Source organism: Comamonas sp. Z1 (genome assembly GCF_008121555.1).
Lineage (GTDB): Bacteria > Pseudomonadota > Gammaproteobacteria > Burkholderiales > Burkholderiaceae_C > Comamonas > Comamonas thiooxydans.
On record NZ_VOQT01000022.1, the window covers coordinates 1 to 57,671 of the forward strand.

46 protein-coding genes and 3 pseudogenes are annotated in these 57,671 nt (G+C 53.6%); 12 read left to right on the forward strand and 37 right to left on the reverse strand.

Features of this window, described 5'->3' with window-relative positions:
* Positions 1–128: 128 nt before the first annotated feature.
* Positions 129–587 (forward strand): annotated as a pseudogene (locus FSY45_RS24055) (IS3 family transposase); the annotation flags it as partial.
* A gap of 58 nt (positions 588–645) precedes the next feature.
* Complete coding sequence (locus tag FSY45_RS24060; RefSeq protein WP_081007781.1) at positions 646–924, forward strand: transposase; 279 nt, start codon at positions 646–648, stop codon at positions 922–924.
* A 1-nt stretch (position 925) separates the two neighbouring features.
* Here the strand turns inward: FSY45_RS24060 and FSY45_RS24065 are convergent.
* The 23 genes and pseudogenes from FSY45_RS24065 to FSY45_RS24175 form a co-directional block, all read right to left on the reverse strand.
* Positions 926–1,359 (reverse strand): annotated as a pseudogene (locus FSY45_RS24065) (transposase); the annotation flags it as partial.
* 46 nt (positions 1,360–1,405) lie between these two features.
* Positions 1,406–2,470: an XdhC family protein gene (locus FSY45_RS24070; RefSeq protein ID WP_148728348.1), complete on the reverse strand. Its 1,065-nt coding sequence runs from the start codon at positions 2,468–2,470 to the stop codon at positions 1,406–1,408.
* A 56-nt stretch (positions 2,471–2,526) separates the two neighbouring features.
* Positions 2,527–4,827, reverse strand: coding sequence for an NADP-dependent malic enzyme (locus FSY45_RS24075; RefSeq protein ID WP_054075396.1), 2,301 nt, complete (start codon positions 4,825–4,827; stop codon positions 2,527–2,529).
* A 192-nt stretch (positions 4,828–5,019) separates the two neighbouring features.
* Positions 5,020–5,823 carry an SDR family NAD(P)-dependent oxidoreductase gene (locus FSY45_RS24080; RefSeq protein ID WP_054075395.1) on the reverse strand — a complete coding sequence of 268 codons (804 nt, stop codon included), beginning with the start codon at positions 5,821–5,823 and terminating at the stop codon, positions 5,020–5,022.
* A 20-nt stretch (positions 5,824–5,843) separates the two neighbouring features.
* Complete coding sequence (locus FSY45_RS24085; protein ID WP_054075394.1) at positions 5,844–6,587, reverse strand: aspartate/glutamate racemase family protein; 744 nt, start codon at positions 6,585–6,587, stop codon at positions 5,844–5,846.
* 24 nt (positions 6,588–6,611) lie between these two features.
* Positions 6,612–7,421 (reverse strand): GntR family transcriptional regulator, encoded by an 810-nt coding sequence (locus FSY45_RS24090; protein WP_081007780.1) that lies wholly within the window; start codon positions 7,419–7,421, stop codon positions 6,612–6,614.
* Positions 7,422–7,439: 18 nt separating this feature from the next.
* Positions 7,440–7,709 (reverse strand): hypothetical protein, encoded by a 270-nt coding sequence (locus FSY45_RS24095; protein WP_054075392.1) that lies wholly within the window; start codon positions 7,707–7,709, stop codon positions 7,440–7,442.
* Positions 7,710–7,717: 8 nt separating this feature from the next.
* Positions 7,718–8,593, reverse strand: coding sequence for a carbon-nitrogen hydrolase family protein (locus FSY45_RS24100; protein WP_054075391.1), 876 nt, complete (start codon positions 8,591–8,593; stop codon positions 7,718–7,720).
* An 11-nt stretch (positions 8,594–8,604) separates the two neighbouring features.
* Positions 8,605–9,696 carry a protocatechuate 3,4-dioxygenase gene (locus FSY45_RS24105; RefSeq protein WP_054075390.1) on the reverse strand — a complete coding sequence of 364 codons (1,092 nt, stop codon included), beginning with the start codon at positions 9,694–9,696 and terminating at the stop codon, positions 8,605–8,607.
* A gap of 25 nt (positions 9,697–9,721) precedes the next feature.
* On the reverse strand, positions 9,722–10,738 hold the full coding sequence (locus FSY45_RS24110) for a hypothetical protein (RefSeq protein WP_054075389.1): 1,017 nt from the start codon (positions 10,736–10,738) through the stop codon (positions 9,722–9,724).
* Positions 10,739–10,761: 23 nt separating this feature from the next.
* Positions 10,762–11,541 carry an SDR family oxidoreductase gene (locus FSY45_RS24115; protein WP_148728346.1) on the reverse strand — a complete coding sequence of 260 codons (780 nt, stop codon included), beginning with the start codon at positions 11,539–11,541 and terminating at the stop codon, positions 10,762–10,764.
* A 41-nt stretch (positions 11,542–11,582) separates the two neighbouring features.
* Positions 11,583–11,801 carry a ferredoxin gene (locus FSY45_RS24120; protein ID WP_054075387.1) on the reverse strand — a complete coding sequence of 73 codons (219 nt, stop codon included), beginning with the start codon at positions 11,799–11,801 and terminating at the stop codon, positions 11,583–11,585.
* A 22-nt stretch (positions 11,802–11,823) separates the two neighbouring features.
* A complete protein-coding gene (locus FSY45_RS24125; RefSeq protein WP_187427608.1) occupies positions 11,824–12,993 on the reverse strand; it encodes an NADH-ubiquinone oxidoreductase-F iron-sulfur binding region domain-containing protein in 1,170 nt (389 codons plus the stop codon).
* Between the two features lie 126 nt (positions 12,994–13,119).
* Positions 13,120–13,767 carry an isochorismatase family protein gene (locus tag FSY45_RS24130; RefSeq protein ID WP_054075462.1) on the reverse strand — a complete coding sequence of 216 codons (648 nt, stop codon included), beginning with the start codon at positions 13,765–13,767 and terminating at the stop codon, positions 13,120–13,122.
* 28 nt (positions 13,768–13,795) lie between these two features.
* On the reverse strand, positions 13,796–15,199 hold the full coding sequence (locus FSY45_RS24135) for a Rieske 2Fe-2S domain-containing protein (RefSeq protein WP_054075385.1): 1,404 nt from the start codon (positions 15,197–15,199) through the stop codon (positions 13,796–13,798).
* A 12-nt stretch (positions 15,200–15,211) separates the two neighbouring features.
* On the reverse strand, positions 15,212–15,748 hold the full coding sequence (locus tag FSY45_RS24140) for an aromatic-ring-hydroxylating dioxygenase subunit beta (protein ID WP_054075384.1): 537 nt from the start codon (positions 15,746–15,748) through the stop codon (positions 15,212–15,214).
* Between the two features lie 363 nt (positions 15,749–16,111).
* Positions 16,112–17,005, reverse strand: coding sequence for a transporter (locus FSY45_RS24145; RefSeq protein WP_255443424.1), 894 nt, complete (start codon positions 17,003–17,005; stop codon positions 16,112–16,114).
* Between the two features lie 221 nt (positions 17,006–17,226).
* Positions 17,227–18,393, reverse strand: coding sequence for a VWA domain-containing protein (locus FSY45_RS24150; protein WP_081007882.1), 1,167 nt, complete (start codon positions 18,391–18,393; stop codon positions 17,227–17,229).
* Complete coding sequence (locus tag FSY45_RS24155) at positions 18,390–19,253, reverse strand: MoxR family ATPase (protein WP_054076083.1); 864 nt, start codon at positions 19,251–19,253, stop codon at positions 18,390–18,392. Before FSY45_RS24155 ends, FSY45_RS24150 begins: the two co-directional genes overlap by 4 nt.
* Positions 19,253–20,137, reverse strand: a complete 885-nt coding sequence (locus FSY45_RS24160) for an SRPBCC family protein (RefSeq protein WP_054076082.1) — start codon at positions 20,135–20,137, stop codon at positions 19,253–19,255. Before FSY45_RS24160 ends, FSY45_RS24155 begins: the two co-directional genes overlap by 1 nt.
* Positions 20,138–20,200: 63 nt before the next feature.
* A complete protein-coding gene (locus FSY45_RS24165) occupies positions 20,201–22,591 on the reverse strand; it encodes a xanthine dehydrogenase family protein molybdopterin-binding subunit (RefSeq protein ID WP_054076081.1) in 2,391 nt (796 codons plus the stop codon).
* Positions 22,578–23,105 carry a (2Fe-2S)-binding protein gene (locus FSY45_RS24170; RefSeq protein WP_054076080.1) on the reverse strand — a complete coding sequence of 176 codons (528 nt, stop codon included), beginning with the start codon at positions 23,103–23,105 and terminating at the stop codon, positions 22,578–22,580. The genes FSY45_RS24165 and FSY45_RS24170 overlap by 14 nt, the downstream gene beginning before the upstream one ends.
* Positions 23,102–23,965: a xanthine dehydrogenase family protein subunit M gene (locus tag FSY45_RS24175; RefSeq protein ID WP_054076079.1), complete on the reverse strand. Its 864-nt coding sequence runs from the start codon at positions 23,963–23,965 to the stop codon at positions 23,102–23,104. The genes FSY45_RS24170 and FSY45_RS24175 overlap by 4 nt, the downstream gene beginning before the upstream one ends.
* A gap of 275 nt (positions 23,966–24,240) precedes the next feature.
* Here FSY45_RS24175 and FSY45_RS24180 point away from each other — a divergent pair, with 275 nt between their 5' ends.
* The gene (locus FSY45_RS24180; protein WP_054076086.1) at positions 24,241–25,236 is read left to right on the forward strand and encodes an IS5 family transposase; all 996 of its coding nucleotides are present in this window, start codon (positions 24,241–24,243) and stop codon (positions 25,234–25,236) included.
* Positions 25,237–25,596: 360 nt separating this feature from the next.
* Here FSY45_RS24180 and FSY45_RS24185 read toward each other — a convergent pair.
* Positions 25,597–26,731 (reverse strand): annotated as a pseudogene (locus FSY45_RS24185) (IS3 family transposase).
* A gap of 172 nt (positions 26,732–26,903) precedes the next feature.
* Here FSY45_RS24185 and FSY45_RS24190 point away from each other — a divergent pair.
* A complete protein-coding gene (locus tag FSY45_RS24190; RefSeq protein WP_148728342.1) occupies positions 26,904–27,758 on the forward strand; it encodes a hypothetical protein in 855 nt (284 codons plus the stop codon).
* Here the strand turns inward: FSY45_RS24190 and FSY45_RS24195 are convergent.
* From FSY45_RS24195 to FSY45_RS24205, 3 genes are all read right to left on the reverse strand, one after another.
* Complete coding sequence (locus FSY45_RS24195) at positions 27,748–29,079, reverse strand: DUF3987 domain-containing protein (RefSeq protein ID WP_081007881.1); 1,332 nt, start codon at positions 29,077–29,079, stop codon at positions 27,748–27,750. The genes FSY45_RS24190 and FSY45_RS24195 overlap by 11 nt on opposite strands.
* A complete protein-coding gene (locus tag FSY45_RS24200) occupies positions 29,076–30,245 on the reverse strand; it encodes an inovirus-type Gp2 protein (protein WP_054076077.1) in 1,170 nt (389 codons plus the stop codon). Before FSY45_RS24200 ends, FSY45_RS24195 begins: the two co-directional genes overlap by 4 nt.
* A 147-nt stretch (positions 30,246–30,392) precedes the next feature.
* Positions 30,393–30,653 carry an AlpA family transcriptional regulator gene (locus FSY45_RS24205; RefSeq protein WP_202967643.1) on the reverse strand — a complete coding sequence of 87 codons (261 nt, stop codon included), beginning with the start codon at positions 30,651–30,653 and terminating at the stop codon, positions 30,393–30,395.
* A 921-nt stretch (positions 30,654–31,574) separates the two neighbouring features.
* Here FSY45_RS24205 and FSY45_RS24215 point away from each other — a divergent pair.
* From FSY45_RS24215 to FSY45_RS24235, 5 genes are all read left to right on the forward strand, one after another.
* The gene (locus tag FSY45_RS24215) at positions 31,575–32,567 is read left to right on the forward strand and encodes a DUF932 domain-containing protein (protein WP_054076076.1); all 993 of its coding nucleotides are present in this window, start codon (positions 31,575–31,577) and stop codon (positions 32,565–32,567) included.
* Positions 32,568–32,742: 175 nt separating this feature from the next.
* Positions 32,743–33,783: a YqaJ viral recombinase family protein gene (locus FSY45_RS24220; protein WP_054076075.1), complete on the forward strand. Its 1,041-nt coding sequence runs from the start codon at positions 32,743–32,745 to the stop codon at positions 33,781–33,783.
* A gap of 82 nt (positions 33,784–33,865) precedes the next feature.
* A complete protein-coding gene (locus FSY45_RS24225) occupies positions 33,866–35,017 on the forward strand; it encodes a hypothetical protein (RefSeq protein WP_054076085.1) in 1,152 nt (383 codons plus the stop codon).
* On the forward strand, positions 34,983–35,471 hold the full coding sequence (locus tag FSY45_RS28395) for a helix-turn-helix domain-containing protein (protein ID WP_254302942.1): 489 nt from the start codon (positions 34,983–34,985) through the stop codon (positions 35,469–35,471). The genes FSY45_RS24225 and FSY45_RS28395 overlap by 35 nt, the downstream gene beginning before the upstream one ends.
* 166 nt (positions 35,472–35,637) lie before the next feature.
* A complete protein-coding gene (locus FSY45_RS24235; protein WP_081007871.1) occupies positions 35,638–36,978 on the forward strand; it encodes a hypothetical protein in 1,341 nt (446 codons plus the stop codon).
* A gap of 240 nt (positions 36,979–37,218) precedes the next feature.
* On the opposite strand, the gene FSY45_RS24240 is transcribed toward FSY45_RS24235, so the two are convergent.
* The 7 genes from FSY45_RS24240 to FSY45_RS24270 all read right to left on the reverse strand — a co-directional run bounded on the left by FSY45_RS24240 (position 37,219) and on the right by FSY45_RS24270 (position 50,962).
* Positions 37,219–40,299 carry a type III restriction-modification system endonuclease gene (locus tag FSY45_RS24240; protein ID WP_054076039.1) on the reverse strand — a complete coding sequence of 1,027 codons (3,081 nt, stop codon included), beginning with the start codon at positions 40,297–40,299 and terminating at the stop codon, positions 37,219–37,221.
* Positions 40,296–41,279: a RhuM family protein gene (rhuM, locus tag FSY45_RS24245; protein WP_054076038.1), complete on the reverse strand. Its 984-nt coding sequence runs from the start codon at positions 41,277–41,279 to the stop codon at positions 40,296–40,298. Before rhuM ends, FSY45_RS24240 begins: the two co-directional genes overlap by 4 nt.
* Positions 41,279–43,180 (reverse strand): site-specific DNA-methyltransferase, encoded by a 1,902-nt coding sequence (locus tag FSY45_RS24250; protein WP_148748451.1) that lies wholly within the window; start codon positions 43,178–43,180, stop codon positions 41,279–41,281. The genes rhuM and FSY45_RS24250 overlap by 1 nt, the downstream gene beginning before the upstream one ends.
* Before the next feature lie 205 nt (positions 43,181–43,385).
* A complete protein-coding gene (locus FSY45_RS24255; RefSeq protein WP_054076036.1) occupies positions 43,386–45,524 on the reverse strand; it encodes a DUF262 and DUF1524 domain-containing protein in 2,139 nt (712 codons plus the stop codon).
* Positions 45,525–45,531: 7 nt separating this feature from the next.
* The gene (locus FSY45_RS24260; protein WP_081007870.1) at positions 45,532–46,353 is read right to left on the reverse strand and encodes a DUF4391 domain-containing protein; all 822 of its coding nucleotides are present in this window, start codon (positions 46,351–46,353) and stop codon (positions 45,532–45,534) included.
* On the reverse strand, positions 46,350–49,511 hold the full coding sequence (locus FSY45_RS24265; RefSeq protein WP_238592629.1) for a helicase-related protein: 3,162 nt from the start codon (positions 49,509–49,511) through the stop codon (positions 46,350–46,352). Before FSY45_RS24265 ends, FSY45_RS24260 begins: the two co-directional genes overlap by 4 nt.
* A gap of 203 nt (positions 49,512–49,714) precedes the next feature.
* Entirely contained in the window at positions 49,715–50,962 is a 1,248-nt protein-coding gene (locus tag FSY45_RS24270) for an integrase arm-type DNA-binding domain-containing protein (protein WP_054076035.1), read from the reverse strand.
* Positions 50,963–51,177: 215 nt separating this feature from the next.
* On the opposite strand from FSY45_RS24270, the gene FSY45_RS24275 reads away from it, so the two are divergent.
* Both FSY45_RS24275 and FSY45_RS24280 read left to right on the forward strand, forming a co-directional pair.
* Positions 51,178–52,230 (forward strand): protein NO VEIN domain-containing protein, encoded by a 1,053-nt coding sequence (locus tag FSY45_RS24275; protein ID WP_148748452.1) that lies wholly within the window; start codon positions 51,178–51,180, stop codon positions 52,228–52,230.
* Between the two features lie 157 nt (positions 52,231–52,387).
* Positions 52,388–53,308: a hypothetical protein gene (locus FSY45_RS24280; protein WP_131324705.1), complete on the forward strand. Its 921-nt coding sequence runs from the start codon at positions 52,388–52,390 to the stop codon at positions 53,306–53,308.
* Positions 53,309–53,489: 181 nt separating this feature from the next.
* Here FSY45_RS24280 and FSY45_RS24285 read toward each other — a convergent pair whose 3' ends face one another.
* The 3 genes from FSY45_RS24285 to FSY45_RS28400 form a co-directional block, all read right to left on the reverse strand.
* A complete protein-coding gene (locus FSY45_RS24285; RefSeq protein ID WP_034358032.1) occupies positions 53,490–54,851 on the reverse strand; it encodes a DUF3987 domain-containing protein in 1,362 nt (453 codons plus the stop codon).
* Complete coding sequence (locus tag FSY45_RS24290) at positions 54,848–56,065, reverse strand: inovirus-type Gp2 protein (protein ID WP_019043833.1); 1,218 nt, start codon at positions 56,063–56,065, stop codon at positions 54,848–54,850. Before FSY45_RS24290 ends, FSY45_RS24285 begins: the two co-directional genes overlap by 4 nt.
* A gap of 153 nt (positions 56,066–56,218) precedes the next feature.
* On the reverse strand, positions 56,219–56,623 hold the full coding sequence (locus tag FSY45_RS28400; protein WP_230630455.1) for an AlpA family transcriptional regulator: 405 nt from the start codon (positions 56,621–56,623) through the stop codon (positions 56,219–56,221).
* Between the two features lie 100 nt (positions 56,624–56,723).
* On the opposite strand from FSY45_RS28400, the gene FSY45_RS28405 reads away from it, so the two are divergent.
* Positions 56,724–57,491: a hypothetical protein gene (locus FSY45_RS28405; RefSeq protein WP_230630456.1), complete on the forward strand. Its 768-nt coding sequence runs from the start codon at positions 56,724–56,726 to the stop codon at positions 57,489–57,491.
* Positions 57,492–57,671 lie beyond the last annotated feature (180 nt).

Below are 57,671 nucleotides of genomic sequence, written 5' to 3' on the forward strand. Positions count from 1 at the left end.
AGTTGGCCAGCAGGCCAGACAGCAGTTCTTCGGGTACGTCGTGTTTCTTGGTGCTCATTGTGCTTACGGACAGTCCGGCTTGCGCCGGCGGTTGATTGTCCGTTTACACAAAATTCTGCACACCCTCGATTCCTGCTGGCAAGGTTTACCTGTCACCAGTCATTGATTGCTTTGACGGGCTGGTGGTGAGTTGGTCGATTGGGACTCATCCCAATGCAAATCTCGTCAACACAATGTTGGATGCGGCCATTGATGCTGTTCAAGGCAGCGAGAGCCGCCCTGTGATTCATTCTGATCGTGGAGCTCACTACCGCTGGCCAGGCTGGCTCTCGAGGGTCCATGATGCAAAGTTGGTTCGCTCGATGTCTCGTAAAGGGTGCTCGCCAGACAATGCTGCATGCGAAGGCTTCTTCGGAAGGCTGAAAATGGAGCTGTTCTATCCCGGCAATTGGCAATCAACGACGATTGAGCAGTTCATCGAAGCTGTCGATACGTACATTCGTTGGTACAACGAAAAACGTATCAAGGTATCTCTGGGACGTTTAAGTCCTGTGGAATACCGGCACAAACTTGGCCTAGCCGCATAAAACTAGTCCAAGTTTTTATCCGCACCTCCGGCGGGTCAGTTTTGCGTGGAAATCAACAATTCCTGCGGCTGCAGTTCTTGCGGATAAAGGTTACGACGCCCAAGAGCGGGTCGTAGACCCGCTCTTGAAGCAAGGTAAGCAAGTAGTCATCCCAAGTCGTAGGCACTGCAAAGAAAAGCGCTACTACGACAAGCACTTGTACAAAGCACGCCACCTTATTGAGAACTTCTTTGCACGCTTGAAGCAGTACCGTTGCATAGCAACGCGCTATGACAAAACTGCAGATGCGTTCTTGGGAGGCATCCACCTGGCCGCAGTCGTCATTTGGCTTAATTGATGACAAGCCCTAGCAAACGCCTATCCTCTTGCTCATGGGCAGAGATAGGGTCATGCAGCCAGGCGTAGAACCCTGCACGAGCGACTCGCAACAATCGGCACATCAGGCTGACTGCGTGCTCAGTACGATGCTCGTTGATAAAGCGGTACTTCACTCGGGCTCCCTGGCCAAGTACCGCACGGATTTTTTTAAGATATCCCGCTCTTCTACGATGCGACGCATCTGGCTGCGTAGTCGCAGGATCTCACTCTTGGCTTCAAACAGTTCTTGGGATTGCTGCTCATTGCGGTCTGGTGAGACGGCCTTGACCCATTTGTACAAGCTATGCGTTGAGACCCCTAAGCGGGCTGCCACCTCGGCCACCGAATAACCGCGTTCGGTGACTTGCTTGACCGCTTCTTCCTTGAATTCTGGCGTAAACCTCTGTGCGCTCATGGACTGCCTCCTATGCTCAAAAGATAGGCGGGGTTTGTCTACCTGCCTAGGGGCAGTCCAAAGATAGGCGGGGTTTGTCTACCTGCCTAGGGGCAGTCCACCTGACAATCTCACGTTTGTGTTTGGCTTTTTCTACGAGCACCTCTTGAGGCAGTTCCACCCCATTCTTGATGGCCAATATTTCTGCCATGATGCTGACCGCTATCTCTGCAGGTGTCTTGCTGCCGATGTAGATGCCGATGGGGCCACGCAAGTCGACCAATGACTTTTCGGTTTCACCAAAGTGTTCAATCATTCTCTGCCGACGTGCTTGATTGTTGCGCCGAGATCCGATAGCACCGACATAGAACGCTTTGCTATGAAGCGCTTCCAGCAACGCCAGGTCATCCAACTTTGGATCATGGGTGAGTGCCACGATACAGCTTCCTGAGTCTGGCTTGAAAGCCACAACAGCATCATCAGGCATCTCATTGATTGTTCGTGCTTGAGGGACCGACCACGCGCCCATGTATTCCTCACGAGGATCGCAGACAGTAACAGCGAATCCGTTGAACAGTGCCATTGTCGCGAGGTACTCGGACAAAGCTCCCGCACCGATGATGAGCATGCGAAACCCAGGCCCCATAGGATTGGAAAGTGTCTGTCCATCAAACGTCAAAGGCTGAAGCTGCTCATTGCGGTGAAGACGGACGGCTCCACTTTGGCAATCTACGATACGCTGCAACAGCGCTCCACACTCCAAATGGGTAACGAGTTCAGCCAGTTCATCCGTAGCCGGATTGAATTCGAGCAAGAGTTCAAGCGTTCCGCCGCAAGGCAGCCCAAATCGATGTGCTTCGTCGGCCTCAATGCCATAACGCACAAGTTCAGTGGCGTGCTCCGGAAAGCGTCCCGCGCCGATGGCACGGGTGTAAGTAGCAATGAGGTCATCCTCAATGCAACCGCCTGAGACCGATCCAACGCTGCGACCATCGTCACGCAAGGCCATCATCGACCCTACTGGTCGGGGTGACGAACCCCAAGTCCGAACCACCGTAGCAAGCAGTGCCTGCTGGCCCGACAATCGCCAGTCACGCAATGCTTTGAGAACCATGAGATCGATGTTGTCCATTTCCAGCTTCTCCTTATCGTTAAGCTCAAGCACTGCTCCATCTTCAGCGAAGAGAGTCAGGTCTTGCGGCTGCTTGCTGCGTTGGCTGCTGCCAGGGCTGTCATGTTCACCACGCGGCGCACGGTCGACGATGGGGTCAGCACGTCAGCTGCGCCGCCGCCGCCCAGCAGGATCGGGCCGATGGTGGTGCCGTGGCCGCCGGTTTGCTTGAGCACGTTGAACAGAATGTTCGCTGCGTCAAGGTTCGGGCAAATCAGCACGTTGGCGGAGCCGGAGAAGGTGGTTTCCAGTAGCGTGTTGTGGCGCACGGATTCGGACAGTGCCGCGTCGCCGTGCATTTCACCGTCGCATTCGATGTGCGGTGCCATCGTCTGGAACAGGTCGCGGGCCTTGCGCATCTTCAGGGCCGACGGGCGTGTGGACGAGCCGTAGTTGGAGTGCGAGAGGAACGCCACCTTGGGTGGCAGGCCGAAGCGCTGGACTACTTCAGTGGCCATCAGGGCGATGAAGGCCAGCTCTTCTGCGGTCGGGTCTTCATTGATGTAGGTGTCGGCGATGAACAGCGTGCCGGTATCCAGCATCACGGCGTTGACGGTGGCCAGTTGGTTGTAGCCTTCCTTCAAGCCCAGGATGTCGCGCACGTGGCCGACGTGGGCGTCGAACTTGCCGACCAGGCCGCACAGCATGGCGTCAGCGTCACCCAGGTGCACCATCAGCGCAGCGATGATGGTGTTGGAGCGGCGCACGGCAGCCTTGGCGGCTTCGGGTGTGACGCCGTCGCGGCCCATGAGCTTGTGGTAGGTTTCCCAGTACTGGCGGAAGCGGGGGTCATCTTCAGGGTTGCAGATTTCCACATCCTTGCCCAGTTGGAGGCGCAGTCCGGCCTTGGCAATACGGGCTTCGATGACGGCAGGGCGACCGATCAGAATCGGCTTGGCCAGACCGTCGTCGATGGCGACTTGCACGGCGCGCAGTACGCGCTCATCTTCACCTTCGGCGTAGGCCACGCGCTGCTGGTTGGCCTTGGCGGCGGCAAACACGGGGCGCATGAACATGCTGGTCTGGTAGACGAAGCGGGTCAGGCTTTCGCGGTAGGCCGCGATATCTTCGATGGGACGAGTGGCCACACCCGATTCAGCAGCGGCCTGGGCCACTGCGGGGGCAATGCGCAGAATGAGGCGCGTATCGAAGGGAGTGGGGATGAGGTAGTCGGGGCCGAAGGTCAGCTCTTTGCCTTGGTAGGCGGCGGCCACTTCATCGCTGACATCTTGTTTGGCCAGGGCGGCGATTTCGCGCACGCAGGCCAGCTTCATGGCTTCGGTGATCTTCGTCGCGCCGCAATCGAGCGCGCCACGGAAGATATAGGGGAAGCACAGCACGTTGTTCACCTGGTTCGGATAGTCCGAGCGGCCGGTGGCGATGATGCAGTCGGGGCGAACGGCCTTGGCCAGTTCGGGGCGGATTTCCGGCTCGGGGTTGGCCAGCGCCAGAATGATCGGCTTGTCGGCCATGGTGTTGACCATGTCGGCGGTCAGCACGCCAGGGGCGGAGCAGCCGAGGAACACGTCGGCACCGTTGACCACATCGGCCAGCGTGCGCGCGTCGGTCTTCTGGGCGTAGCGTTGCTTGGATTCGTCCAGACCCCCTGGGCGGCCGTCATAGATCACGCCCTTGGAGTCCACCATGTAGATGTTCTCGCGCTTGACGCCGAGGCCGACCATCACGTCGACGCAGGCAATCGCCGCAGCGCCCGCGCCGGAGACGGCGATCTTGACCTTGTCGATTTGCTTGCCCACGAGTTCGAGGCCGTTGAGCAGGGCGGCGCTGGAGATGATGGCCGTGCCGTGCTGGTCGTCGTGGAACACGGGGATCTGCATGCGCTTGGAGAGTTCACGCTCGATGTAGAAGCACTCGGGGGCCTTGATGTCCTCGAGGTTGATGCCGCCGAGCGTGGGTTCGAGCGCGGCGGCGATCTCGATGATCTTGTCGGGGTCACGGGCGTCGAGTTCGATGTCGAACACGTCCACGCCGGCGAACTTCTTGAACAGGCAGCCCTTGCCCTCCATGACCGGCTTGCTGGCCAGCGGGCCGATGTCGCCCAGCCCCAGCACGGCGGTGCCGTTGGTGATCACGCCGACGAGGTTGCCGCGCGAGGTGTATTCCGAAGCTTTGGAAGGATCGGCTTCGATGTCCAGGCAGGGATAGGCCACGCCTGGCGAGTAAGCGAGCGAGAGGTCACGCTGATTGGACAGCGGTTTGGTCGGCGTGACGGAAATCTTGCCGCGCGATGGGTTGCGGTGGTATTCGAGAGCGGCTTCGCGCAGTGCAGCTTCTGCTACGGACAGGTTTTGCGGCATTTTTCAATCTCAACAGGCACAGCAATGCAATCGGCGCAAGTAACTACTGCAGCCAATGCAAGCGAATGAATAAACAACTGAAATCGGATGGCCCTTGATGGAGCGGCCTCCTGAGAACGAAAGTCTCGAGGCCTCCATCCGTAACCTCTTCGCAGATCCCGGATGTTGCTCATCCGGGCTGCGAGAGATGTGTCATGGACGACCTATACGCCCACCTGGTTTACCAAACCCACGAATCGCGAGACCACTGTCCGCAGTGAGCATGGAGCCTGTAATGTGCGCAGACTCCATATCGGATGCGAGCATGGCGTACATTCCGCCGTACACGTCCGCATTGGGAATGGCCTGCAACGGGATGATGGCCTGCGCCCCGTCCAGAATGGAATCCTTAGGCGCTTGCCCCAATGACTTGACGCCCTTGAGAACCGTAGGCGCGATACCCGGAGCCACGCCATTGACACGGATGTCTGGCGCCAGCTCATAGGCCAACTGTTTGACCAATCCCAGCACCGCATGTTTGGAGGCCGTGTACAGAACACCTCCTCCAGCGGGTGAAGAGCTGGCAAAGGAACCGGTAAGCACCACGTTGCCGCGTGAGGCCAAAAGCGCGTCAAGGCTTGCGCGAACACCCAACACGTACCCCTTGACATTGATGGAGAAGAGCTCGTCAAACGCTGTCGACAGCGCATCTCCTTCCATATCCTCAAGGGCCACAGCGTGATCGTAAATACCCGCATTGCCTACGAATACGTCGAGTTGACCGAACGTATCAACGGCTGCGGCAACGGCCTGCTGGTTGTCACTCCAGTTGCTCACATCACCGACCACGGCAACGGAAGATGCGCCGAGTTCTTTCGTGAGCTCAGCCAGTGCTTGCGCTGACACATCCATCAGAACCACCCTGGCGCCTTCCTTGACGAAGCGACGCGCAATCCCTCGACCGATGCCACCGGCAGAGCCTGTGATCAGAGCAACTTTGTTTTCCAAGGTTCCCATATTGACGCTCCGTCAACCGGTCAGGCCAACAAACGGCCTGCGTTGGGCACATGCGTTGGAAGATTCAGCGACTTGAGAATTTTCCAGACGGTGGCAACGGAAGCGGACATGACTGGAATGTCAAAGCTGTCCTGAACCGGCTGAATCGCGGGCAGCGATGGCATCTGCACGCAGGCGCTCAGAATCAACGCGTCCACGTTCTTGGTGTTGACCTTTTTGGCATGCTCCTTAAGGTCCTGCGGATTGAGTCGCCCAACCGCGAGGTTGTCGGAGACCTCCAGGCTGAGCGCGTCCTGCACTTCAATGCCTTCTGCCTCAATGTAGTCACACACCAGTTTGGTCAGCGGTTTCATGTAGGGCGCAACCACCGAGACACGTTTGGCGCCAACGTGATGCAGTGCCTCAACCAGCGCCCCAGCGGAAGAAATGACAGGCGAATCACCGCCTTGATTTTCACGTACGGCCGCTTCCAGTTTGGTCTGGCTACGGCGGTGATAGCCAACGCCCTGCGCCATGATGGCGACCAGACAGGCATACGCCAAGACATCTACACGTGCATCGGCCAAATCAGCAGCGCATTGCACTGAGGCGTCATCCATCGATTTGAGCTCCTCCGGCGTGACGTGCTTCATACGCATGCGCGCAGAGTGAAATGTGAAGCTGTCGCCCAGACCCGGAATGGATCTCAGCATGGCGGGGATCTCCGTTTCCATCGTGGTGTTGGAGCTAGGGACGATCAGTCCGATACGACGTGAAGCATTCATAAAGTCAAATTCCTAGGTATTAGATTAATAACTTTTGGGGTCGTGGATCAGGTTGACGGTCTCGATGTACGGTATTTCCTCTGCTTTGCTGCGCATCCAGCGAATCCGTACGGGACTGTGTTTACCTGTCTTGACGACCTGTTCCAATTCAATGTCAACGCCAGTGGCACAGAGCCGGAGCGCATCCAGCTTCTGTGCGGTGTCGATGTCGTGCATCAACCCCAGAGCGGCGTCAATCAGATGGAACTCGTTCCAACGCCTTGCCATTTCGGGGTTGCGTGCTTCGATCGCATCAAGGAAAAAGCGATCGACTGCGGTGAAATCTTCTGGCACATGTGGGCGCGAGAAATGCACTCGCTGATGCCGGTGAATGCGCTGATACGCGTGTTCAACCGCCTCGCGCAGCATTTCGGGATAACGCGACAGCAGTACCTCGTGAAACGCCAGATGGCTCTCTTGGAAAGCGCGTGTGGAATAGTGGTTGGACTCCATCTCCGCAAGCGCCTTGCGCATGGCAGCAATTTCTGCATTGGAAACCACTGGCACCAGCGCAGCAATCAAAGGCGGCTCAACCAGAAGACGCAGTGCATAGAGTTGCTCCGTGTGTTCAAACTTGATGGGCCCAACCTCCACGCCGCGGTTGTTCGTCGCGACGACCAGTCCGCTGATCTGCAAACGGTTGAATGCCTCACGCAATGGTGTACGGCTGGTCTCCAGTTCCTCGGCCAGATCCGCTTGTGACAAGCGCATGCCAGGAGCGTAGAAGCCACTGACGATCCGGTCCTCCAGAACACGATGAACCATGTCCACCGAATGTCCACGTTGCCTACTCATGCATACCTCCCTTATTTTTCATTCCACACCAAGATTGCGAGCCAGCAGACGTGAAAAGTCCTCTGGCCTCAACCGTGTAATTGCTTCCAGTTGCATCGCATCCAGTAGCAGGCTGCTGCCGTCAGGCATGACCTTGAGCAGCACTCGCTCCCCTTGTCGCATGGCGACCTTTTGAAGAGCGACAGCGGTGAACTCATTGGCGACGACGATTGGCTCACCAACAAACGCCGCGTCCGGGACATCAACGCCTTGCTTCAAAAAATCGGAGGGTTCGAAATAGCTGCTCATAGAAGTGCCTAAGAAAGTTCAATCACACGGGGCGAACGAGTGTAGGAGGACGGTTGCACGCCTTTGAGCACGGGGAGTTTGGTGCGAATCTCGGCGACTCGCGAAAGGTCGAGATCAACCACCTGAACCGCAGCGCTGGCACTGTCCAGATCGGTCAGCACCTTGCCCCACGGATCGACCACCATGGCGTGTCCCCACGTCTGGAAGGCATCCTTGGTCGGGTCTTCTCCACGTACCGTTGCCGATGCCACCACGAAGGCTGCATTCTCGATGGCACGTGCGCGCAGCAGTACTTCCCAATGTGCCTGACCTGTGGTGTAAGTGAACGCGGCGGGCACCAGAAACACCTGAGCGTCCTGAAGCGCGAGCGCACGAAACAGCTCAGGAAATCGCACATCGTAGCAAATGGTCATGCCAATCTTCACGCCGTTGATGTTCAGAATCACTGGCTCTTGCCCGCGCAGCTCAACGCTCGAGGCCTCAAACGACTGACCCGCTACGTTGGCGTCGAACAGATGGATCTTGTGATAGTGCCCTGCCAGTTCGCCGCGCTTGTCCATCACGATGGCGGAGTTGTGAATCCGGCCTTCGCTGTCGCGATTCTTGAACCCGCCTAACGTCACAGGAACGCCCACTTGGCGTGCGGCATTGCGCAGCGCTTCAATGGGCGCACTATCCAGCGACAGTGCTGCTGCACGCATCTCGGCGTTGGAGCCAAGGAACAGTCCGTTCTCAGGCAAGCTGATGAGCTGAGCGCCCTGCTCCGCACATTGGTGAATGGCCTGAAGCGCCTGCTTGAGGTTGGCATCCAGATCACGTCCAGCGTGCCATTGCGTGAGGCCCATGCGAAAGTGCTGTGCGGCCGTGTTTGTGGTTTGCTCCATGAGAGTGTCTTTCATTGTGGGAAGAGCATGCGAGCGACAGTCCAGCCGCCGCCGGAGGCCGTCATTGGCTCGTATGCATAGGTTTGTGCTTTCACGCCGGGGCCAACGGCGCCAAGCATGATGATCCAGTTAAGCAGCTCATACTGACCGTGACTGAGCAGCGCATAGGGTTCGAGATTGGCGAGGCTCAAGCCTTGTCCATATTCGAGCAAGTCAAGGATGTAGCGGTCAAACTCCAAATCAACGAAACCAAACTTGCCGGGATCCAGCCAGTGCGAGAGTCCGCCCGTACCCAGGAAGGCCACGCGTTTGCCCGAGCTTTCAATGACTGCACGCAAGGCTTCACCGAACACTCGCGCATTGAATGGCGAGAACGTGCGCGCAGGTTGCGTGATGATCGGGATCACCGGGATATCGGGGTTGGGCAGCAAGAGCTTCATCGGCACGATGAAACCATGGTCCAAATCCACACGCGGGGCCGATTCCACCTCCATGCCCAGCGAGCGGATGTGTTGCACGATGCGGTTGGCCAGCTCACTGTCACCTTGCAAGCGCAGATCGATGTCGGGACGCTTGAAGAACGCCATCGAACCTTCGTGCGATGCACCGTTACCCACAACAAACGAACCCGTCTCGAAACTCTGAAAATGGCAATCCGCCGTTGCGATGATGACGTCCGGCTTGGCGGCCACGAGGTCCGCGCGCAGGCGCTCATAGGCGGCCTTCAGACGTCCAACCGCTTCCGCCGGATCGATCTCGGGGCGAGCCAACAGATCAGGTACATGCGAGCAACCACCCGCAAACACCAGGTTGCGCGGCACATTGGCCGGAGGCAATTGGGCTGCACGGTTAACCGTGAATGCACCCTTGTTGATGCTGTCGCCCAGATCATCCTTGAACCAGCGGCTCACCAAAATAGTGATGCCGTCACCCACGCCCGCCGAGCGCAGACGATCCCGGTCTCCTGCATAAATGACCTGACTCCACTCAGCATCCAGCCCGTACTTCAGACCGACTGTGTCGGGTGACTTCTTGAATTCATCGAGCGACTCGGGTGAGCGCGCAATCGACAGAATCGCAGACTCCAGAACTTTTCTATCCATGATAAAGAGCCTTCCTGCGATTGACTCAGAACTGCTGCAGTGAGCCATCACGGACCACCACAGTGCTGTCGATGGTGACCGTGCAATTGCGCAGCGGGATGTCCAGATGCGCCGGGGTTTCACGATTCGCGAAGCGGTTGGAGCCGGTCGAGAACATGAAATTGCCTGAGGTCGAACGCAGTTCCTGGCCGAAGAGCTTCTTCGCGTCATAGACCGCCAACGCCGCCCACGATGCATTCGGGTGAACGCCCCAACCCATGTGAGACAAAGCGTAGACCTCTGGGTCCTTCCAACGCTCGAAATAGTCGCGCAGCACGAAAGCGTCCGAGCCTTCACCACGAATGTCAGTGATGTAGCCGTCCTTGATCGTCAACGTCACGGGACTTTGCACATAGGTCTGCCAAGGGATCAACACATCACCAGGCTGCAGCACGATGGTGCCGTTGGCCGTCTTGTCGTTGGGAAAGCAGGCGATGAAACCACTGGGCCAGTTGTCCCAGCGACCTGGCTCATCCACATAGCCCCACTGACGGGTGATCGGCAACGCCTCACCGCTGATGTCCACTGTCAGGTCGGTGCCAGCAGCACTGGTGATGTGCATGGTGCGACCGGCCTTAAGAACCTCTGCACCGCGATCCACGAGACTGCGCAATTCGCTCGAACCCATCAGGCGCTCAAGCACATCGGCGGGCTCGGGTGACACAAACAGCATGCGCTTGCCCTTGCCAACGATACGGGTGCGCACGTCCGAATGAATCAGGCCACCCACGGTCAGGTCGAGCACCAGATCACATTGCTCGGCAGCAGCCAGAAGTGCCGACACTTCACGGCCATCACCAGCATAGGGAGGCAAGTTAGGGTTGGAGAGGCTCGATGCCGTCAGCACCAGCACGCCCGCGCCCTTTTGGCGCACAGCAGAGACCGCAGCCTCCACGAAATCGGCGCGCTTGCCTTGTTCGGAAATCACCGCAACCAGTTGCGTCGCATCGAGATTGCACAACGTCAGTTGCGCAAAAAACAATTCACTGAGAGTCTTGGCCATTCGAGGTTTTCCAATATGTCGAATTAAAGGGTTGAGCGGATCGCACCGCCATCGATTTGCAGCGCTACGCCCGTCATGAAGCCCGCTTTGGGGGAGACAGCAAACGCCACGGCATCCGCGATTTCCTCGGCTTGCGCCCAACGGCCCATGGGAATGAGCTCCACGACTTTGGCCAGTTCGGCATCGCGAGAGCTGTTGTTCTTCTCTGTCTTGCTGTTCAAGATGGTCTCCATGCGCGAGGTGCCTGTAGCACCGGGCATCACCTGATTGACCCGCACACCGTGAGGTGCGAGCTCAAGCGCCATTTGCTTGCAAAGCGCCGACAGGGATGAGCGCATCATGGCCGACAGCACGCCGCCATGCATGGTCTGCTTCACCCAGGTAGAGGTGATGAAAACGATGGTGCCACCACCCTGCACCACCATCTGCTTGGCCGCGTCGTGCGCGAGCTTGACGGCGGGCCGAACCAGCAGCTTGTAGGCGGCTTCCCAGTCATCGTCTTGCACATCGAGCACAGGAACAATGCGCGGGCCCGGTGTGTTGACCACCAAAATATCAAGCCGCCCCTGATCAGCAACCACGTGCGGCACCAGCGAAGCAAAATCCGCCGGATCGCTCAGATCCGCTGCATAGGGCAGCATGGCACCCTTGCTTCCTTGGTAGGCCTGCGCCATTGCGTGCGGGTTGCGCGAGCTGACGGCCACGGTTGCGCCTTCACGCGCCAACGTATGAGCGATCGCCGAGCCAATGCCTTGGCTGGCAGCAGTCACCAGCGCAATTTTTCCGTCGAGTCCGAGTTCCATAACTTTCCCCGGTGCAAACGCACCTCATCCTTGAATTGGTTTCATGCGGACGGGTTGTCGGCCGCTTCTTCTTCAATCCGAATCGCCCAAGCGCCGCATTTGCGTGAAGCATCGCGAGCCTGAGCCTCGAATTCCTTCGGCACGGAGCCTTTGTGCAAAAGCATCGCGTAGCCGAATTCGTCAATTTCGAACACATCCGGCGCCAAATCGGCGCACGTGCCGAAACCGGTGCACTTGGTCATGTCCAGATAGACTTTCATCCTCGCTCCTGTTCTTGTTGATTCACTGTTTGGACTTGCTGGCGCTCTTGGACAAGCACTGGCGCAAGTCAGCATCAAACTCGTGCACCACCGTGCGCGCTAGTGCTGCGGCGCCATCCAGAAACGCGCAGGCTCCGCGACCGGGCAAGGTGTTGCCCCAGCGAATCAGGTTTTCCCGGTCCTGGTGCTCGCCCGCGCCAAGATTGATGCGCACGAGTGCGCCGGCAATGGCTTGAGTGCCGCGAATGCAGGTCCCGCATTGCTGAGCCGATTCCCGCGTGTACCACATGCCGATGTCGCCAGCCACTTCCATAACGTTGGCGTCCTGACCGAGCACTGTGATCGCAGCGCAACCCAAGCCACTGCCCACTTGCCGCAAACCGGCATAGCAGCAATTACGCTTTGAATGCTCCGCAGCCAACATGCCGCCGAACCAACCGCCCACGATGAAGGCTTTGGGTTGGGCGCTATAGCCGCCACCCACGGCCTCGAAGACGGTATCCAGAGTCAGCCCCAGCGGGACTTCGTAAACACCAGGCCGATGGCAAGCGCCCGTCAAAGTCACGAGAATCGTTCCCGGAGATTGCTCCGTTCCCTCGGCTCTAAAGGCCTGCGCACCGTTGCGCGAAATCCATGCCGCATGTGCCAGCGTTTCAACATTGCTCACCAAAGTGGGCGCATCATCTACGCCGCGCTCAAATGGCCGTGGCGGTTTGGCCGTGGGTTTGGCCTGACCGCCATTGATGGCGCGGCACACAGCGCTTTCCTCACCCGCCACGTAGCTTCGGGGCACCACATGGACTTCAACAGGAATGGCAGGCTTGTGAACTGATGCTTCCAACTCCGCAATGGCTGCGCGCATGGATTGCACCGTGGCAGCGTGTGAGAGATACACGATGGTGCGAGTGGCACCAACAGCCTGTGCGGCGAGCAGCAACCCATCGAGCACCAAATGCGGCCGATGATTGAGCAACCATTGGTCCTTGCCGGACGCTGGCTCGCCCTCCTCGCCATTTGCGATCACCACTTTGTGCTCTTTTTTGCTCTGCGCCAACGTAGCCCATTTGACGCCAGCAGCAAACCCCGCACCTCCGCGCCCCTGCAATCCAGATGCCTGCAGTTCCGCAATGATGTTTTCCACGGGGACTTTGCGCTGATACGTGCCGCACTCCAGTTCAGCAGCCAGATCCATGCGCGACGCCAATGCCTGCGGGACCATCAGACGAGGTTGCAGGCCAGGATATGCGCCTGCGTGAACAGCGGTTTCTGCAACTATCAACATATTGAGGTTTCCATAAACAGAGTGATCCAGCCCACGCTATGCAACGCGTGCTTCACGGACCATGCCGATGGCCTGCGCCAGACTACAGACATCGCCATACTTGGCTTGGATATCGAACAAACTTGCTTCATGCGGACCTTGCGCACGGTCGCCCACGCATTCACGCGGCACGAACACCGGCCAACCCAACATGCACGCATCCACAGCAGTAGCGCGCACGCAGCCGGAGGTAACAGCGCCCGTCACAATGACGCCATCCACGCCCAAGGCCACCAACATGCTCGCCAACGGTGTCCCCGTAAACGAAGAAGCCGCCTGTTTTGCAATGACCGGTTCCTGCGTGGTACGTCCAAGGCGCTCGTCCACCTCAATCCACGGCGTGCCTTCCAGCAGCCCCTGCATGGCCTTCATCTTGCGCAGCCACACCAGTGACTGCACCTGCATTTCGTTGAAAGCGATGGTCGTGTAGATGACCGGAACACCTACCTCACGTGCCACGTCCAGCAACTGCCGCGTGGCACCCAGAACTTCAGTGAGATCCGAGCCCGCCGGAAACGAAGGGTCCGTGAACCCTTTGATGAGATCGACAACGACAATCGCAGGCTTTTTGGCCGGCTCCAGAGCACCGCCAATGCCACGATCCGCATAAAAAGCCTTCGTGTCCGCGGCCCAAGAATGACTCATGCTTTGCGCTCCATCCATGACTCGTTCCTCACTTTGTCTCAGCGTCAGGCGTGGACTTGGGCCACTCACCCGGCTCGCAGCGCATCAGCTTGGAATAGAAGCGCCACAGATTGCGCTGCACGCCCTCCTCATAACGCGTCTGGAAAACTTCGCCGGGACCAGGCCAACCTTCCTCAACTTTAGTCGCGATGCCAACGCCTGGCATACCCATCTGGTAGTTGAGCTTGAAGTCCAGCAAGTCGGCAGCAGGCGAGCGCCCCATGCGACTCACCGTGATCCATGGTTCCGTATCGTCCATCTCGAACGAACCACCCATCGAGAACGTGCCGAGTCCGGCCTTGTACACCCGGTTCTTGAGTTCTGGAGACATGTTCTTGTAGCCCGCAAACCAGTTCCAGACTTCCACTTTGCCCGGACCCTTGGGTTGCCAGACACGCAAGGTGATGATGCCGGTGGGCGGATGCGCAGGGTCCTCCGTCATGGGCAGCACGAGCATGGAGAAATTAGGGAACACGTTACCCACGAACACGCGCGACATACGCGCTGCCTCAAGCTGCTCTTTCGAGATCTTTTCGGGCTTGAAACTCTCCACCAACTCTGGCGCAAAGCCAAAGTAGCGCGGGCCTGGCTCGAGCTCGCTCATCGCCATCGAGAACGAAAGCGAATGCCCCGGAGCCGCCTGGATGTGATAGCCCTGCATGTTGTTCTCAAACGAGACCGGAAACGCACCCACATCCCAAACGGACTTGTGCAGTGTCCCCAAGTGGTAATCGTCACCAGAGAAGTTGTCGGCACCGGATTTCCAGTCCGCGTCGATAACGAAACGTTGTGGCTCACCCAGAATTTCGATACCGTGCTCGTTCAAACCGAAGATCAAGTCCAGATACCAGGCCATACCGCCAAGATATTCCTTGAGCGACGGCGCAGAAGGATCGAGCGTGGCGAAGATCAAACCCAGATAGGTATCGATCTGCGCGGGCTTGACCAGTCCATTTCCTTCCTTGGGCATACCTTGCAGCGCGTTCTTCCAGAGCGGCGCGCCGATCAAGTTGCCTTTGGTGTCGTACACCCAGCCGTGATACGGGCAACGGAAGTGCGAGGTGTTGCCATGATCGGCGCGGCACAGTTGCACTCCACGATGGCGACAGGCATCGAACAGCACATTCACGTTGCCGTCTTCGTCACGCACCACGATGAAATCGTCCTCGCCAATCTTGCGCAGAACATAGTCGCCCTGCGCGGGAATTTCAGACTCATGTCCCAGATACACCCAAGCGCGGCCAAACACTTTGCGCAGCTCAATGTCATAGAGCTCAGGGTTCCCGTAGATCGATGCAGGCACCTCACCTTGATCAACGCCTTTTTCCAGATCGCTCAGCAGTCGGCTTGCGCTTTTGTGCCAGTGCACGGTCTGTGTTTTGGTTGCAGTCATCTATGCACTCCGTCAGAAAATGATCGCGAGGTTGTGGGAAGCAATGGCCGTGAGATCGAGGTACACAACGCGCTTCTCAAGGCGCCATTGACCTTCGATCAAACGCAGCACATCGTGTCGCTCGGCAGACATGATCTGCGGCGCCGTCTGCTCCTGCCGCGTGCGATACAGCATGAGATTGCTGCGCACGTTGAGGCCTCCGTCATCGCGCAAGCCCACGCGGATGTTGCTCACAAAATGGCGAGCACGCGATGGCGGATCCTCAGCCCACGCGAACGGGCTTTCATTGCGGCGAATCCGCGCCATCAACGAACCATGGGTTTCATCCATGTGGAAGGTTGTCGTAGAAAAACCGAAGCCACGCGCCCGCTCCACCGTGCTTCTCAACGGCACTTGATAAATCACATCCTTGCTCACCATGCATTCGATCCAGTCACGCTCACGGCGGTCATCGAGCAGTTCAGCCTCAAGATGGATCCAATGGATGATGTCTCGCTCCAACTCGGGGCTAGGCGGTGCGCCGACGGCGCTTGGCTGTTGAGATTTCATGATTCAGAATGTTGAGTTCAGTACCAATATTTCGCAGTTTTTTTGCATTCTATTTTGCATGCAAATTTGCATCCATGAGTAAATTGTAGAGATTTCAATGGAGTCGAGGAATACGTTGGACCTAGTGATTTCCCTAGGATTTATTGAAAACTATCTCAGGTCTACATGAGATGGCCACTAACCTGCTCGGGCGTCCAATGCGCGCATTAACTCGAGAATTTCGACAAGCCACAGCGTCAGTCAGACGGCCACGCCCTTCCCTATCCAAAGGGTTGTGGTCGCCAGGGCCCGCCTGCTCTGTCGTGTCCATGGAAGACATCGGCACTGCAAGCGGTCCATGTGGCTCACCCTCGCGGCGAACGCTCAGAACGAATAGACGCCTCGAAGCCAGAACGAGCGTCCGTCAGAACGATTGCGGACTTGTGTTTCGGTCTCGTACTTTGCCGTGAAGAACCAACCCTTGCCGCTGTCATAGCGGATCGCTGGACCAATCGCCAGCGTGCGCCCCTTGGAGCCAGGCAGGCTCGCACCGTGCTGCTTATCGTTAGTCAGTTGCTGATACCAATATCCACCAACACCCACGGTCCAGCCGTTGCCCATGCCCCAGCCAAGCGCGTACTCCATGACCCATTCAACACCGGACTTGTAATCAGTATCACTGTTGCGACCATTGAAGATGACCATGTGCTGCATGTCCGCATTCAAGCCGCTCTTCTGGATATAGCTCAGCCCAGCCACTGGAGCAATCGCCCAGTGGTTCTTGCCAATGTTCGCCAGATTTTCCTTGCGGTAGCTACCTGTCGGCATGAAGAGGTCGAAGGCCAAAAGCGAATGGACGTTCTCGTTGTGATGCCAGCCAAGACCCGCACCCACCGTGATATCGCCGACGCCTGTCTTGCTTTGCGAAAGGCCCGGCGCCACAGCAACGTCGAGATTGACGATAGGAACAATCGCATGCACCACAGGAGATGCGCCCAACACAGTCTCCTTGGGCACCCAAATGAAGCGCGGCACTACTGCGTTAGCTCGCACCTTGAAACCATCAGGCGTTACGGTCTTACCTGCATTGTCGACCGCCTTATTGGCTTGGTAGTTCTGGTAATAGAGCATTCCGTAGGTGCCCGGTGGAGGCAAGGCACAACAGGTGTAAGCCTCTGAGCCAGCCGGGTACATGGATGTACCGCCTTCTGTCGCGCCGGCTGATGCCGCCATAGCGGCCAACACGAGAGCCACGCCTTTATTAATGAGCTGATCCACTTTAATACTGCCTCCTTGAAGAAGAAACTCCTTAGCCCACTGCTGTTGGAGAACCCACAAAAACGATGCCTACCTAGCCAGGCGCTTTGATCTGCAACACAGATCGCACCCTGTTTTTTGAATTCATTTGCCACACGGATGCAAATTTGCATGCAAACATAAGCAAAAAATCCAACTCACTTCACCTCCACAATGCCCATGACGATCAATACGCATGAGCCTCAATGTCTAACGTTGTTCGGCGGTACACCCGCATGGCGCGCAGCGCCGCCTGATGTCTGCATGGTCTGCACGAGTTGCTCTAGCTCATCCACGCTGCAACCACTCACGAAATGATCGATGTACGGCAATGCATTGCTGATACCTCGCGCGATGGGGCGATAGCCCGCACTGCTCTTATGTGGGTTGCACCAGACCACGCTGTGCGCCATACGATGCAGTCGCGCCATCTGCGCGCCGAGCAACTTGCCGTCGCCGTTTTCCCAACCATCTGATGCAATCATCACCACCGCACCCCGCGTGATGCCGCGCTTACCCCAGCGATCCAGAAACGCCTGCAATTGCTCACCCAGCAAAGTTCCACCCATCCAGTCCGGAACGGCCTGTGATGCGAGCGCAAGGGCATGCTCAGGATCGGGCGTACGCCAAGCCCGCGTCAAGCGCGTCAAGCGAGTGCCCACCGTGAACACCTCGGTGAATTTGGGTGCGGAGCGCATCAAGGCGAAACCCAACAGCAAAAGTGCATCGGCATACGGAGCCATCGAGCCGCTCACATCAATCAACAGCACCCTTCTACGAGGCCGTTGACGAGGCTGCTGATAGCACCAGTCCAGTGTCTCGCCATCACTGCGAAGCGCCGCTCGCAAGGTCTTGCGCAGATCAATCCGACCACTCGCTGCGCGGCGAAAACGCCTTGATCGACGCATGGCAGGTGCAGCCTCCAAGGCCAACAACAGACGCTGAATCTCGCCCTTTTCTTGTTCATTCAACTTCGAAAAATCACGCTGACGCAGCAGGTCTTGCGCGGCAGCCAATGCCAGTTCCTGGCGCTGCTCGGCCGCTGGTGCAGCTGGCTGCTCCGAACTTGTCGGCAACGCAAGGCTCGCCAGCGCCGGCCGAACTGCAGGCACGGTGTTCTGCAAGGATTGCTGCGCACACCAGACGGCATAGCACTGGTCGAATAAGGCCATGCTGTCGGTGTCGCGGCACAGCGTGGCATGGCCCGTGAGCCGCAGGGTATCTAGATCGAACGGAGCGAGCTTTTGTGTCGCCTCCATCCAATGCGTCAGGCGCTCCGCTCCGATCTCGAGACCTTGGCGCTCGAGCATCTGCGCCAACTGTGTCATCAGTTGCACACCTACAGCGGTTGAGCAGATCTGCGTTGTCATGCCGGGAACACAGCCTTGGCCATATCTTCGCTGTGCTTAACCAACGCCCCCAACGCCAACGCCGCAACCGGATCAGCAAGATTGTTCGCCCTCAATGCCAACAGCGCGCCGGCCCAATCCAGACTCTCGGCAATACCGGGCGGCTTAAGCAAATGTTGGCTACGCAGTGCTTGCACTGTGGCCACAATCTCCTGCGAGAACTCCAAAGACAACTGCGGCAGTTGACGACGCAAGATAGCGAGTTCAGTGTCTGCGCTGGGGTGTTCCAGCCAGTGATAAAGGCAGCGTCGCTTCAGCGCATCGTGCACTTCACGCGTGCGATTGGACGTCAGTATCACCAACGGCGGCGTCTCGGCGCGGATCGTTCCAATCTCAGGAATGGTGATGCTGTGAGTGGACAGGGCTTCGAGCAGCAACGCTTCAAACTCATCATCCGCACGGTCGATTTCATCAATCAGCAGCACGCTTGGGCTGGTTTGCAATGCCTGCATGACGGGGCGCGCCAGCAAAAAGCGCCGGGAGTACAAGCCTGACTCCAGTGACTCCGTATCCGCGCCTTCGTGTGCATTGACCCGCAGGTGCAACATCTGTTTGCGGAAATCCCAGTCATACAAAGCATGCGTGGCGTCCAGCCCTTCGTGGCACTGAAGCCGAAACAGCGTTGCACCCGTCGCCGAAGCAATCGCATTGGCCAGAGCCGTCTTGCCAACGCCTGGCTCGCCCTCGAGAAATAACGGACGATTCAGCGCCATTGCCAAATACAGCACGCTCGCTAAAGGCTGAGCCGTGATGTAGCCTGCCTGATCCAACGCCTGTTGGATCTGCAGCGGCGACTCCAAGGTGAACGCTGCACTAGCCACTAGTTTCTCCCGCCCATGTAGATCATTGCGCCCACAGCGATCACAGCCACACCGGCAAGAGCCACCCACTTGAGGCGTCGATAGAGCACCGCGCCCATCACGTTACCCATATCGAGGGCATCGTTGTCTTGATTGAACGAACCAGCGGACTGCACGCCAACACGTGCATGCACAGACGCCAGCGCTGATGCCGCGGCAGAGGCGGCGTTGGCAGCCGCTGTGGCCGCGTTGGCGGCGGCTGTGGTGGCGTTCAACATCTGGATGAACATGACCTGCATTTCCTGCGCCATCGACGCATCGATGGCTCTTGCTTGCGGAATTGAGGGAGCAGACTGCTGAGCAACAGTAGTGTCTGCAAGCGGTGCAGAGGCTACCGCAAGCGCGGGTGCGGCAGCTACAGCGGCGGTGGTGACCGGCGCTGGTGCGGGAGCTGCGTCCGGCTGCTGCAGCAAGCGTGACAGACGCTCGGCAAACTGGCCCATCATGACAGCAGCCACTTCGTCCACTACGCCGCGCCCAAATTGCGCCGCCTTGCCGCTGATAGAGAATTCACTCGAAACGGACACCTTGGTCGTGCCGGGAGAAGACTCAGCAGCCGCCAGTGTCAACTCTGCCTTGGCTGCGCCTGCGCCCTTGATTTCCTTGGCGACCACGTTCACGCGCGCCTGATGCTGAGCGTCATCGCGCTCCACAAGGGTGACTGCGCCGCGGTAAGTCAACTCGATTGGGCCCAGCTTAACGCGCACCTTACCGATGTGGTTGTTGCCGTCACTGGACTCGATGGTCGCACCGGGCATGCAGGGCGCGACGCGAGGAATATCCATCAAAGTGGCCCACGCCCGCTCTACGGGCACGGGGAGTTCGAATTGGTAGCTGAAGTTCATGACATCACTCGAAATTGAAATTGCAAACGAAATGCATCGACATCGATGCACAACATCGGTGCTTTACGCAGCGGCGTGCTCTGAGCCGCTTGCTCGCTTGATCGCCAGCGTGCTGAGCACTCGCTCGGGGGAGATCGGGAAGCGCTGAAATTCCACGCCCAACGGCGCCAGCGCATCATTGACTGCGCAAGCCAGCGCAGCCGGTGCAGAAATCATGGACGACTCACCCATGCCCTTGACCCCACCAGGAACAAGCGCCGACGGTGTGCACAGATGGTGAATCTCAATATCTGGCACATCCACCGACGTGGGCAGCAAGTAATCCATGAAAGTAGTAGTGAGCAGTTGCCCGTTGCTGTCGTGTACCAGCTCTTCAAGCAGCACGGAGCCAATGGCCTGACCCACGCCGCCACGGATCTGCCCTTCGACGATCATCGGATTGATCATCTGGCCGCAGTCCTCAATGGCAAAGACACGCTCAACTTTGACAATGCCGGTTTCGATATCCACCTCAACAATGGCCGCATGTGCACCGTTGGCCAACACCACGTCAGCAGGATCGAAAGCCGCAGTCGCTTCCAGCGATGGCTCAAAGCCCGGTGGATGAGTAGCTTCCGCAAAATAAACCGCGCCAGCCACCTGAGCCAGCGGCATTCCCTTGGCGGGAACACCGGCCACGTGGATCATGCCTTTGTCCATGACCAAATCCTCAACCGAGGCTTCGAGCAGATGCGCAGCCAACTGCAGCAGGCGCTGGCGCACGATGTCCGCAGCGCGCCCAATGGTGCCCGCAGCAAACACCGCACCACGACTCGCCCATGTGCCCGAGCTGGATGCATGGTTGGTGGAACCCGCACAGACCACCACATCCTCCGTACTCACCCCAAACGCATCGGCCGCAATCTGCGCAAGCGTAGTCCAATGCCCCTGCCCTGCAGCGACAAGACCCGTTGTGACGGTCACCTTGCCCGTAGCGTCCATACGTACGGTGGCGGTATCGTGAGTGGTGGTCGGAGTGTTCAGATAGGAAAGCGCACGTGTGCCGATGCCGCTGATTTCATTGAACACGCTCAAGCCCAGCCCAAGGTAACGCCCTTGTTTCCGAGCCTCTTTCTGACGCTCTAAAAAGCGCGGGTAGTCCACCATGCGCTCCAGCTCGTCGATCGACTTCAGGAACGTGCCTTCGCGAATCGTCAGTCCACTCGGTGTGGTGTAGGGGAAGTCCTGATCGAGGATCACGTTGCGGCGGCGAATCTCAAACGGAGAAATACCAAGCTTGCGCGCCGCCTTCTCAATCAACATCTCGCGCGCCGTGTGTGGTGCCTGAAAGCCCACGCCGCGGTATGCACCAATGGAACACTTGTTGGTAGTGACGGCAATGGCCTCATCCTGCATGCGAGGCACCTTGTACACGCCCGTCAGCACCCGCAGGCCCACATGCGCCTCGACTAGTTGCGTCCAAGGCATGCTGTTGTAGGCACCGCCGTCAGTCAACCCACGCGCCCGAATACCGAGGAACTTGCCGTTGGCATCGCAGGCCAGCGCCATCTGGTTCACCTGGTGCTTGGCGTGCGTGGCGCTCAGCAGGTTTTCCTGTCGATCTTCAAACCACGCCACTGGCGCGCCCAGCTCCTTGGTCAACACGCACACCAACAACTCTTCAGGATGCAAGTGCGCCTTCTGCCCAAACCCCCCGCCCACATGAGGCGTGATCACTTCCAGGTTCTGCTCAGGAAAGTTCAGCAAGATTGCCGCCATGGTGCGCACCAGTGCAGGCATTTGCGTGGCCGACCACAAGGTCATCTGTCCGGTAGTCCACTCATGCCGGGCAATGTATCCGCGTGGCTCCATCGGAGATGCGCTGACGCGGTTGTTGTGAAACTCGCCTTCGACGGTCACTGCAGCCTGCGCAAACACATTCTGCAAATCGTCGCTGGAATGGCTGTGGCGAAACACGAGATTGCCAGGAACGCCTTCGTTCGCTAGCGGCGCACCTTCAGCCATGGCGGCATCAATGTTGGCGATGACCGGGAGCTCTTCGTACTCCACATCAATCAACTCGAGCGCATCCTCAGCCGTGCGACGATTCTGCGCGACCACAATCACCAACGCCTCACCTGCATAGCGAACAATCTGGTGCGCCAGCAAAGGCTGAACCGTGGTGACAAATCCGTTGATCTGCTGTGAACCCGGAATACCCGTGCACAACTTGATGATGTCGTCACCCGTCCAGGCGCCGTGTACGCCAGGAAATGCCCGTGCGGCAGAGGTATCAATGCTCAGAATCTTCGCGTGCGCATGGGGACTGCGCAAAATCGCCGCGTGAAGCATGCCCGGCAGTCGAATGTCCGCGAGATACTGCGCACGCCCCGTCAGAAATGCATCGTCTTCTTTGCGCGAGATGGACACACCCATCAGCCGCGGCTTGAGTTCAGCAACATCACTCTTGGCCATGGCTTGGCTCCTTTTCAATGCGAAGGTTCTTCTGCGATGCATTCACACTCACGATGGCATCGACGATGGTTTCATAGCCCGTGCAGCGGCAAATATTTCCCGAGATCGCCTCACGCACTTCCTCGCGCGACGGCGTGGGATTGCGCTCCAGCAGCGCAGTCGCGGTGGACAAAAAGCCGGCCGTGCAGAAGCCGCACTGCAAGGCATGATGGTCTTTGAAAGACTGCTGCAAAGCGCTCAGGCTTGCCTTGTCCGAAAAACCCTCCACGGTACGAATGTCGCAACCGTGCGCCTGCACGCCCAGCATCAGGCAGGAACGAACGGTGACACCATCCACCAACACAGTGCACGCGCCGCAAACGCCATGCTCACAACCAATCTTTGTGCCGGTGAGGTTCAACTCATCGCGCAGCGTGTCGACCAGACTCACACGCGGAGCAACATTGAATTGCACCGTGCGACCATTGACTGTGGCGCTCACGGCAAGGGTTGTATTTTTTTCTGCTTGAATCATGCGGGCTCCTGTTTCAGACAGCGTCGCGTCGCGCGGCGCAATAAGGTTCGGGCAAGTTGCCGACGGGACTCGGCACTGGCGTGGATATCTGCGCGTCCTGCGACGCCCGAAAGCGCCAGCTCAATCATTTGATCGATTACCTGCTCATCGATCTTTTTGCCTTTTAGGAATTGCTCCGCCTCCTTGGCCCGCACGGCACGATCACCCACGCTGCCAATGAGAATCCGCGCGCCTTCGCAACGTTGATCAAAGATCTCGAGGCCCACAGCCACCATCACCAACGCAAAGTCGCCGGGACGCCGCGCCACTTCCTCAAACACCCATTGCGATGTCGAGAGAGGAACATCAACGCGAACCAGCAATTCACCGGGCTGCAATGCCGTGGAGAAATGCCCTTGAAAGAAATCCGCAGCCGGCACGTAGCGCTCACCATTAGCTCCACGCAGCACCATCACGGCATCGAGCGCTGTCGTGACGAACGGCATTTCCGCACTGGAGTCAGCGTTAACAACGCTACCACCAATCGTGCCCCGGTTTCGAACTGCCTCATGCGCCACATGCTCCAGAGCCTGTGTCATCAGCGGCGCAAATTCCTCGATCAAAGGACTGACGGAATTGTTGGCGTGCGTGGACATGGCTCCAATGCGCAGCGTCGTGCCGCTGGGATCCAGCTCAATCAACTTCAGCGCTGCAATGTCCCCCAAATCCACAAGTGTGCCGGGAGCGGCGAGGCGGAGCGCCATCACTGGCAGTAACGACTGCCCACCCGCAAGAGGCCGCGATTCATCGTCGCGGCTCAATAGGTCTATTGCTTCTTCTAGCGTGCTGGGACGCGCATAAGCAAACGCTGGAAACTTCATGGAAGGTCTTCCTTGTATAGCCTTAGGTTAATTGCATTCTTTTTTGCATTCAATTTTGCACGCAAAAAAAATGCATCGAAGAATTTTGAACCAAGAACAGGAGTTACATGCAAGTGTTTGCCCTAGTATTTGGCACTTTTTGACTCATCTGTGGCCTGCCCATCCTTATCGCTAGCACTCCCTCAATTCAATATCTGTGCCTCTAGGGAACCTCTGCATAAGTCCTCAACGCATGTGCTTGCACATGTATGCCGGGGGCGGCAGCATCCAAGCCCATGCAGCAATCTGATCTCGGCCTGAACCTCTCCAACAAGAAGACACGCAAACGCGAATTCCTCGAGCAAATGCAGCAGGTCGTGCCATGGAAAGACTTGCTGGCCTTGATTTCGCCCTATGCCCCTGAAGGGCGCAAAGGCCGGCCACCGTTTCCTGTAGAGATGCTTCTGCGCATTCACTTTATGCAGCAGTGGTTCACACTCATCGACCCAGCCATGGAAGAGGCGCTGCACGACATGCCGCTGTTTCGGGATTTCGTGGGGCTGTCATGGGGCAGTCCTACTCCCGACGAGAGCACGATCTTGCGCTTTCGCCATTTGCTGGAGGCGCACAAGCTGGCTGAGCAAATTCTGAAGACGGTCACGGACTTGCTGGAAAGCAAGAAGCTGCTGCTGCGCACAGGCACCATCGTCGATGCCACGTTGATCGCTGCACCCAGCTCCACCAAGAACAACACCAAGTCTCGTGATCCCGAGATGCACCAGACCAGGAAAGGCAACCAGTGGTACTTTGGCATGAAGGCCCATATTGGCGTGGATGCCGACTCGGGCTTGGTGCACACTGTGCGTGGCACCGCCGCCAATGTCGGTGATGTGCTCGAAGCTAACAGCCTGCTGCACGGGCAAGAAGTCGATGGATATGGCGATGCGGGCTATCAGGGCGCTGACAAACGTCCCGACATGCCTGTGCCGACACCCGAGCGCAAGCTGCGTTGGCATATCGCCATGAAACGTAGCAAACGCAAAGCGCTCGATCCACAGCAACCGATACCCGCCTTGCAAGAGCAGCTTGAGAAGGTGAAGTCCAAGATTCGGGCCAAGGTCGAACACCCATTCCGAGTGATCAAACGCCAGTTTGGCCACGTCAAAGTTCGCTACCGAGGCTTGGCTAAAAACACCCAGCAACTGCACACCCTGTTTGCCTTGGCGAACTTATGGATGGCCCGTGGGCGCTTGCTGGTGAGTAGCCCATCCAAGCCGATGATGGCAGCCTGAAAAGGCAAGATGCCCGCGAAACGCGGGCATCTTGGGTGAGGAATCACCGGAACGTTAGTCTCACCCAGGCGCTACCAGGCTTGGAATCGCTTTATGCAGAGGTTCCCTAGAGCATGTTAAGAACTCACGCCCGCCCCGAGCCAAGGCAGAACATTGGGCAATGTAGGCGGCACAAAAACGAGGAAGTGGACTGCCTGTTGATTTCCACCCAGAAGTGACCCACTAGCCCCCGGTTGGAGGTGCGGATAAAAATTTGGACTAGTTTTATGCGGCTAGGCCAAGTTTGTGCCGGTATTCCACAGAGAAGTGGCTCCGGTCGTTTGAACAACTCAACCCAATTGCTAAGCGAGATCTTCGGGGTTATGCCGCCTGCATTGGTGCAAACGGCAATGCTGCAAAGTATGCCTCGTCAGGGGTTGCCTGGCGATGCGCCTGATGGGGTCGCTGTGAATTGTAAAACTGCAGATATTGGCCAATCCCGCAGCGTGCGGTACGCACGCTGTCATAGGCTTTGAGATAGATTTCTTCGTACTTGATGGAGCGCCATAGGCGCTCCACAAAGACGTTGTCACGCCAAGCGCCTTTGCAGTCCATTGAGATACGGATGCCATGGCGCTTGAGCTCTGTGGTAAAGGCATCGCTGGTGAATTGACTGCCCTGATCCGTATTGAAGATCGCCGGCGTTCCCCAGCAGGCAATGGCCTCTTGCACGGCCTGCACGCAAAACCCCACATCCATGGTGTTGGACAGCCGCTAGGCCAGCACCTTACGGCTGTACCAATCGATCACGGCACACAGATAGAGCCAGCCTGTGTGCATGCGCACGTAGGTGATGTCCATGGCCCAGACTTGATTGGCATGCGTAACGGTCTTGTTTCGCAGCAGATAGGGGTAGATCTTGTGCTGCAGGTGAGGACTGCTGGTGCGGGGCTTGCAATACAACGGGGTCATGCACATACGCTTCATTAGTGTCCGAATATGTCTGCGGCCCACGCAGTGCCCCTGACGCTGCAGCAGTCCTTTGAGCATGCGAGAGCCTGCAAAAGGATGGGCCATATGCAGGGTATCCAAGCGGTGCATGAGCTGCACTTGAGTGCTGCACGGCGGCCTGCGGCGGTAGTAAACAGCGCCCCGGCTGATACACATCAGTTGTGCCTGGCGGTGATGGACAGGCGATGGCTGCGGTCGATCATCGCTTGTCGTTGAGTAAGCCCGCTTTGCTCAACGCACCGTGCAAAAAATCTTTCTCCAAGGTCAGCTGCCCAATCTTGGCATGCAGCTCTTTGAGGTCCACTGCGGGGGCGACAGGCGCAGGAGCTGCACCAAACACATCAGCAGCCCTCTCCAGCAAAAGCCGCTTCCAATCGGCAATTTGTGTGGGATGCAACTCGTATTGCTGAGCCAGCTCAGCAACCGTGCGCTCCCCGCGCACGGCTTCCAGAGCCACCTTGGCTTTGAAAGCCGGGTTGTGCTTACGTCGTGATTTGATGGTCATAGATCTCTCCAAATTGGCCCCTGACTCCGGGCCATTTTTACGGAAAGATCTCGCTTAGCTACTTGTTCAAAAAACCGGGACCACTTCTAGTCTGTATATTCTCTTGAAACAAGACTTTTTGACGACAGCCTCAACGCTCCTGATACAACAGCCAGACTGAGAAATGCCAACAATGCAAGATTCCCGCTTTGAAGAAGACCTGCGACTGATGGCCTATGCGATGTACGACTCACCTGGTTCACTTCAAGTAAAACTCCAAGCAATCTGGAAACAAAGCGCCAATTGCATCCATCAAATTGAAGAAAAAAGGCCCACCGACCTTCAAAAGGCCTATCGAAAAATAGGCATAAACCCAAAAGAACTAAAAAATTTCAAGGAACCTTTTATTAATGGTCAGATTTCTGAAGAATATTCAAAAAACATAAAAGATATAGTTTTTTATCCTTATGCTGGATTAATAATTACAGCACTAAGAATAAAGAAAAACTACTACAACACCATCTCATCAAAAGAAAACTACCCTGATCCATTTTCTGAAGAATTCAGACTTCAATTGTTTCTCAAAGAAAACTTTATCAATTCAAATTTTATTAATCAAGTCGTCCCTGAATTCTTTCCACTTCAACTTCATTCCTACAGCTTACTAAGAATCCTTCAGATCAAAAAAGGGGTACCAGTTAGCGAAGAAATTAGAAGTAAAAGAGCATTAACTGCGGTGGCATCTCGTCATTATGGAGAGGAGGTATTGATGAATGAGACCTTGAAAGCAATTTCAAAAATTCAGGATGTTAATAAAAACAATACAAGTATCGATGATTTTTTTAAGAAACATAGAAAAATTTTCGATCAAGTTTTAAGAGACTATCAGGATATATTAGGCAGCCCCGTAGTGAAGGGTGGGCCTACCTTAGAGTTTGGCGAAAAACTAGTGACTGACGATCTTCCAAAATATCTAAAAAAATGGTGTAATGACAAACAATTTAGAAGCGCCCTCAATAACAATTTGGAAACCGAAATCACCAATTAGCAAGCACACCATTTTGCAAACTTAAAAAATGATTTATTTCATTTAATTTGAGATATGTTTTTCTCCCATATGAAACTATGCTGATTTTTCCACATGCAGCCAACTGGTTGATAGCCAGATCCAGTGCATCAGCACTTCTCAACTCACTTGGCGCATACCGTAAAACCTCACTCTTCCCAATATATTCAGAGCCAATTTTTTGAGATCTTCTCAACATATATTCATACATTTTTTTTGCCAGTCTGAAAGAAGTCAATTCTAAAGATTCTTCTCCAAAAATTCTTTTAGCTTCCAACATATGCCACTGCACGATTGAGATAGCAGCTCGAACAGCCCACACTTGAATTTTCTCTCCAGCATCAATAAAGTATTGAAGTACACCAGCAACACGAATCACCTGCTCAGAACTACGACGCATGAATGCACGTATATCATTCCACTCAGGATATTTCATTAGTAAAATGTCTACATTGTTGCTGTAATGTCCCCATAGATTTGCGGCCTCGTCATCTAAATAAATTTCTTGTCGATTATAGTTTACGATCCTCAATGATTTTGCATAAACAACCATCAATTCTCGTATCCGTTGATGGAATTTATGGTCATCAGAATTTTTATGGAATTTAAATCCTGGAAAACCACCAATTGGACCATTTTGAATAGATGCTTGAGAAATGAGCATTCGTGGCATTAGTCCAGACTCGACCAGTAATTCACCCTTTTTCTTCATAAATCGTTCGAATGTGACATCTTGAGTTAGCATGCATAATGCTGTACGTCTATCGTGCAGAAAAACCACTCCATTCGTTCGACTTACATTGCGAATAGTATCGCCATTAAAGCGCTTACATAGATTTGGGATATCTAAATTTTTAAAGAGCAATGCACCTTCATCGAGAGAGTAAAAAACCGATTTAGCACCTTCTTTAAAAATGTCTATCACTCCCTTTTCTGTGGCCTCTTCTATTAAAAATTGATGCCCACCCAGAGCCTCTTGGGCAGGCCAGCCAGGCAGCGAGATCTCTTTCAAATTGCCCTTTTCGAATTCTTCAAAGCCAAGCGTCATCCTGTTCAGAACACTCGATTTCCTATCACCTGACTTGGCTATAACAGAAACAAAGAGACTCGTTGGCAATTTCGTACCATAAGGAGTTCTCACATCTACAACGCCTTGAACTGCTGCTGACATTGTCGCTAGCATCACAGGCACAACCATGTCATAGGTAGACTGAGTCGAAGCAACAACAGAATCTGCAAAATCCCTCAATGCACACGGTAGAGCGTCTATTGGGTAAACAGCTTTATTAAAATATTCATTCATTTTATTTTCTCCTTCAGTGTTGAAATACCGCTTCTTTTGGGGCCGCGTTTTTCATTTGTCTGATTTTTCAATTTTGAACATCCAAATGTCCTCATATTTCCTGGGACACGTAACTTCATCAAAAAATCCAGCTTGGTTAAATAGCCAACGTACCTATCCAATATTTCCGGCAACTCCTCATCCCTGTAATCAATTAACCTCAACCCAGATCGATATCCGCCTTTTAAATAATTAACGTTAAATGCATAACTGTTTTTATCGCAAATATATTTATTCCATTCATCTACTATTTCTTTTCCAGCATAACCCGCATGCATTCTCTTTGAACCATTAACCGCTACCAACCAATGAATATGCAGACCTTTTATATCTCCACACTCTATTTTCCACGCATAAAACGTTAAATCAACACCAAAAAACCTCTTAATGCTTTTCAGCATCCTCTTTCTCAAGCAATCAACTTCATTAAAAACATCAGACATTTCTTTTTCATTCTTAAACCTCACAGGCATCAATATATTTTCTTTTTTAAAACCCCAATCAATCCTTATCAAGATATTTTTGCAATTTTTCTCCCACCCTTGAGATGCTACATTCATCAATTGGAAATAACGTTCCCTTGAATTTCTTTCGAAGCTTTTAATCTTTTCCCTAAAGGAATATTTTCTGAGAGATTTTTTCAAATTTTCCGAAAATTCATTTAAGCAGTTAATTGCATCATCCTGCACTTCCTCTTTTGAATTAAAATATTTCCTATGTGAATACTTTATGTATTTCACAAACCCGACTCCTTCAACCAGACTTCCACCTGGTATTTTTGCGGCATAGCATGCTTGATACACTAGCTTCAATTGAGGCGGAAGCATTACATGCTCATAAAACTCACTATCCCATTCAAACAAACGATTACACTCAGCATAATCCAATGCAGCCAGAATCTTTGCACCTAACTCTGAAGCTCTTGCAAAGCTTCTACTTTGGCTATTCTTTGTGTATTTGAAAAATGGCATTCGATCAGAAAGTGCAGCGACCTTCACTGCTATCTCATAGAACATAAGCCTTTCCGCATACATTTTTCTTTCCAACCCATTAATGTAGAAACTAGATTTATCAACATCAACACCAATTAAGTGCTGAAGCTCAACAAATGAATCTTTAATTCTCATGATAAAATTATTAAGTTATTTCAAAGAAAATATATAATCTATTTATACGTATCTCTTTTACTAATTATTCAACATACAAAAATAATTAGATATTACCGATAGGACCTATGTATTTATATATTTTCAAGTGAATTCATTGGCGTATATTTAATACCCCTTTTTAAGTTCATTTACATAGCTAACGACATCATGCAAAAGCCATCCCACAGCTTTATTACCCAGCTTGATTGGCTTAGGAAATTTCCTGTCGTAGTATTTAGAGCCGGGGTTAATTTTTAAATACACGGTAGAGCGCGATATACCAAGCGTTCTTAACAGCTCAGGCAGCCGGATCACTACTGCCTGAAGCCTCCAAGTAGCCTCCATCTCTCCGAGATCCTCAGATCCACCCTGCGTTGCAGCATTCATGTTTGACTTCCCACGTTTTGTTTACACAAGACGCATTGCATCGGCTCATCAGCCTTGGGAACACCCCTCTCCTTAGCTGGTCTCACCAGACTCAAGCAGCCATATTGACTTTTCAACAAACATCAGATAGCAAAAAATAAATTGCTAAACCATTGATTTGTTTTGCTTTTATCAATCTTTCACGAAGCCACGGGCACGAAGGTGGACGATAAATAAAGCAACGGAAAAAAATGCGAATGGAGCACTTTTTTAGTTCCCCTCGAGGGGCATTCACATGCGAAGGAACACATTCGCACGGTTTGCAAGTTGCAGCTTCTTTCTCTTGGAACAGATTCGATGCGCAGGTGTTGTGGCCTAAATCAAACAGGTCACGTGGCCTCCCTAAAGCTCACTTGAAGCCTTCGAAAAATTAAGATTCCAAGATATTTCAATCACATATCACCTCAGCGAGCACAACCCAAGAGCTCATCTCGAAACTGAAGGTGCGATGCCCACCGGATCTTCCGCCTTCCGAACCATCAACTGAGGATGTTTATGAAATCCCAATCGGTTTGTCCGATGTGCTCAAGCACAAAAATTTCTCAACGCAATTGGGCCAAGAGGGCCTTTGGAGCTATAGGAACTGCCGCAGGAGCCACAGGCGGCTTTGTAGGTACTTTGCGCGGAGCGCAGATTGGAATAGCTGCTGGTGCGCTGGTGGGGCCTGCTGGTTCAACGGCTGGGGGCGTTGCAGGGGCCTTGTTGGGCGGTATTGCGGGCAGCGCCATTGGTTGCGAGATCGGCTCAGCTGTAGGCCAAAAGATTGATCAACACATGCTCGACAACCTTGTCTGTAAAGCATGTGGCCACACGTTTTCTGCAAGCACCTAACCAACCCAGTCAAACCGCTTCGTTCGCTTCCATTTCAAAGGAGTACTCCACATGGCACATCTCGTAGAAACCATGGCCTATACCGGCCAAACACCTTGGCATGAACTGGGCCACGCCCTGCCCGTCAAGCAAAGCATCGATGTCTGGGCGCAGGCCGCGGGCATGGATTGGCGTATTCAGGAAACGCCTGTGCGTTATCTCGCCACCGATGGCGATTCGGGTCTTTCTGGGCTGTCTGACCTGTATGCCGAGCCCAAGGAGTTCGCAGAGCAAAAGGTGCTGTACCGCAGCGATACGCAAACTCCGCTGTCCGTGGTTGGTAGCCGCTACCAGGTGGTGCAACCTCGTGAGGTGTTGGAGTTTTATCGTGACTTGACTGAGGTGGCTGGGTACGAGTTAGAAACTGCGGGTGTGCTCAAAGCCGGTCGCAAGTTCTGGGCTTTGGCCCGCACCGGCAAGTCAGCAGCCCTCAAGGGCAAGGATGTGGTCAACGGCTATTTGCTACTGGCAACGTCTTGCGATGGAACACTGGCTACGGTGGTAATGCCAACGACCGTGCGCGTGGTCTGTAATAACACGCTAACCATTGCACTGCGTGATGGTGTCGGTGCCGTCAAAGTCCCTCACAGCACCTCGTTTGATGCCCAGGCTGTCAAGCGCCAGTTGGGTGTGGCGGTGGGCCAGTGGGATAGCTTTATGTACCGCATGAAGACACTGGCCGAGCGCAAGATCAAGACCCATGAGGCGATGAATTATTTCCTCAAGGTGATCTGCAATACGGATCAGCATTCCGATCCTTCAGTGGGCCTTACCAACGAGCGTGCGCTGAAGAAAGTGCAGATGCTCTACGAGGGTCATGGCCGTGGCGCTGAGATGCAGGCCGCCAAGGATACGGCTTGGGGCCTGCTGTGTGCCGTCACGGAGTTTGTGGACCATGAGAAGCAAGCGCGTAGCCAGGACAACCGTCTGGACAGTGCTTGGTTTGGTCAGGGTGCAGTGATCAAGCAGCGTGCTCTCGATCATGCGTTGCAGCTGGTGGCCTGATGGGCTATCAGAATGGCAATAGCTGAACCCAGAGCTTGTGGGTCGCCTTTGGACGCTTCACACCGGCCTGATCCCCTCTGCTTTCTTCTCTTTTTTCTGCTCTGTTTTCCTCCAACCCAAGCCACCTTTTGAGGTGGTTTTTTTATGCCCGTAGTTTGCGGGCCAGGAGAGTTTGATGTCTGTGCATGTTCTCAAGAATGGAAATCTGGATGGCGCTGCGGGTGCACGCACGCCTCGCAAGGGTGCGGCTTTGCGCCTGGTCTCTACCAAAGCCATGGAGCGAGAGGACTGGCTGGAGATTCGCCGTACCGGTATTGGTAGCTCGGATGCTGCGGCGGCCATTGGCCTCAATCCCTATCAGTCTCAACTGGAACTGTGGATGCAAAAGACCGGCAAGGGCAATCTCTTGCCGACCATTGATCCCAACGATGACACCAGTCCAATGTTCTGGGGAACGATGCTGGAGCCGATTGTGGCAGCGCACTACACCAAGCGCACGGGCAACAAGGTACGCCGTGTGAATGCAGTATTGCAGCACTCTGAACATCCTTGGATGCTGGCCAATGTGGACCGCGAAGTCGTGGGTTCATCAGAGGTTCAGATTTTGGAATGCAAGACAGCGGGGATCCATGGTGCTCGTCTGTGGCGTGATGGCGTTCCCGAGTATGTGCAACTACAGGTGATGCATCAATTGGCCGTGACAGGCCATCGTGCCGCCGATGTGGCAGTGCTGATCGGCGGGCAAGAGCTGCGAATCTTCAGAATCGAACGAGATGAGGTATTGATCGCCCGCCTGATCACTTTGGAGACGCGATTCTGGGACATGGTTCAGCAAGGTGTTGCACCGGCCGGAGATGGCTCAGACAGCAGCGATACCGCTTTGCGTTGCCTGTTCCCATCTGGCGCAGGTGATCAAGTCGATCTCAGCGACGATGAAGCACTCAACACCACGTTTGAGGAACTGCTGCGGGCGCGCACCGATCTCGATGCCGTCCAAAAGCTTGAAGCCCGTTTACGCCAGCGTATTCAGATGCACATGGGTGAAGCCAGCAAGGCATTGTTTGCCTCAGGTGGCTCCGTGACCTGGAAGCGCAGTAAGGACGGACAGACCTTCAACACCAGCGAGTTTGTCCAAGCACATCCCACACTGGCTCAGCGCTTTATGAGTCCTAAACCGGGCTCCCGGCGCTTCTGTGTTTACGAACCCGAGCAATGAAACGGCTTGGGACGAAGCATTGTTTTCCCCTCCCCTTGCCCTCCTTGGCTTTGCCCTGGAGGGCCCTTTTTTGGAGATCCTCATGATCAAAGGTTTGATGATTACGCCTCCGGTGATTGGCCGCATTGCCATCGGTAAGCTGGTGGAGCGCAATGGCAAACGCCTTCCCGAGAAGGATGATGAATTCACCATCACTACGCAGCTGCAGTCGCGTGGGCAGTGGATCTTGCATCCGTTGGATGAAGCACTGCGCCTGGCTGCAGACAAGGCGCAAAGCGGCATAAAGGAAGGCTCGCAGCCTCCCGCACCTGATGGAGATGAAGACAACCGTAATGCCGCTAATACAGCGCAGGCAATCCAAACCGGTACAACGGCTCGGCCTGTGCGTACTGGCAAGCGTTCGCTTAAGGAGAAGATGGGCGTCAGTGCGTGTACGGCAACGGAGTCCAATGCAGATCAGGCCGTGGAGCCTTCTTCGGTTTCATCATTAGCATCATCTTCGGCACCTGCACGGCGCAAGCTGCGCAGCATTCCGGTGCGAGTGCTGTTCAACGATCCCGATCTGAATCTGCGGGCCAACTACACCTTGTTTGATCGCACGACGGCCAGGCCCGTCTGTGTTGGTGATGGCGAGAGCTGCAAACGTGTGAGCAGCAAGGGGCTGGAGTCCATGTCATGCCCTGGGCCTGATGTCTGCGCTTTCGGCAAAGACGGTTGCAAGCCCTATGGACGCTTGAATCTGCTCATCGGTGACAGCGATGAACTGGGCAGCTTTGTGTTCAGGACAACGGGGTTCAATAGCATCCGAACCTTGGCAGCCAGGCTGCAGTACTTCGCTGCGGTGTCTGGCGGTCATCTGGCCTCCATGCCACTGGAGCTCAAGCTGCGAGGTAAGTCCACCACACAATCCCATCGCTCAGCTATCTACTACGCCGATCTGATTGTGCGCAGTGGCATATCTTTGAATACCGCGATTGCCCAAGCTAAAAAGATTACTGCACAGCGTCAAGCCGCAGGGTTTGATCAGATGGCTTTGGATGAAGCTGCACGCCTGGGCTATGCCAATGGCAGCTTTGAAGATACGCCTGATGAAGCTGTAGACATCGTGGAAGAGTTTTATCCAGAGGAAACCAAGCCTCCGGCTGCTACAGCAACAGAGGCGGCAACACCAACAGGGCTGCACCGTGCCAGCAACGGCAATGGTACGCATAGCCCGTATTCGCAAAGGCCGTGATCTGGCTATCCGTGAGCTTTGCAGCCGTGAATGCAAGCCCCGTGTTTTCAAAAACAGTGGGCCTAGCGTCTGTGGCTATTCGCTGGGCTTGCAGCAACCATTGCGCCCCATTGAACAGCACTCCTCCACCAATGATGCGAGATTGTCCGTGCTAGTGGCCTTTGGCCAGATGGTTCGGGAGTTTCGGAAAGCGCAAGGATTCTCGCAAGAGAGCTTTGCGTATTACTGCAGCCTAGACCGCAGCTATATGGGCGGTGTGGAACGGGGTGAGAGAAACATCACCCTTGCCAATATGGAAATCATCATCATCGCTCTGCAACTCAAGCCTTCGGAGTTCTTCGCTGCGCTGGATGGCTACTTTGCTAATCAAGAAGCACATGGGCAGGTGATTCAGTTCAAGCACTTTGCAGACCGTGCCCAGGTGCATATCCGGCAGCGCAACCAATCCAACTAACCGCATGGTTTAGCTGAAAAAAACATAAATGTAACAAATAGATTCTTAACGTAAACTCAAATTTCCGGATCGGAGACAACCTAAAAGCATATCCATCTGAGCATCAAAAGTACTGCCCACCTGCAAGCGGGCATTCACATTCAATAAACCACTGGAGAGGGAATAAATGAGGAAGATTACGAATAAGGGAATTGCTCAAATCGCAGTGAGCGCCATCATGGCAGCCGTACTTGCAGCCTGCGGAGGCGGCGGCGGTGGAAACAGCAGCAATGCTGGAAACTCTGGCAGTGGCGGCAACACAGAGACACCCGCCCCCAGCACTACAACAACCAGCGGTGTGGCCGCAATCGGCGCCCCCATCGTAGGCGGCACCGTTTCCCTGAAATGCGCCTCCGGCGCTACGGCTACAGCTACCACGGGCGCTGACGGCACCTGGAAAGTCTCTCTCAAGAGCAGCGACTATCCTTGCGCAATCCGTGTAGATGGCGGTCAGGCCAATGGTCAAGCCCTGCCCACTGCCCTGCACTCGGTTGTCGCAGGTGCAGGCATTGCCAACATCACACCTTTGACCGATCTGATCGTCGGGATTCTGAGCAACAGCAAACCCAATGCCTGGTTTGATACCGTCACCAATGGCGATCTAAGCGGCAAGATTTCTGCAACGGCTTTGGACAATGCGCAGGACAAGTTGAAGGGAACCTTGGCTAGTCTACCTGGAAAGCCTGCATTGCCCTCAAACTTCAACCCGCTGACGAGCGCGTTCAACGCTCAGAAGGGTGACGCTGGTGATGATCTGCTGGAGAGCTATGGCTCTGCGCTGACTTCTGCAGGTCTGACGCAAACCCAAGCTGCTGACAATGCATCGAACGGCAAGCCACTGACCGAAGAAGCATTTGCGGGAACCGCGTTCACTTTCCCGAACATGACTGCTTTCCGTGCAGGCGCCGCCAAGCTGCTCGGCGGCGACTATGTGTTGTCGATTCCCGATCCTGTCCGCGAGCTTTTGACCGTGAAAGCAAGCATTGATAGCTCGGGCAATGTGGCCCAAGTTGGCCTGCCGCTGGTGAAAGTGGCGAGTCTGATGGGCAACCGTATCGCGCAGTATTGCAAGGGTGAAGCCGGTGCAATGGGTGCTCAGCAGCGAGGCTTCTATGCGTACATTTCTGAAGACTGGACGCCAGTGACCGACACCAAGGAGTTGCACGGGAAAATCTTCAATGACTATGAAGATTGCATCAACACGGGTACTGTCGAGTTCCGACCTGACGACTCCGTCATCTTCACACAGACTGGACAAGCTCCCGACTCACCTGACTTCGGCTTCTCGAAGGCATTGACAACGGCTGGCATGGAAGACACTGGGGAGAACGCCCTTGTACATGCAAAGGCCTACAAAATCACACTCAATGGCAAGACAACCTATGCGTATATTTCGGTTGCCACTTCCAAGAGCAGCGACAAAGAATCGCGTTGGGGCAACTATCTGACAATGGGTCTGTCTCAATAAACCAGAGATTCTCTTAGACGATATAAAAGCGATACGACTCTCCGGGTCGTATCGCTTTTTTGTCATTCTTTTTTTAATTTAAACAGCGAAAATTCATCACAAGGTAACGCCTATCTTTCTAGGTTAGAAGAGGCTCCGGTCGTTTTAACGATTCAACCAAGTAAAACAATCCCGAACTGACTTCTCTCAGTTCGGGATTGTTTAATTTTTCTTGGATCAGCGAAGAAAATTATTAATGGATTAATGCTCTAGCACTTTCTCCATCAAGCCATTAACATCTTTGAATTTTCCGTAAATTGCCGGGTTTTCACCCACCGCCAAGGCTGCAAAATGCGCAGCCCCGCACTTGATCTTACCGCCCTCGCGGTCACGCAGATCTTCTTCAAACAGGCTGCTTTTCGTCTCAACAACGAAGTACAAGCGCTCTTGGCCATCTCGTTCGATCAGCACGGCCCAGTCAGGGTTGTAAGTTCCTAAGGGCGTGGGCACCTTGAACCAGCCTGGCAGTTTCGCGTAGACCCTCACAGCCTCATTTTTCTCTAAGGCATCAGCAAAGTCACGTTCAACGGCAGAGTCGTAGACCACGTGCTGGTACACAGACTTCTGCGTGTCCTGCACCAAGTTCTTCAGGTAACCCGTCAATTCTTCGGTTTCAAACAACTCCTGGGCGTAGTAATTGTCGTCGCCCAGTCGCTGGTACTTGATGCCATCCACCAAGGCCAAACGTTTGCAGCGGTTGATAGCATCAGCGGTCATTTCAATGAATTGCTGTGGGTTGCGCTTGAAATCTTGCAGCCGGGTGCTTTCAGTGAGGATGTGCGCAATCGTTTTACGTGTCAGCTGGGTACGATCCTGCAACTCGGTCAGTACATCAGGCAACTCGATGTCGTTTTCATCAATCGCTACAGGGCTGGAAACGGCCAACTCGGAGGCATCTACCCCAGCTTTGGTGATCGACATTTCTGCCTTTTTCCAAAGCAGACGCGTCTTGGCCACAGGGGGCATGACATTCAAAGCATCAATGCATTTTTTGATCAACTGGGCATTGTCAAACTGCACACGGTAGGTTGTCTTGTGCTTGATGCGATCCCACAGCGCCTTGAACTCTGGGCTCACAAGAACCGACTTGCGCACGGGCACAGTCTCGCGCTCATCCGCATCTTTGATTTCCAGCTTACCGGTGATTTTTTTCAGCACTGCCGCAATTTGCTCTTTTTGCGCAGAGAACTGCTCGGGCAGCACCAAGGTCACCTCCTTTAGGGCGGTACGCAGTGTGTCCTGCACCTTGCCTTTGCTGTCGATGTAGCCTTGTGACTTCAAATGTGCCCACAGCGCCTTGGATGCATCAAACCCTAAGGGCGTCACATCGCCGTTGGTCTGGCCTACTCCAATCCCAGCAAACTCGTGGTCTTTGACAATCCCAAACTGAATGCCCGTGTCTTTTTCAATATCGCGCTGTAGGTTTTCGGCAAACTGTTCGTAGCTCTCAGTCGCAATCACCGTCAAGGTGTTGACCATGAAGCCAAGTAAGCGCTCGCCCTTTTGGTTCACGCACAGGCGCAGGCCACGGCCAATGGTTTGACGGCGCCAGCGCTCCGTATCGCGGGTGGAGAAATTGCAGATTTGAAAGACGTTCGGGTTGTCCCAGCCTTCCTTCAGTGCCGAGTGCGAGAAGATGAATTTCAGTGGCGAAGAAAAGCTCAGTAGCTTTTCCTTGTCACGCATGATCAGGCTGTAGGTGTCGTCATCCGCGGCGGTGCTGCCGCTGGTGTCCTTCACCACTTCCACCGTTTTGCCGCCAATTTTTTTCTTGTCGATGGAGAAGTAGCCGTTGTGCACCTCGCTGGCTGCCGCCAACAGATCCACTTCTGTAAACAGACTTTGGTAGTCCGGGTGTTTGGCCAGGCGCTTGTACTCTTCCTCAAACATCAAGGCGTACTCGCCTTTGACGGCATTCCCCTGCTCATCGTACTGGCGGTACTTGGCCACTTCATCGATAAAGAACAGGCTCAGTACCTTCACGCCCAAGGGGCGCAGGCGCTTCTCTTTGTCCAGGTGCTCTTTGATTGTTCGGGCAATCATGGCGCGCTGTACGGCCTTGGGGTCTACATCGCCCCACGCCTCGCCCACACGCAAGAACTCTTCGCCGCCGGGCACTTTCAGTTCAATGAACTGGTCCGCCTTGGCTGCGCGAATTTCGCCAATCCGCACATTAGCGTACAGCGGGCGGCCTGTCTCTTGCTCCAGGTCGAAACCATCTTGCACCGTGATCGTTTCGCGCCGCACAGCGCCTGCGGCGTTCTCCCGGTCCACTTCAATGCTTGCAGTGATGACGCCTTTTTTGTTGGCCACGGCCAGCAGCTTCACAAAAGGCTTGTTGCCGCCGCCTTGCACAGTGGCTGCGGCCACCTCAATTTGCTTCACCAGCTTTTGCTCATACGCATCCACCGCATCCAGCCGGTACACCATGTTGTGCTTGTCCACATGGGTGGCTGAATAACGCAGCGTGCACAACGGGTCCATGTGTGCCAAGGCTTTTTTGCCCTTGCCGTCCATGCCGCCATCCACGCTTTGTGGCTCATCCACGATCAAGATGGGACGCGTGTTGCGAATCAGGTCAATCGGGCGTTCACCACCCGTTTTCTCGCTGGCCCGGTACATCTTGTTCTTGGACTTTTCACGGCGCTTGGCTTCATCAGACTCTTCTGCGGCAGCGGCTGCTTCATCCCCAAATTTGTTGATGGCACCCACAGTGATGACCATGATCTGAATATTGGGGCTAGTCGCAAAGTTGCGCACCTCACCCAAGCGATCAGAGTTGTACTGAAAAAACTCATAACCCTTGGCACCAGGGTACAAGCCCTCAAAGTGCTCGCGGGTGATCTGCAGGGTTTTGTTGACCCCTTCCTTGATGGCCACTGATGGCACCACCACTACAAACTTGGTAAAGCCGTAACGCTCATTCAGCTCAAACACCGTGCGCAGGTACACATAGGTCTTGCCCGTGCCGGTTTCCATCTCAACGGTGAAGTCCAGCGCTTGCTTGGGCTTGAGCTTGTCAGAGGGCGGCACACCATTGCGCAGCTGCACCTTTTGCAGGTTGTCAGAAATTTCAACGTCCGGCAGCAGCTTCAAGGCATTGCCCACGCCACCACTGTCAGAAAACTGCTTTCCTTCAAAGCTGTACTGCTGGTCGTCCGTGGCCACAGGCGCAGCCACCGAAAACACTGAGTGAAACACCTCCTGCCCACGGAACAGATCGCACACAGCATCCATCGCTGCTTTTTGGTAAGAAAGGTCGGACTCAAAATGCAGCTTCATTGCTTACCCTTTCGTGGTGCAGGCAAGGACTTCACCATCTTGTCAAAGTCAGACTCCAGCGATGCATTCTCTAACGTACGGAATTTGGTGAACTCTTGCTCTGCATGGTTCTTGGCCAAGTCGGCAGAAATACGCCCGGCTCCACGCAGAATTTCCCGGTCATTCAGTGTCAAAAAGCCTTCCAGCTTGGTCACCCAGTCTTGCATCGTCATGGCAATGCGTCGCGCTGCCTGCCCTTCGGCAAACACCAAATATTGTTCAGCCAAGTTGTTCAAAGCCCGGAGCTCTTCTTCCGTCAGATAGTTTTTGGCCACGCTTACATCGCTTTTGCGAATGCGCGCACCGTTCCAGTTGGTCAGCCCCATGTTGGGCTGGCTGCTGTCCGCGCGTTGCTTGATCAGCTCTGCCGCCGTATGGCCGTGGATGGCGTAGTGCACCTTGTTTTGCACCGTGGCAAAAAACTCTTGGGTGATAGCCGCTTGCGGGTTGTAATCCACGCTGGTGGCATAGATGTCCGTAATCTTTTGATAGAAGCGGCGCTCGCTCGTGCGGATGTCCTGCAGCCGCTGCGTCAGCTCATCAAAGTAATCACGACCCTTACCGGGGTTTTTCAGGCGCTCGTCATCCAGCACAAAGCCCTTGATGATGAACTCCTTCAACTGGGCATTGGCCCACTGCCGAAAGCGCACACCAGCCTGGCTGCGCACCCGAAAGCCCAGGGCCAGCACCATCTCCAGGTTGTAGTGCGCTACCTCGTAGCTTTTGCCATCGGTGGCAGTTGTTCGGTAAAACCGAACAACTGAAGCCTCGTGCAACTCGCCATCTTCAAAGATGTGCTTGATGTGCTCACTGATCGTGCCTTTGGCCTTGCCAAACAGCTCTGTCAGCTGCTTTTGGCTGAGCCACAAATCTTCGTTATCTAGAAGCACGGAAAGCTGCGTTTTACCGTCTTCTGCTTGGTAGATCAAGAAATCGCTCATCACAGGCTCCGCACGTGCTTGATACCGTGCTGCTCCAAGATGGCGGCCAGATTGCTCTTGGCCACATCGTTTTCAAACGCGCTATCGCGGAAGACTGCGGTGGTCTCAGTGGCCGTGCCTTGTGCTTCACGCCACTGGGCCATACCCAGGGCCAAGCCTTCGGCATCTGCTACGCCAATGTGTGCATCCAAGCAGGTCATGAGCGCGCCACCGCCAATGCTGTGCACGGTTTTGCCCGCAATTTGCTGAGCTTCCATGGGGACGCACAGATCCAACCCCAGCTTGAGCAGTACTTCGTACAGCACATCGTCATTGCTACGTTCGGGCTCAATGTGCTCCAGGTTGTCAAACAGCGATGTTTTTAAATCGTTGACGTTGGGTTTCCATGCACGAATGTTCGAGGTATCTAGCTTAAAGCACCTAAAGCCTATATCACCCGTAAAAAGTGGATCGCTTCCCTTTACGATTTTTCCGGATCGTCGTAGTCGCTCTTTGGTTACTTCCGCAATATTTGAATAATTATTGTCTGCTGTTTCTTCAGGAAGCTGAACAAGAATGAACTTTCTTTTCCCATTGTCCATTTTGTTGACGGAGTAAACAGCTTGTGCTGTAGTTCCACTTCCTCCAAAAAAATCGAGAACCAGATCATTCGATGCATCTGTAGTACCTACTTTTAAAATTCGCTCTATTAATCTGGTAGGTTTTGGCGTATCAAATGGAACAGCTTCGGGGAAAATTTCTTTTATTTCTTTTTTGCCTTCTTGATTGTGGCCTACATCTTCATATTTCCAGATTGTTTGGCATGCTACACCTTGCTTTACCTCCGTAAGGAACCTTTTGATAGCTGGAGCATTATCCCCGGATGCTCCGAACCAAATTCTATTATCAGCAAGCATTTCCTCCATCCTGGGCTTTGTATATACCCAGCAACGCCCGTTTGGAGGAGAAAACGTTTTTCCAGAAGGTGACGTGAATTCGTAAAACTGTGCAGGAGTTCCATGACCTGCTTGTTCTGTCGCATCTGCAGGTTTCCAATCTCCACGTGGATCATTATCTAGATTTCTATATCGAGCATTCATTTCATCAGAGCGCTCAAGCAGATTTGGCTTCCAAAGTTCCTTGTTCGCAGCGTAGACCAAAATGAAATCATGAGATTCAGAAAACCACTGCACTGCATTCTGAGGGCTATATCTTTTTTCCCAAATCAAAGTGCTAACGAAGTTTTCTTCTCCAAATATCTCATCGCAGATTTTTCTGAGATTACTAACTTCACCATCATCAATGCTGATGAATATCACTCCATCCTTTCGCAGAAGACTTTTTGCAAGTTTTAAGCGCGGATAAATCATATTCAGCCAATCGGTATGAAACCGACCACTGGCCTCAGTGTTGGTGGTGATTTTGGAACCGCCCTCAGTTTGCCCCGTTAGCTCCAGATAATTTTTGATGTTGTCCTGAAAGTTGTCGGGATACACAAAGTCCTTGCCCGTGTTGTAAGGCGGGTCGATATAAATCAGCTTGACCTTGCCTGCATAGCTCTTCTGCAGCAGCTTGAGCACTTCCAGGTTGTCACCCTCAATCATCAGGTTTTGGGTGGTGTCCCAGTCCACACTTTCGTCTTTGGCGGGGCGCAGCGTGCCGGTGCTGGGCGTCAAGGCAATCTGGCGTGCCTTGCGCTTGCCATGCCAGTTGAGGCCGTATTTTTCATCACTGTCGGTGACGGTGGCATCACCCACCAATGCCTTGAGCACATCCATGTTCAAGGCTGCGGTGGTTTGGCCGTTGACCACGGTTTCGGTCAGCAGCTCGGGAAACAGGGCTTTGAGCTTTTCAATGTTGTCGGCCACCAGGTTAGCGCTTTGCGCCTCGGAGGAATGGGCTTCGATTTTTTGTATCGTCATAGAAATCGCTCAAATCTTGGAGGGAGCTTGCTGGCTGCATCAAATCTTGATGTGCAGTCAGCAAGTTCTAGTCGGTAAAAAAGATAGCTGCTAGCGCTTGTCTTTATTAGTTTTTGAATGATTTTTCAATTTAAAGCCATTGTTTACTTGCGCAAGCAGCTATCTTTTTTGTGTTCAAGTGCAATGTAAGTTGGCCGCAACCGGATCAGTATCCATCGTCTTGCAGCCCGCCCATCTGGCGGTCCAATGCTTGGCGAATCAGCCCCATCACATAGGGCAATTCGTCCAGGCAGCTCAGGCCCACTTCGACATCACCATTGCCCCAGCGGCCAATATTGGAGATGTCGCGGCACAAGCCACGTGGGTCGTCCAACTCGGCAATCCCAATGTTGAGCACCAGCAGCAGCCGCTTGGCCTGCGGCACTACATCGACAAAGTTGGTCTCTGCCTTGTAGGCCACGTAAAGCTTTAAAAACTCTTCGGTGACGTTGGGGTTGAGTGCCTGCACGGCTTTGCGTAGCGCCTCAAACACGGGCTTCATAGCTCCCGTTTCCAGGTGCGGGTGGTCAGCCATGCTGTAGGTTTGCCCAGGTTGAGCAGGCGTGGCTCGGTAAGCGTCGAGTACGCTATTGTCCAGCGCTGGCACTTTCCATACTTTGGCGGCGTCAGTGGCCAAACGTTCGGCACGGGCTTTGATGGCTGCTTCATCCCACTGCGCGACTGCGCCCAAGCCCAGGTTCAGTTTGAGGGGGCTGCTGGCAAAGCCAATCGGGTTGCCATCTTTGTCAGTGACTTGATCGCGCTTGTAAGCGAAGGGGCGGTCACTGTACTCGCCGTTGTAGCCGGTGAGCGTGAGGTTGCCCAGGGTGTGCAGCCATTCCTCTTGAATGCGTTGCCAGTCAGGCCCCAGCTCTTGCTGCCATTCCGGAGAGAGGTCTTCGTTTTGCGGCAGGATGTGCTCAATGGTGTAGTCCTCCACCACCACACGTTCTTTGCGCCCATGGTTTTCCAAACGGCGCAACCAATAGCTGCGGCTGCGGAAGTTGTAGAGGTCACGCAGCTTGATTTCACGCTGAAATTCATCGTCTTTGGGAAAGCGGCGGTATGAGGGCAGTAGCAGCAGCGAAGCTTGCACACTTTCCAAGTAGCGGTCCTTTTTGAGAGTGCGGCTCAGGCCCGCAAAGGTTTTGTTCAGTGAGTTGGTGGGAATGGCGCAGATGGCGCGGCGAAAGACGTAGCTTTCCACTAGGCGCACGATCTGCAAAGCTTCATCGCTGCCCAAACGGCCTTGCTTGTAGTCGTGGTACACGTCTAACAAGAAGGGATAGGCCACGTCCACTTTCAATTCCCGCAGGTCGTGAAAGGCTTGCTTCAAGCCTGTATCTGTCTCGGTACCCAAGGCCATGGCGCAGTAGTACAAGGCGTAGGCGTGAATATCGGCCACCAGGTCGCGTGTGCGTGTGTCGGTGTCGGGTTGCTTTTGGGCAAAGGCTTTGAACGCAAGGTACACCTCACGCACGTTCGGAATCTCACCCGTCTTGGTGGTGAGGTAATGGCGCATGAAAGCATCAAAGTGCACCACATAGGCTGCCTGACCAAATGCCTTTTCCATGGGCCGCCAGTAGGTGTTGTAAAGCTCCGTCTGCAGCTTGGGTTCCAGCCCCATCAAGATGTAGTTGCGGATGAGGTCGGCCTGGCTGAGCTCCAGCCCCGTGGAGTTCATGCTCTCAAAGATCAACTGGGGATTGTCTTGTGAGCGGTCCAAGGCCACATCCACAATGACCAATTTAGCCAGCCCTTGGCAGATGGCTTCCAGCTCTTGCTGGTGCTCTTCAATCAGGCTTTGGAATAGCGCGTAGTTTTCGGTGATGCGTGTGCTGGCCTGCGCGGGCATGGGAGTGTCCTGCAGCAGGGCCAGCAAGGTCTCTTTGTCTGTTTCCGACAGGATGAGCTTGTAGTGGCGGTCGCCATCCTCATCAGGGTTTAGCAGGTAGTAGTTGCGTAGCTTTTTGAAGGAAAAAGCATCCAGCAACTCAGCCACATTATGGGTTTTGAAGTGCTCGGCAAGCGCTGCAATCAACAAGGTGCTGGTGGTCAAGCGCTGTTGGCCATCGATCACCAGCAAAGCCTCTTCGGTCGTGACGGTAGACAAGCCGCGTTCTACGTAAACGATGGAGCCAATGAAATGCGCATTGACTTTGTCATCACGTCCAGCCCGCATCAGGTCCGCCCACAACTGGCGGCATTGCGCTTCTGTCCAGGAGTAGTTGCGCTGATAGATAGGAATGACAAATTGCGGGGACTTGCGCAAGAACTTGAGCAAATTGGCTTCGGTCGCTTTCATTTTTCCCTCAAAGGTTTTGAGCTGCTTGCTGGCGCTGGGCCAACAGGGCTTTGATTTCTAAATTGGCGGCCACTTGCCTGGCCAGCTGTTTTTCTTTGACTGCAGCGGCGCGTGCTGCGGCAATGCGTGTGTCCAGTTCTCTGCAGGCGTGCAGTGCTGCTCGGCGCTGCGCGGCATGCTGTGGGCTATGACTGGGGATGAATTGCCCTGTCAACTCCATAGCCTGCCAAGCTGTCAACGTGTCAAACCAGCCTTGGTACAGGGCTTGCAGGTGTTGGGTGGGCTGCTTACCCAATGCCATGGCTTGTAAAAATGCCTCTGCCGAAGTACCTACCCCAAGGGCAGTGATGGTGGGAGCATCGTCCAGCACGGTCTTATCCAATTCGCGCTGTGCCTTGCGAATATGTGCAATGGAAACAAGCAATTGCCCGCCGCTATCCAGCACGAGCAAGGTGGGGTAAGGGATGGCGCGGTGAACCAGCTCGGCTACGCGTTTGATACTGGTGCTAATGGTGACAGGACGCGCTGACTGCTGGGCAGTAGCTGCAGCGTGGGGAGCTTGATTAGAGCGAATTTGGGCAACGACTACGGCTACTTCCAGGTAGCTGCGCTGTTCGTCTTCATATGCCGCGACGCCGACATTGCCGGGCTTGAGCGCGGCATACCAGGTGAGTTCTTCAATGTGGTCTTGCACCAGCTTGCGGTCAGCGACAGTGGCCGCCCCGCTTTCGGCCAGCATTTTTTTGGGAATGCGCTTTTGCACCAAAGCAGTTGTAGGAACAGCAAGTGCCGTCAGTAATTGCTGGGCATGCAGACTATGCGTACTCATGCGGCTTGAGCTTCCTGAGTCTCATGTTCATTGGGTAAGACGATCAGGTAGGCAACCACTTCAAAGTCATTAGCCCCTGCGAATTCCCCCCGCATGGCGTGGGTGCCGCCCGGTGAGAACAGGCTGGCCACGGCTCGCTCTTCGGATTTGCCCACAATCGATCCCACGGCAGCAGCAAGCAGCTTTTGTGCATGCTGCATGTCTTGGCCATGGCGGGTGGCGTGGTCAAAGCGTGCGCAGGCTGTGGCATCGGGCAGGTCACGACCGACGCTCAAGCGTTTGAGTCGGTCTAAAAAGCGTTTAGCTTGGGTGTAAGGCAGCAGCACCGCACCATCATCGCCCACATGTACCAGATAGTGAGGGGCCAAGGGGTAGCTGGCATCCACCATTTTTTGCGCAGCAGCGCCTTCGGCACGCAGGCAAAACAGAATGCCCGGTGGAATATCGGCATCAATGCTGGTGGTGACGGCAAAGCAGCCCAAGGGCATGCCTTCCAACTTGTCAGGGTGTTCGCGTGTGTATTCGGCCAGGTTGATTCGGAAGTCGGTCAGCGTCAGGTCGGTGATGGCGACGCCGCTGGAGAGGTCTTCCAGGTCAATGACGGTTTCTTGCAGCTTGAGCAGTTGGTTGCGGCGGTATTCCAGATCATTCATCTGGTTGCCGGATTGCTCTTCAATGATGTTTTCTTCGCCTGTGGCGGAAATATCCAGCAGCACCATGCGGCCGCTGACCCGTTGCTCCAGGTTGATGTATTCCTCCAACTCCATGTTGGGCCAGAAGTTCACCAGCTGAATGCTGCTGTTGGTGGAGCCAATACGGTCAATCCGCCCAAACCGCTGGATGATTCGCACCGGGTTCCAGTGAATGTCGTAGTTGATCAGCCAGTCACAGTCTTGCAGGTTTTGGCCTTCGCTGATGCAGTCGGTGGCAATGAGTAAGTCCAACTCGCCTTCATGCACCAGCGCCTCTGGCCGCTCTTTGGAGCGTGGGGAAAATGCAGTCAAGATACTGCTCAGGTCACGGCGCAGTTCTGGCAATGTGGTTTGGTTGCGTCCTGCGCCTGTCACCAATGCCGATTCGATACCCAGCTCTGACTTGGCCCAGGTAGCAAGGTGTTGATACAGATAGTTGGCCGTATCGGCAAAGGCAGTGAATACGATCACTTTGCGGTTGCCGGGGTTGATCGGCTGCTGGCACTTTTGCGCGATCAGTTCACGCAATTTTTGCAGCTTGTCATCGCGGGCGGCGCTGACTTGCTCTGCTGCGGCGTACAAGGTGGCCAGGCGGTTGCGATCTTCAATCAAGTCTTGCTGCCAGCGCAGCAGGTCTACATCAGTCAGCAGAACCTTGACTTTGCGACCGACCAAGAGGGATTCAAAGGCGGGGTCGTCAATGTCCACATCGGCGATGTCGAGCTCTTCAATTTCTTCCTGATGAGCTTCAATGCGCGCCAGCATGCTTTCCACATCGCGCAGCTGTCGCTGCACAGTCAAGGCAAACGAAGACACAGCACTTTCCATGCGTTTGAGCACGTTGACACGCAGAAGGTGAATCAGGCTTTCTTCACGATCTGCTTGACGGAAGAAGCTCTCTCCGCCACGAATTTGGGTGCTGTACTTCTGGTCATAGGCTTCTTGCTTGTGCGGCAGCACGTAGCGCAGGGGCGCATACGCAGAAAGGTTGAGCCGTCGGATTTCCAGATTGATGTCGCGGATGGAGCGAAATTCGCCCGCACGGTCCACATCGGCTTTGATGTTGATGGGAGGCAGACGCTCAGGGAACCGGCCAGTCTCTGCCGTACCGTAATACTTTTCAATATGGCGGCGCGAGCGTGCGATGGTCAGGTGGTCCAGCAAGGCAAAGTAGTCAAAGCCCAGCATTTCCACCAGCAACGCCGGTGACTTCTCTTCAGGAGGCAGATCTAGCCAGCGGTTAAAGGCTTTCTGGGCACGGCGGGTGGTGCTATCAATACTGGCGATGCCATGCTCAAAAAGTGCTGTGTCATTGCCCTCGGTGACAAAAGCAATCTGATTGCGCAGGTCTGCTAGGCGATTGTTCACTGGCGTGGCTGACAGCATCAGCACCCGTGTTTTGACCCCTTCGCGAATGATCTTGCGCATCAGCTTGTCATAGCGTGTCTCGCGTCCCTTGTTCGCAGCTTTGTTGCGAAAGTTATGAGACTCATCGATCACGATCAGGTCATAGTTGCCCCAGTTTACGTGCGCCAAGTCGATATCGCCGGAGCTGCCTTTGTCTCGGGTGAGGTCTGTGTGATTGAGAACGTCGTAGTTGAATCGATCAGGTGCAAGGACGTTGCGTTGATCGTTGGCCTTGTAGAGCGTCCAGTTGTCGCGCAAGCGTTTGGGGCACAGCACTAGCACGCGATCGTTGCGTAGTTCGTGGTACTTAATGACGGCCAGGGCTTCAAAGGTTTTGCCGAGGCCCACGCTGTCTGCAATGATGCAGCCACCAAAGCGTTGCAGCTTTTCGATGGCGCCTACGACGCCATCTCGTTGAAACTTATAGAGTTTTTTCCAAACAACGGTATTGCGTATGCCAGTGGCTGATTTGACGATTTTTTCCTCATCCAGCTCTTCTGTGGCAAACAACTGGTGAAGCACCAAGGCATACACACTGGCTGCATCGCGATGGTTGGCCAGCTCCTTGACAGCAGAAAGCAGCAAGGTTTTTGCTTCAGGATGCTCTTCAAGCTGTGCCCATTGCTGGTCAAACCACTGACTGAGCATTTGGGCTTCTGCCGTATTTTCAGATGCCTGAATCAAACTCAATGGATTGCCAGAAGTTATGCCCAAGCCTTCAGAGCTAAAGCCAAAGGAACCCAGAGCCGCTTGCTGAGCCAGGCTGCTCTCATCACGCAAGACGAACGTGCCCTGCGGCACAGCACCTTTAGCCTGTCGAACATCTGCTTTGACCTCCAGCCACTGCATCAGTTTGCGGGCCAGCCAATGCACTTGAAGCTTGTTGCGCGAAGCACGGTCACAAGCGGAACCAAGCAATCCAAGGTGGTCTGTCTGGAAGTATGGAAAAGGAGTGCTACTTTGCTTGGGGGGTGGGACAACGATGCGTGCTTTCTCCAGCACGTATAACTCAGTGAGCAGTTCAGCAAAAGCAAACAGGGAGAACGCGTCTGAGACCATGTCCAGCGCCCACGCCCTAACCCAGGACGAATCAGGTCCAGAACCCGGTCAGAGCCGGCATTGCTGATGAACTTCATTGTTCCTCATCCCCCCGATGATCAGTTTCTTATGATCTCATTATCAAACAGAGGGGACACAGAGAACGGATGCCTTTCTCAACATTGATCAAGAAGCACATGCCAGTGCACGGATGCATCCGAGTTTCAGCCTACACGCTGATGCAACGCAACCACATTGGCCCCACCATTACGCAGTCGATCAAGGTAGTCAGCCCATTGCTGAATCTGCTCAAAACGCTTTGCCAAGTACTTGGTGCGGTTGTAGCTCCTTCCGTTCGCATCCTTGACGGCATGCGCCAGATTAGCCTCAATCGCCAGTGGATCAAGGTCCAGTTGATCAACCAACATGGTTCTGGCGCTGGCACGAAAACCATGCCAGCTTTGCTCATCGCCAAACCCGAGGCTATATAAGGCCGTGCGCACAGAGTTATCTGACATGGGCCTGTCATGATCTCGCTGGCCAGGGAAAACATAACGGCCACGTCCACTGAGAGGCTTCAACTCACGAAGCATCGCCACCGCCTGTTTGGGCAACGGCACAACATGCGGCTCGCCGTTTTCCTTCTCTTGCACAGAGCGCTTCATTTTTGCGCTAGGAATCGTCCACAGCTGCCCATCCAAATCAAGCTCCTCCCACTCCATCATCCGCAGATTGGCTGGGCGCTGATAAAGCAACGGTGCCAGCAAAAGTGCCGTTCGCACGAATGGGCCACCTTTGTAGGCATACATTGCCCTCAAAAGCTCACCAAAGCGCTCCGGCTCCACGATCGCTGGGAAATTGCTTCCACGATAAGGGGTCAACCGCGCCTTCAACCCCTCTGTGATGTCACGCTGAGTGTTGTTGGCCGTTGGTAGCCAATAACGCCAAATTTGCCGAGCAAGCATTAGAGCGCGGTCGGCTGTCTCAATTGCACCACGCTCCTCAACCTTTTGAAGCACAGCCAAGAGTTCCATTGGCTGGATCTCGGCCATCTCTCTATCACCGATCCAGGGGAACAAGTCACGCTCCAATTGCCTCAGTGTTCTCTCAGCATGCCCAGGGCTCCAGCGGGTCACCTGTCGTTCATGCCAGTCCAAGGCCACCAACTTGAAGGTGCTGCCTATTCCCGTTGGATTGACTAACTTTTCAAGCTTGCGAGCCTTTGCCGGATCCACACCGTCGGACTTTTGCAAGCGCGCAACATCTCGCGCCTTTCGTGCAGCCGACAAGCTAACCTGCGGGTAGCTCCCCAAAGCCAAACGCCCTTCCTTACCATCCTTCCTGTACTTCCAAAACCATCGCCGCGACCCGGCGGGACTGACTTCTAGGTACAAACCACCCGAATCAGAAAAGCGCTCTCTCTTCACGCCGGGGGAACAAGTGGCATTCCTGCACTGTGCATCGGTCAACATGGGGGAACAAACCTCTCAAAAATGCCCTGCTCTAGAGGGAAATGGGGGAACAACGGGGGTAAATCTACCATTTCAAGCCTCTGTTCCCCCAAATGTTCCCCCTAGTGCTCTTGGCAGAGGTTAAATTTCTTTAGACTTATTTGCACTCTAAGTTGTTGATTTAACAAAAGAAAAAGGGATTCAATGAACTTCATTGAATCCCTTTGGATGGGTAGATGGTGGAGCTGGCTGACCTCGAGGCCCGTGGCACTGCCGCCTTCTACGGCTCCTACAAATGGGGCTATTCCCACGAGACAAAGACCGCACGATTCGACGCCAGTTTCATCCGGACGCTCAATGAGGACGCCTGGCTGCCGAACGCCGACGGCGAGCTTGTACCGCCAGGGCTCGTGGTGTTCGATCTCCTTGGCTGGAAGCCCAACCCCTTCCTGTTGACCAAGATCGCCTTCAAACCGCCGATCATCGACCAACTGGCCAAAGAGGCAGGCATCGATCCAGCGATTCTCGATCTACGGCGAAGAGACCCCGCTATCGTTGCCGAGCTGGCATCCCGGTTGAGCGCCAGTCCAACACTGGATCCCGAGCCATCGACAGCCCTCGAACCGGAGGCCGACGAGCCATCCAACGGCGATGTGTATGACGGCGCGAAAGATTTGTACGGCGACGACATGCAGGATATCCTGCCCGGCACACCTGATCCCGATGGCTGCGACGGCGTGGGCAATGGCGGTCGGGCCGGTGGTGGCGGAACCAGTGGTGGTGGACAGAGATCGAGGCCGCCTGGCTCGGCTGGTAGCAGGCCATTCATTTCCTACGTCGGAATCCACCCGAACGATGATGATGCCGATCCAGATGGCCTCAACCAAGCAACGCGAATGCAAGTTGAGGAACAGGCCATCACGTTGATCATCGAGCTGGAACCGACGCTACAACGCACATCAAAAGGCAACCCTGGTTTTGACCTCTTCGAAGCCGACAGCAGTGGCAGGTTAATTCGGTGGATCGAAGTGAAATCGATGATGGGCACCATGGCAGATCGTCCTGTAGGTCTGTCACACACACAATTCAACTGCGCGCGTGAAAAGGGAAAAGCTTACTGGTTGTACGTGGTCGAACACGCAAGCAATCCAGCACAGGCGTGTGTGCTCAAAATTCAAAACCCCGCCGGTCAAGCCAGAACATTTACATTAGATAGAGGTTGGCGTGAGATAGCAAAATCTAATAACCAGATTTATGGATATCATGATCTGACAGTTAAACCTACTTAGTTATGTACGACTATTAGAACGAATATTAATTCCTACAAATCATCCTCGACTCTGTATTCGTATTCAACGATTACGTTGATGTCATACCGCTCAAAAATCATTTAAATAATTTCATTCAGATCGATAGCAGATCAAAGCTCACCAAAAATATACATCGATGAATTCCAATATCAGAATAACTCCATTCTACCTAAAACCATCGAAAGCTCTGAAGGATTTACTTATTACAGATGAATCCGAAGCAGGCTTAGTACTAAGTGCCACGAAAAAATTCATCCCCAATTTACCCGAAAAATTAAAAAACATATTTACAGAATCAATAAAAGCAATTCACCTCACAGAAAAATATCATGAAGAAGAAATAATTAAAGTATTACCCTATCGCGACATTATTGGTAAAAAGTCCTTTTCAGAAAAAATTAGACTATTAGGAGAAGAAAAATTTCGTACAGATAAACCACACACTACAATTCAAGCTGAATACATTACCTTATTTACCAATATTCAACAACTAATATTTGACTATGGGATCATTCGACAATCTCAAAAAGAACTCAAATATGCAACCCCAAATAATAACACAATTGAAGAAATCATAATAAATTCATTTTATAAAAATGAACACCTTGCTGACCACAGATATCAAAATTTGATTATAAGTAGACTTTTTTCTATACAAATTAATTTCTATGAATTACTTAATTCTTATAACAATATAGTTGACAAAGAAGATAGAAAAACTATAGCTAAATTTGGTGGCGCCACTAAAAATTATGGTGAACATATTTTATTAAAAAATATTCTCAATTATTTTTCAGAGAACCTCCCAGCTGAAAATGAAAAATCATCATCCATTGCTTTCCTGCATCGAAAGCATTATAAAAATCTTGAATCCACTCTAGAAAAATATCAAAAAAAAATAGGTACCCGAGAAGAAGGCAGTAGACATTTTATTTACTACGGGTCCAACTTAACAACAGATGGATTATTGCGAAAAATTAGAGAATGGTGCAAAGAAGATAAAAATTTCAGAAAAGAGATAGAAGAATATCACTTAAAATCAAAAAAGAAAAAATAGCCCCTCCAAAGAGGAGTTCCTAGTTCATTTTTCATCGATATTTATCGCCAAATTTTCGAGTCACGCCTAATACCTAGGTACGTACCCCGCTCCACGGGTTTCAATGACAATATCATCACCATCTATGCTCGATACATTACGGTACGTGAGATCCAGAGATTTACTCTGGAGCTATACGCCACTACTTATCCTTATCCCGCGATGACAAAAAGCTTGTAAGCCTCCTGACGTCATTTTGATTGGGCTGTGCCAGTAGAGCCAGTAGGTTGAAATTCATTTGAAGTGCAACACGTTTTCCGCCTTCTAAATGCAGAATAACCTTGTTTCGCCCCACCAACTGATCGATAGCGAAATCAAGGTTCGCAGCCTTACGCAAGCATTTAGGCCCCTTGCGCAGCAAATCAACTCTGTTAAAAAACCCTCCAGGATTAGTTGAGAGCTTACGCTGCATATACGAATACAAGGCATCGGCGAAATCGACCATACCCGTACTACGCACCAACTCCTCTGATTTTCCTAAACCCATCAATGCTTGCTGAAGGTGCCAATTGACCAACTCAACAGCCGCTTCCATCATTGGTAAGTCAATCATAGGCTTCGGCCCATTGAACCATTGCAGCACCGCAGCGACTCTCAGCGCCTGCTCACCAGCACGCTCCAGAAATGGCTTCATCCCTCTCCACTCTTGGGCAAACAACTTTTTTTGATGCCAGTCGGCAGCTGCAGTTCTCCAGCATCCCAGAGCTGCGGGTGAGAGCTGAATATGACTTCTTGGGCACGAAGAAGCAAAGATGTCTCGGTAGTCATTCATCAACTCACGAACACGGGTGTTAAAGGGTTGCGTCTTCGGGTCCGAAACACTCCTACCAGCACAACCACTGTAGACAAATGATGTTTTGGTAAAGGAGTAGAGGTTGCGGGCATGCAAGCCCGAGTGCATCATCATTTTCCCCTGTGCTCCCTCCAAAAACTCCGCATACACCGCGTCCTGGACGGCCATGCAAAACGTCGTCCGCGTATTCGGTATCTGTGTGATCTGATACTTACGTATTACGCGTAAGTCACTCCCATCAAATCGCTTGCACATGGACTGAATATCGAGATGCTTGGCCATCATTCCACCTTCATCCATCACAATGGCAGCCGCCTGCGCACCATTACCAAATAAGCTGACGATGCCACTCTCAGACGTGTTCTCCCAGAGATAGGGGTGTGCACCAATTTCACAAAAATTCATCTCGCCTGTCTGGCATCCATTGAAGGCAGCCTCGAAGTCACGGAACCCGTGAAACGCATGTTTGATCACTGTGGATTTGCGCATCCCGGACTCCGCAATCACAGAGACGTACAAGCTCGCAGGCATGACCGTAAAGAAAGGCGTATGAATGTCCACAGTACCCTGTACAGCAGCGGCCATCGCTGCGAGTACCACGGGCCCCACCAAAGCCGTTTTAGCTTGCGTGGCATCTGCAACGCACTGGGCAAAATCACTGCCTAGTGACTGCAAGCAATGTAGAGGATAAGGAGACGCTTTGTTCATCATTGATTCCCTTTGCTTGCCTTCGCTACATTCAATTCACGCAATGGACGACGCACTGCCCATGGATCAACAACTTGTTCCGGCTTGCTACGCTTAGGACCCGTTTTGCGCTTGACAACTTTGGGCACCTTGGAAGATCCAAATCCGTGCATCCGCTCAGGAGCCCTTAGATGCACCACATAGTCGACCTTCGTGAGGTACTCGGCATACCCACCCACGATGAGCCATAGCAAAGGGTCGCTGTAGTCGATCACACGCAAGATGGCGTCTTCGTTCTTTTGCTGAGCATTCAGATTCCACGTGTAAGTATCAGGGTTGCCAACAGCAGCATCCCACATCTGGGCAATGGCTTTAGGCACATTGATGCGATCTTGGTGCTTGGTTCCATTGAGGCCAATCAGCCAGTGGATGTGCAGCCCTTTGATTGGCGCACATTCAATCTTCCATACGTAAAAAGCCAAGTCCTTTCTGTACTTCTTGCGAAGTGCCTTGAGCTTCTTATCCCGGTATGCACAAACGATCTTGAAACGTTGCTCAAAGTCCTGCGAAGACAAAAAGACTCCCCGCCGATCTGGGAAAGGTTTCTTGTAGCCCCAATCCAATCTGATCAGCAGTACCTTTCCAAATCGCTGCCACTTGGACTCAGCCATCTTCAGGACTTGCTTATAGTTCTCAGTAGCATTTCGTTTGAAGCTGTGCACCTTTTCTCTGTGCCCTTCAGCCATCAGTCTTTGACGTATCTGTTGAGAAAGATGGTTCAACTCCTGATGCACCTCACAACGTTGGTCAAGAGTCATCAAGCGATAGGCATTTAAATCAAAGTTATTCAAAAGCTGGAATAAACGATCATCGACATATACTGCATTCAAAATCCAGTGCTTGATCACATCCAGAATAGACGTAATTTCAAGAGAAACATTGAGATAAAACGCACTACCTGAAATATCAGAATCCAATAAAATTGGGCTCATCATCTCGGACACGCAAGTGATCAAGGAGTACTGATAATTTCTCAACCCAATATAATTTTTGACAGCTCCTTCAGGGAATGGATAGACATGGGGTATTCTCGAAGAAAATTCATAAATTATTTTACATGCCTCAATAAGCTCCCTGTCTAAGACATGAGGAAGCACCTCTTCTTCCCCATCCAATGAATCTTCAAAGCGGAGATACTTGTTAATATATTGACTCTGATTGATATCATCATTGGTCATTGCATACACCTTATATTTAGTTACTAAATACCTAATTAACTCAAAATATCACAACTAAGAATTAAGCATCCAACACATCGAAATTAGCGCAAGAAAATCGTACAAAACCGCCGAATTTCAATACGATTCTTTTTGAAAATTTAGTACCCCATTTCATAGGTCCGTTTCCCTGTACCGCAGCTTCTCGATATAGGAATACACATCTTCCAATTTCCACCCAACTGCCTTCATGCCGAGCTGAATGGGTTTCGGAAAACTCGGGTCGTAGTACTTGGTCTTGGGATTCAGACGCAAATACACCGTGGAACGGGAGAGCCCCACCAATTTCACGAACTGCGGTAGGCGGATGATAGTTTTCAGATCCAGAGTGGATCTCTGGTGAGCAGAAGGCTGCATGACTTGCGGCTCTTCATTCTGGCGTTCAGTACCTAGATCCGCCTGCAAGGAGGTATTCGTACCAGCCAGCTTGGCTCGAGATATAGCTACAGCCCGTGCTGCATCAGGCACAAGCGCCTTGCTTCCCACAGCCGTTGCCGAAGGGTAAAGGGTCTGATTCATGAAGTCTTCCTTTTGTTGCTTGAAGGCCTTCATTGAATCGAGAGGGGCTTCTCACTTCGAGGCAGCTGCTTCGCGGAGCCTCAACTGACAAGCAGGTCTCTTGACTTTTATTTATTTTATTGATAGGAAATCACACACCCCTCACCTCGCATCAAAATCCTCAAAATTCGAAGTCATGCGAACGTGCGAATTCGATGAAAAATTTAGTTCCATACAGAGGAAAAATCCACTCAGAATTGGTCTGTGCGAAAACCTCAAATTTCGCATGCAAGATCCGCTCAAATTCAAAGCATTCGGACCCGTTCATTCAGCTTCGCAATCCTTCCGTAGCAGAAATTCGCGCCAAAAACAACAAAACCCCAGAACTAAAGAATTTTTAAATCCAGTTTTTTTGATCCACATATCACTGCTTCGAGTTGCTACTACGGCGCTTCCGTCTACACCTCAATCCTTGCTGACAAGCCTTGAGGTGCAAGCGGTATTTCAACGATCGGAGCATTTGATGAGCACCTTTCCCCCTCGCCCTTGTCCTTGCCTTTGCCCTTTATGTGGCAGTCTTCAAGTCGTCCAACGATGTTGGGGACGTAAAACGGGCGGTTTCGTCGGATCGCTTGCCGGTGCTGCAGGTGGTTTTGCAGGTTCTCTGCGTGGAGCACAAATCGGCGGTATTACAGGCGCACTTCTGGGCCCAGCAGGCATCTCTATTGGAGGGCTGGCTGGTGCCGTTCTTGGCGGTTTAGTGGGCAGCTCCATTGGCTGCGAGGTTGGTTCAGCCGTTGGTGAAACCATTGATGCCCACGTCCTCAACGATTTCAAATGCCAGGAATGCGGTCATAGCTTTGCGCATTCACATTCCAGCTCGCTGTAATCAGACGAAATCCGCCTTACCGTATTAATCCTCGTTTCAAATTTCACCAAGCTTCTTTTCCAGCTTTATTCGATTTATCGAATACTCCCCCATTCATTCGACGACCTCTCCAAGCCCATTTTCAAAAATCCGAAGCCGTGAAATCAACCGGCTCGCGGAAGTTTTTGAATTTCTGAGGTG

Bases quoted from the DNA above. Each gene is read 5' to 3' on its own strand.
- FSY45_RS24095 (WP_054075392.1), bottom strand. From the start codon at position 7,709: ATGAGCAGCTATTTCGAACCCTCCGATTTTTTGAAGCAAGGCGTTGAT.
- FSY45_RS24170 (WP_054076080.1), bottom strand. From the start codon at position 23,105: ATGATTCAAGCAGAAAAAAATACAACCCTTGCCGTGAGCGCCACAGTC.
- FSY45_RS24160 (WP_054076082.1), bottom strand. From the start codon at position 20,137: ATGAACTTCAGCTACCAATTCGAACTCCCCGTGCCCGTAGAGCGGGCG.
- FSY45_RS24250 (WP_148748451.1), bottom strand. From the start codon at position 43,180: ATGACGATACAAAAAATCGAAGCCCATTCCTCCGAGGCGCAAAGCGCT.
- FSY45_RS24140 (WP_054075384.1), bottom strand. From the start codon at position 15,748: ATGAAATCTCAACAGCCAAGCGCCGTCGGCGCACCGCCTAGCCCCGAG.
- FSY45_RS28395 (WP_254302942.1), top strand. From the start codon at position 34,983: ATGGTACGCATAGCCCGTATTCGCAAAGGCCGTGATCTGGCTATCCGT.
- FSY45_RS24075 (WP_054075396.1), bottom strand. From the start codon at position 4,827: ATGCCGCAAAACCTGTCCGTAGCAGAAGCTGCACTGCGCGAAGCCGCT.
- FSY45_RS24265 (WP_238592629.1), bottom strand. From the start codon at position 49,511: ATGGTCTCAGACGCGTTCTCCCTGTTTGCTTTTGCTGAACTGCTCACT.
- FSY45_RS24165 (WP_054076081.1), bottom strand. From the start codon at position 22,591: ATGGCCAAGAGTGATGTTGCTGAACTCAAGCCGCGGCTGATGGGTGTG.
- FSY45_RS24135 (WP_054075385.1), bottom strand. From the start codon at position 15,199: ATGACTGCAACCAAAACACAGACCGTGCACTGGCACAAAAGCGCAAGC.
- FSY45_RS24290 (WP_019043833.1), bottom strand. From the start codon at position 56,065: ATGACCAATGATGATATCAATCAGAGTCAATATATTAACAAGTATCTC.
- FSY45_RS24190 (WP_148728342.1), top strand. From the start codon at position 26,904: ATGCAAGATTCCCGCTTTGAAGAAGACCTGCGACTGATGGCCTATGCG.
- FSY45_RS24115 (WP_148728346.1), bottom strand. From the start codon at position 11,541: ATGGAACTCGGACTCGACGGAAAAATTGCGCTGGTGACTGCTGCCAGC.
- FSY45_RS24285 (WP_034358032.1), bottom strand. From the start codon at position 54,851: ATGATGAACAAAGCGTCTCCTTATCCTCTACATTGCTTGCAGTCACTA.
- FSY45_RS24110 (WP_054075389.1), bottom strand. From the start codon at position 10,738: ATGGCCAAGACTCTCAGTGAATTGTTTTTTGCGCAACTGACGTTGTGC.
- FSY45_RS24220 (WP_054076075.1), top strand. From the start codon at position 32,743: ATGTCTGTGCATGTTCTCAAGAATGGAAATCTGGATGGCGCTGCGGGT.
- FSY45_RS24195 (WP_081007881.1), bottom strand. From the start codon at position 29,079: ATGAATGAATATTTTAATAAAGCTGTTTACCCAATAGACGCTCTACCG.
- FSY45_RS24085 (WP_054075394.1), bottom strand. From the start codon at position 6,587: ATGAATGCTTCACGTCGTATCGGACTGATCGTCCCTAGCTCCAACACC.
- FSY45_RS24235 (WP_081007871.1), top strand. From the start codon at position 35,638: ATGAGGAAGATTACGAATAAGGGAATTGCTCAAATCGCAGTGAGCGCC.
- FSY45_RS24100 (WP_054075391.1), bottom strand. From the start codon at position 8,593: ATGGAGCAAACCACAAACACGGCCGCACAGCACTTTCGCATGGGCCTC.
- FSY45_RS24090 (WP_081007780.1), bottom strand. From the start codon at position 7,421: ATGAGTAGGCAACGTGGACATTCGGTGGACATGGTTCATCGTGTTCTG.
- FSY45_RS24105 (WP_054075390.1), bottom strand. From the start codon at position 9,696: ATGGATAGAAAAGTTCTGGAGTCTGCGATTCTGTCGATTGCGCGCTCA.
- FSY45_RS24205 (WP_202967643.1), bottom strand. From the start codon at position 30,653: ATGAATGCTGCAACGCAGGGTGGATCTGAGGATCTCGGAGAGATGGAG.
- FSY45_RS24180 (WP_054076086.1), top strand. From the start codon at position 24,241: ATGCAGCAATCTGATCTCGGCCTGAACCTCTCCAACAAGAAGACACGC.
- FSY45_RS24150 (WP_081007882.1), bottom strand. From the start codon at position 18,393: ATGACAACGCAGATCTGCTCAACCGCTGTAGGTGTGCAACTGATGACA.
- FSY45_RS24260 (WP_081007870.1), bottom strand. From the start codon at position 46,353: ATGAGTACGCATAGTCTGCATGCCCAGCAATTACTGACGGCACTTGCT.
- FSY45_RS28400 (WP_230630455.1), bottom strand. From the start codon at position 56,623: ATGAATCAGACCCTTTACCCTTCGGCAACGGCTGTGGGAAGCAAGGCG.
- FSY45_RS24255 (WP_054076036.1), bottom strand. From the start codon at position 45,524: ATGAAAGCGACCGAAGCCAATTTGCTCAAGTTCTTGCGCAAGTCCCCG.
- FSY45_RS24080 (WP_054075395.1), bottom strand. From the start codon at position 5,823: ATGGGAACCTTGGAAAACAAAGTTGCTCTGATCACAGGCTCTGCCGGT.
- FSY45_RS24120 (WP_054075387.1), bottom strand. From the start codon at position 11,801: ATGAAAGTCTATCTGGACATGACCAAGTGCACCGGTTTCGGCACGTGC.
- FSY45_RS24225 (WP_054076085.1), top strand. From the start codon at position 33,866: ATGATCAAAGGTTTGATGATTACGCCTCCGGTGATTGGCCGCATTGCC.
- FSY45_RS24125 (WP_187427608.1), bottom strand. From the start codon at position 12,993: ATGGATCTGGCTGCTGAACTGGAGTGCGGCACGTATCAGCGCAAAGTC.
- FSY45_RS24240 (WP_054076039.1), bottom strand. From the start codon at position 40,299: ATGAAGCTGCATTTTGAGTCCGACCTTTCTTACCAAAAAGCAGCGATG.
- FSY45_RS24275 (WP_148748452.1), top strand. From the start codon at position 51,178: ATGGTGGAGCTGGCTGACCTCGAGGCCCGTGGCACTGCCGCCTTCTAC.
- FSY45_RS24280 (WP_131324705.1), top strand. From the start codon at position 52,388: ATGAATTCCAATATCAGAATAACTCCATTCTACCTAAAACCATCGAAA.
- FSY45_RS24215 (WP_054076076.1), top strand. From the start codon at position 31,575: ATGGCACATCTCGTAGAAACCATGGCCTATACCGGCCAAACACCTTGG.
- FSY45_RS24270 (WP_054076035.1), bottom strand. From the start codon at position 50,962: ATGTTGACCGATGCACAGTGCAGGAATGCCACTTGTTCCCCCGGCGTG.
- FSY45_RS24130 (WP_054075462.1), bottom strand. From the start codon at position 13,767: ATGAGTCATTCTTGGGCCGCGGACACGAAGGCTTTTTATGCGGATCGT.
- FSY45_RS24175 (WP_054076079.1), bottom strand. From the start codon at position 23,965: ATGAAGTTTCCAGCGTTTGCTTATGCGCGTCCCAGCACGCTAGAAGAA.
- rhuM (WP_054076038.1), bottom strand. From the start codon at position 41,279: ATGAGCGATTTCTTGATCTACCAAGCAGAAGACGGTAAAACGCAGCTT.
- FSY45_RS24200 (WP_054076077.1), bottom strand. From the start codon at position 30,245: ATGAGAATTAAAGATTCATTTGTTGAGCTTCAGCACTTAATTGGTGTT.
- FSY45_RS24070 (WP_148728348.1), bottom strand. From the start codon at position 2,470: ATGGACAACATCGATCTCATGGTTCTCAAAGCATTGCGTGACTGGCGA.